Source organism: Burkholderia sp. Bp9090, assembly GCF_003857985.1.
In the GTDB taxonomy this organism is placed as follows: domain Bacteria; phylum Pseudomonadota; class Gammaproteobacteria; order Burkholderiales; family Burkholderiaceae; genus Burkholderia.
On the sequence record NZ_QTPV01000004.1, the window covers coordinates 112926 to 169759 of the forward strand.

Sequence of the window (56834 nt, forward strand, 5' to 3'; positions counted from 1 at the left end):
GTTGCGCACCATGTGGTGCAGGAACGCGTTCGCGCGGAAGCGGAAATGAATGAAGTGGCCCGCGCGCCGCACGTCGATCTGGTACAGGTGTTTGACCGGCGTCTTCGACTGGCATTCCGACGACCGGAACGACGAGAAGTCGTGCTCGCCGATCAGATGCGCGGCGGCCGCGCGCATCGCGTCGTCGTCGAGCGGCGTGTGGATCCAGCCCGCGCGGCCGGCCAGCATCGGCGAGCGCACGGGATGCACGTACAGCGCGTAGTAGTACGTGCGTTCGAACGCCGAGAAACGCGCGTGGAACGCGTCCGGCATCGGCTTCGCCCACTGCACGGACACGGTGGGCGGCAGAAATGCGTTGGTGCCGCGCACCCACGAGAAATCCGCGCGATCGAGCTCCGTATCGAAATGCACGACCTGTCCGAGCCCGTGCACGCCCGTGTCGGTCCGCCCCGCGACCGTCGTGTGCAGCGGCACGCATGCGAACGCGCCGAGTGCGCGCTCGAGCGCATCCTGCACGGTCTTGCCGTGCGGCTGCGCTTGCCAGCCGCAGAATGCGGCGCCGTCGTACTGAATCCCGAGCGCGATCCGCATCACGCCTCTTCCGCGAGTTTCGCGAGCAGCGCACGCGCATCGTCGCGCGTGGCGGCGTCGTTCGCGTCGACCACTTCCTGCAGCAGCGTGCGCGCGCCGGACAGATCGCCCAGTTGCACGTACTCCGACGCGAGATCCAGCTTGTTGCGGGCGATGCGGGCGAGTTCTTCCGGCGTCAGCGCGGGCAGCACGGCACCCGGCGCGGACGGCAGGTCGAGATCGAAATCCAGCTTCAGCGCGCCGAACTGCGCGACGCCGAGCGGCGGCAGCGACGACGGCGCGGCGGCACCGCCCGTGTGAGGCGCTGGCGTTGCCGCGTCCGGATCCCAGTCGAACTCGTCGTCGTGGTCGGCCGGATGTTCCGGGGACGGATCGGTCGCGCCAACTGGCGGGTGCGCGGCGGATTGACCGTTAGTTGCGATTTTCTCGCCTTCGGCTTGCCCTTCCCGTGCGGACGGCTCATCGGCCGTACGCGGCGGCAGCGGCATGTCGAGGCTGTTGAGCGCGCTGATCGCGTTCTGCATCAGCGCTGCGTGCTGCGCGTCGTTCGTCGCGGGTGCGGCGGGCGTGACGAGCGGCTCGTCCGCGGCCGGTTCCGCGACAGGCTTCTCGTCGTGCGGGGCCGGCGTTGCTTCGCTGTCGGGTGCGATGCGCGCGGACGATGCTTCCGCCTGAACGTCGTGCGGCTTCGCCGTTTCCGACGGCGACGGGATTTCGGGTTCGTGCGTCTCGAACGTCTCCGCCGCTGCGGCCGCGGCCGTGACCAGACTCAGATCGGCGGCCGCGTCGCGGGCCAACGGCGTCTCGGGGAGAATCGGCGGCACTGGCTCGGTGGATGCGACCGGCGACGACGATGCACCGCCGTCGGCAACAGCCGTCCCGCCGGATGCCGGTGCGGTTTCGTTGGTCGGCCGCGCTTTCCGGCGCTTGCGCCACGCAAAACCGGCCGCCAGCACGACCACGGCGGCGCCGGCCGCTGCGGCCGGATGCCAGTCGATCTGTTCCGAACCGCGTGCAGGCGCGGCGGTCGCCGCCGGCACGGCTGGCTGCACGGGCGCCGATGCCGGCTGCACCGCACTCGCGGCCACGCCGGACGACGCTTCGCTCGCAGCCGACGACGACGCGGCAGCTGACGCCGCCGCATCATTCGTGCCGCTCGTGCCGCTCGTGCCGTTCGTGCCGTTCGTGCCGTTCGTGCCGTTCGCAGCGGGACGCGGCGCAGCGGGCGCCGGCGCCGGTGCAACGTTGTTCGTGGCGGCCGGCTTCCCGATCCCGTGCTTCTGCAGTTCCATCAGCACGCGGTTCTTCAGCGCGAGCAATTGCTGCAGGCTCGACGGCCGCGGCTGCGACGCACCCGCGACGGGTGCTGCCGCGGACGGTTCGTGCATCCCTTGAGCCGCACCGCCCGGTCCGGCCTGCGTCACGGCCTCGCTGGCGGACGACGGTGCGGACTGGATCGCGCCGTTCCACACGTGCGGCCCGCTTGCGCCGGCCGCAGCCGCGGGCGACTGGACGGATTCGACCGTCGACGCGCCGTGCGCGGCGGACGCGCCGCTCGAAGCCGACGCTCCTGCCGCCACCCCGGCTGCGACCGTGACGCTCGCCCCGCTGACCGGCGCCGTATGCGCGGCCGATACGGCCGGCGCGGCTTGCGCGGCCGACCCAAGACGCGGTGCGGATGCGCCATGCTGCGCGACCGCCACCGTGCCCGACGCGGCAACCGGCGCGGACGCAGCCGACGCCCCCGACGCAGCAGCCGGCACGAGCGCCGCGCCGGTCGCATCGAGCGCCGGCACCGTCAGCGTCGCGCCGACTTTCAGGCGGCTCGGGTCGTGCTTCATGAACGCCTGCGGATTAGCGTCGAACAGCGCGCGGCCGGCGCGCGCGAGCACGCCCGGATCGTGCGATTGCGTCGCGGCTTTCGCGAGGTCGTTCAACGATTGGCCCGGCTGGACCGTCACGTTGAGCGGCGCGGCACCGCCGGCGGCGGACGCCGGCAGCTCGCCGGAACCGGCCGCCCAGGCCGGAGCGGCCGCGCCGAGCGCCAGGATCGCCAGCGCGCCACGCACGGCGCGCGCCAGACGGGACTGACGCGGAAACAAGGAAATTCGGGACATCGTAGGCTCTATCGCCGCGCGCGGGCGCGGCTCGGATTCGCGTAGGAAAGCGTCAATAAAGTCGCCGCAGAAATGCAAAAGCGTCGCGCAGAACGCGACGCTTTGGGCGGCTCTGCGCGTCGTAACCGCATAGTTTACTTCACACGATCGCGTTCCGGCCGAATTCGTCGCCTGCGGATGCGGCCGTCCGCGCCTGCGCCGCGACCTTACGGCCGACCGCGTCGGGCCGTCGGTGCGCGAATCGCGCGAAGGCATCGCCGATCCGGGCACAGAATCGCACGCGCCGGTTTTGTCAAAAGAGGATCATCAATCGATGAAAAACCGGACGACGGCATCGGGTTCCGGAACGAATTCGGCCCCTCCTTGTACTTCGCGTCGCATCGATTCCTCGTGCCAAAGGATGGCGATGCAGGAAAAGCCCCGGCCGCGCGAGCGGTTCGGGACTTCCGCGCAATCGGCGGTCCGCACAAGACCTGACGCCGGACAAAAAAAACGCCTGCCGCCCCGCGAAGGGCTGGCAGGCGTTTCGCGTCACGCGCGCACTGCGCGCGGCGCGGCCCGGCTTACTTGTCGAGCAGGATGCGCAGCATGCGGCGCAGCGGCTCGGCCGCGCCCCACAGCAGCTGGTCGCCGACCGTGAACGCCGACAGGTATTCGCCACCCATCGCGAGCTTGCGCAGGCGACCGACCGGCACCGTCAGCGTGCCGGTGATCTTCGCCGGCGACAGGTCGCGCATCGACGCTTCGCGCTCGTTCGGCACGACCTTCACCCAGTCGTTCGCCGACGCGAGGATGCCGTTGATTTCGTCGAGCGGGACGTCCTTCTTCAGCTTGATCGTCAGCGCCTGCGAGTGGCAGCGCATCGCGCCGATCCGCACGCACAGGCCGTCGACCGGGATCGAGCCCGGCTCGCCCATGGCCGGCTTGCCGAGGATCTTGTTGGTTTCCGCGCCGCCCTTCCACTCTTCCTTCGACATCCCGTTGCCGAGATCCTTGTCGATCCACGGGATCAGCGAGCCGGCGAGCGGCACGCCGAAGTGGCTCGTCGGCATCGCGTCGCTGTTCATCGTCGCGAGCACGCGGCGGTCGATGTCGAGAATCGCGGAAGCCGGATCGGCGAGTTGCTCCTGCACCGAACCGTGCAGCGTGCCCATCTGCGACAGCAGTTCACGCATGTTCTGCGCGCCCGCGCCCGATGCGGCCTGGTAGGTCATCGCCGTCATCCAGTCGACGAGGTTCTCGCGGAACAGGCCGCCGAGCGCCATCAGCATCAGGCTGACCGTACAGTTGCCGCCGACGAAGTTCTTCGTGCCCTTGACGAGCGCGTCCTTGATCACGTCGAGGTTGACCGGATCAAGGATGATGACCGCGTCGTCGTTCATCCGCAGCGACGAGGCCGCATCGATCCAGTAGCCGTTCCAGCCGGCCGCGCGCAGCTTCGGGAACACGTCGTTCGTGTAGTCGCCGCCCTGGCACGTGATGATCACGTCGCACTTCTTCAGCTCGTCGACGTTGGTCGCGTCCTTGAGCGTAGTCTCGTTTTTCGCGAACGACGGCGCCTTGCCGCCCGTGTTGCTGGTGCTGAAAAACACCGGTTCGATCAGGTCGAAATCACCTTCTTCCTGCATGCGCTGCATCAGCACGCTGCCGACCATGCCGCGCCAACCTACGAGACCTACGTTCATGACTAACCCTTTGCTTGAATGGAGCTTCCCCGCCATTTCCGTCCCCGCGTGACCGCGCGGGGAAACAGGCGGGCACGACGGCGATCAGCGTTTAATGATCGTTTTCGTGGTAATGGTTTTCGTGATGACGATGGCGCGCGCACCCGCACGGGCAGTGTTGCCGTGGAGTTTCAGGACCGGGGAGATCAGGGAAATCAGCGCCATCGTTCGAGTCTACACAAAGCCGGTTGCCCGCACAACGGCCAACCGCGCGCGAACCGGCCGATTTCGCGGCCCGTTCGCGCCCTTTTCTATCTTGACTGCCTGTTGCCTTGCCGCGCGCTTACAGCGCGGCGACCACCGCGTCGCCCATCGCCGCCGTGCCGACCTGATGGCAGCCCGGCGTCGCGATGTCGCCGGTGCGGTAGCCTTGTTCGAGCACCGTTTTCACGGCGCGCTCGATGCGGTCGGCCTGCTCCGCGCGATTCAGCGAATAGCGCAGCAGCATCGCGGCCGACAGGATCGTCGCCAGCGGATTCGCGATGCCCTTGCCCGCGATGTCCGGCGCCGAACCGTGCGACGGCTCGTACAGACCCTTGTTGTTCTTGTCGAGCGACGCCGACGGCAGCATGCCGATCGAGCCCGTCAGCATCGACGCTTCATCCGACAGGATGTCGCCGAACATGTTGCCGGTCACGATCACGTCGAACTGCTTCGGCGCCTTCGCGAGCTGCATCGCCGCGTTGTCGACGTACATGTGCGACAGTTCGACGTCCGCGTATTCCTTCGACACGTCGATCATGACGTCGCGCCAGAACTGCGACGTCTCCAGCACGTTCGACTTGTCGACCGACAGCAGCTTCTTCGCGCGCTTTTGCGCGGCCTGGAACGCGACGTGTGCGATGCGGCGCACTTCCGGTTCCGAGTAGCGCATCGTGTCGAAGCCTTCGCGCGCGCCGGCGAACGGGCCGTCCGGTGCCGCGCGCACGCCGCGCGGCTGGCCGAAGTAGATGTCGCCGTTCAGTTCGCGCACGATCAGGATGTCGAGGCCCGCGACCAGTTCCGGCTTCAGCGGCGACGCATCGACGAGCTGCGGATAGCAGATCGCCGGACGGAAGTTCGCGAACAGCTCGAGATGCTTGCGCAGCCCGAGGATCGCCTGCTCGGGGCGCAGCGCGCGCTCGAGCGAGTCGTACTTCCAGTCGCCGACCGAGCCGAACAGGATCGCGTCGGCTTCCTTCGCGAGTTTCAGCGTCGCGTCCGGCAACGGATGACCGCTCGCCTCGTAGCCCGCGCCGCCAACCGGCGCCTGCTCGAGCTCGAACTTCTCGTCGAGGGCGTTCAGCACCTTGACCGCTTCGTTGACGATTTCCGGACCGATGCCGTCGCCGGGCAGCACTGCAATCTTCATGCGTTATTCCTGACTGGATAGGTATGGGTGGCAGGTCGGCGAGCGCGCGTCATGCGCGCCCGCCCGGAGGCAATCTCAGCCGACCAGCTTGTTGTTGAGCCACGGCTGCTTCGCGAGCCGCTCGGCTTCGAACTGGCGGATCTTGTCCGCGTGACGCAGCGTCAGGCCGATGTCGTCGAAACCGTTCAGCAGGCAGTACTTGCGGAACGCGGTGATGTCGAACGTATACTCGCGGCCGTCGCCCGTGCGCACGACCTGCGCATCGAGGTCGATCGTCAGCTGATAGCCGTTGAACGCATACGTGTCGTTGAACAGGTGATCGACCTGCTGCTCGGTCAGCACGATCGGCAACAGCCCGTTCTTGTAGCAGTTGTTGAAGAAGATGTCGGCGAAGCTCGGCGCGATGATCGCGCGGAAGCCGTACTGCTGCAGCGCCCACGGCGCGTGCTCGCGCGAGCTGCCGCAGCCGAAGTTCTTGCGTGCCAGCAGCACCGATGCGCCCTGGTAGCGCGGCTGATTCAGCACGAAGTCCGGGTTCAGCGGGCGCTTCGAGTTGTCCTGGCCCGGCTCGCCGTGGTCGAGGTAACGCCATTCGTCGAACGCGTTCGGACCGAAGCCCGTGCGCTTGATCGACTTCAGGAACTGCTTCGGGATGATCGCGTCGGTGTCGACGTTCTCGCGATCGAGCGGCGCCACGACGCCGGTATGTACAGTGAATTTTTCCATGATCCGTCTATCCGGTTGGAGGGCCGGCAGTCAGCCGGCGCACATCGACAAATTCTCGGTGGGCGTCAGTCCGCGGCGCGCTGCAGCGCATTGCCGGCGGCGTTGACGTCCTGGCCGAAGCCTCGGACGGTATTGCAGCCCGCGAGGCCGAAGCCCAGCCCCGCGAGCGCCAGCGCGGCCACCAGCCGCGCGATGAGCTTCGATGCCGTCACGCGTTACCCCAGCTGGCGAATGTCGACGAAATGGCCTTCGATCGCCGCCGCCGCCGCCATCGCGGGGCTCACGAGGTGCGTGCGACCGCCCGCGCCTTGCCGGCCTTCGAAGTTGCGGTTCGACGTCGACGCGCAGCGCTCGCCCGGCTCGAGCCGGTCGGCGTTCATCGCGAGGCACATCGAGCAGCCCGGCTCGCGCCATTCGAAGCCCGCGTCGGTGAACACCTTGTCGAGGCCTTCGCGCTCGGCCTGCGCCTTCACGAGGCCCGAGCCCGGCACGACCATCGCGAGCCGCACGTTCGACGCAATGCGGCGGTTCAGCTTCTTCACGACGTAGGCGGCCGCGCGGATATCTTCGATGCGCGCGTTCGTGCACGAACCGATGAAGATCTTGTCGACCTTGATCGACTCGATCGGCGTGTTCGGCTCGAGCGCCATGTAGGCCAGCGCGCGCTCCATCGCGTCGCGCTTGACCGGATCCTTCTCGCGCTCGGGGTCCGGCACGCGACCGTCGATCGACGTGACCATTTCCGGCGACGTGCCCCACGTGACCTGCGGGACGATCTCGGCCGCGTTCAGCTCGACGACGCGGTCGAACTGCGCGCCTTCGTCGGACTTGAATTCGCGCCAGTACTCGACGGCCTGGTTCCATTGCGCGCCGGTCGGCACGAACGGACGACCCTTCAGGTAGTCGATCGTCGTGTCGTCGACGGCGACCATGCCCGCGCGCGCGCCGGCTTCGATCGCCATGTTGCAGACGGTCATCCGGCCTTCCATCGTCAGCGCGCGGATCGTCGAGCCGCCGAATTCGATCGCGTAGCCCGTGCCGCCGGCCGTGCCGATCTTGCCGATGATCGCGAGCACGATGTCCTTCGCGGTACAGCCGCGCGGCAGCGTGCCCTCGACCTTCACGAGCATGTTCTTGCTCTTTTTCTGCAGCAAGGTTTGCGTCGCGAGCACGTGCTCGACTTCCGACGTGCCGATGCCGTGCGCGAGCGCGCCGAACGCGCCGTGCGTCGACGTGTGCGAGTCGCCGCAGACGATCGTCATGCCCGGCAGTGTCGCGCCCTGCTCCGGCCCGATGATGTGCACGATGCCCTGACGCACGTCGTTCATCTTGAACTGCGTGATGCCGAACGCATCGCAGTTCGCGTCGAGCGTGTCGACCTGCAGCTTCGAGACCGGATCGGCGATGCCGTGGCTTCGATCCGTGGTCGGGACGTTGTGGTCCGACACGGCCAGGTTCGCGCTGATGCGCCACACCGGGCGGTGCGCGACGTTCAGCCCTTCGAACGCCTGCGGGCTCGTGACTTCGTGCAGCAGCTGACGGTCGATGTAGAGCAATGCCGTGCCGTCGTCCTCGGTGTGGACGACGTGGGTATTCCACAGTTTGTCGTAGAGAGTCTGTGCCATGGGTATGCGGGGTCGTTGTGACTACAAGCCTTGCGGATGCGGTCGATTATGCCACGCAGAACGCGCCGCGGCGCGGGCGCGGTGCGAAAAAACCCATTAAAAACAGTGGTTTGGCTGGTAGTGTCAATACCTGTATCGGCATTACCAGCCAAACGGGGAACGTCAGCCGTTCGGGTATTCGCGGTTGATCAGCGCGAGCCGCAGCATGCCGAGCTGCACGCCCGCGTTGCTCAGCAGGTAGAGATCGCGACGCCGCAATGCAGGCAATTGCGCGGCGCTGTCGTAGAACACCGGCAGCGTCAGCCCGGCCGGTACCGCGGCCTGCATTCCCGCAGCGCTCGACACGCGCACGGCGAGCGACGCCTGATCCCGATGCGTGACGATGCCGACCTTGCCGAGCGCCGCGGCCGAGCCGGCCTGTCGGACGATCGCGGCGACGACGCCGTCGGGGGTCGGGATCGGGCTGCCGGCGGCCGGTGCCCGCGTCGCGATCGACGTCACGCCGGCCGTCAGTCCGTACTTCGACGCGAGCACGCTCGCGACTTCCTGCTGCGCGTAAATCGGCGCCGCGGCCTTTTGCCGAAGCTGGAACACCGCATCGGCGATCGCCTCGTTCACCGGGCCCGGGACGGGCGCGGCACCGGACGCGCCCGCGCGACTGCCGAAGCCGAACGCGGCGATCGTGTTGATGGCGGCCGCATCGACGCCCGGCGGCGTCCATGAGAACAACGTGTCGAGCAGGTAGCCGGTCTCGTCGGCCGCGGTCGCGCGATCGTTCAGTTCGTCGGTCAGCTTGCCGAGCATCTGGCGCTGGAGTTCCGCATCGGACACGGGAGCACCGCTCGCGCGCGCGGGCGCGACGGCGGCGCACGATGCAGCGAGCAGCGAAGAGGAAGCGAGGAAATGGCGGCGGGTCGTCATGGTCATGAGATTCGAGTGGAGAACGGCAGACGTCAGCCCTTCGGAAACGCCTGCATCGTCGCGGCGATCGCGCGGGTCAGCATCTGCGCATACATGTCGTGCACGAGGTAGAGGCTGCGGTTGCGCGTCCACGGCTGGCCCGATTGCGGGTCGTACACGGTCGGGAGCGGCACCTCGGCGACGGCGGCCGCCTTCATGCCGGCCTGCTGCGAGGTCTGGATGCAGCGCTTCGCATGGTCGCGATGGCCGACCACCGCGACGGTGCCCATCGCAGCCGCGCCGCCCGCGCGCGTAACCGCCTCGGCCGCGACGCCGGCCGTGCTCAGGTACACGATCGTGCCGTCGCTCGCGATCACCGGCTCGACCGACGACAGCACGTCGGCGCCCATCCCGTATTTCGACACGAGAAAGCGCGCGATTTCCCACTGCGCGTAGACCTTGACCGGCTTCAGCTGGCGGATGCGGTACACGGCGTCCGCGAGCGCTTCATTGACGGGCCCCGGATCGGGCAACGCGGACTGGTTGCCGCCCGTGCTCGACGTGTTGCCGCTCGCGGCGTTCGGGCGATTGCCGAAGCTGTACGCGACGATCGCGCCGATCTGCGCGGCCGGCACCGTCGGCAGGTCCCAGGTGAAGCCGACATCGGTCAGCGCGGGCAGGATCGCGTCGACCGTCGCCGCATCGCCGAGCTGGCCGTTCAGCTTCGCGGACATCTGCGCGGCCAGCGCCGCATCGGTGAGCGGCGCCGATGCGACGTCGTCGCCACCGCATGCGCTCAACAGCGGCGCCGCCGCGATGCCGGGTGCGGCGGCAAGGAATTTTCTGCGTGAAGCAGTCGATGCATTCGAATTCATAAGAAATACGAAACAATGCGAATCGCATGCGGCGGCATCGCGCGGCGGTGCAATTCGCGGGGTCAGGGGAAATGGCAATCTGGCGAATCGCGGAGATCCGCGACGGGCGGCAGCATCGAAGCGTGAAACGCAGCACGACGCTCCGTCGATTGACGATGCGCGATCGTAGTGCGCGTTTATTAAATTGCGGTGAAGCTGTCGCACGCATGCCGACGATCGCCGCGCCGTTTCGCCGGCGGACCGATTCGTTTCATCGGTGGTGAGATCGTGGTGCCGCCGTTTCATCGATGGCGCGCGACGCGATTCGCAGGCAGGGTCGCGCACCGCCCGCCGAGCTGCGGATTTCGCGCTACGATGGTGCAACCCGCATGCCCTCGTTCCCACGATCCGTAACCCGGAGCCCACGACGATGAAGCTCGGCATCAACGAATCGCTCGCCCGCCTCGACGATGAAGGCACGCTGTTCACCACGCTGTTTCGACACGGCACGCTCGACATCGAGCTGTACCGGCCGCGCGGCGAGGATCTGCAGACGCCGCACACGCGCGACGAGGTCTACGTGATCGCCGCCGGCACGTCGCGGTTCATCGTGGACGGGCGCGAATGCGGCGTCGCGACGGGCGACGTGCTGTTCGTCCCCGCAATCGCGTCGCACCGCTTCGTCGGCTTCTCCGACGACTTCTCGACCTGGGTGTTCTTCTACGGCCCGGAAGGCGGCGAGCGCGACGAGCGCGGTGCGTGATGCGCGGCAAGCACCGCACTTCCCGCACGATCTCCTAGACTGTCTATTCGCAACGGGCGGCGCGCGGCCGCCCTTCCCGCCATCACGATGCTGGCATCGCCCGACGCATCGACCGGACAGGAGCACTGCATGCGATACGAACTCTATTACTGGCCCGAAATCCAGGGCCGCGGCGAATACGTACGGCTCGCGCTCGAAGCGGCCGAGGCCGACTACGTCGACGTCGCGCGCGAATCGGGGCGCGGCATGGGCGTGTCGGCGATGATGCGGCTGATGGACAGCACGAAGGCCGAATGCGTGCCGTTCGCGCCGCCGTTCCTGAAGGCCGGCGACATGGTCGTCGGGCAGGCCGCGAACATTCTGCTGTTTCTCGGCGCGCGGCTGGGGCTCGCGCCCGACGACGAAGCCGGCCGGCTGTGGGTGCATCAGCTTCAGTTGACCGTCGCCGATTTCGTCACCGAGATCCACGACACGCATCACCCGATCGGCAGCGGCCTTTACTACGAGGACCAGAAGGCCGAAGCCGCCGAGCGCGCGGCCGATTTCCTCGAACATCGGCTGCCGAAATTCCTCGGCTACTTCGATCGCGTGCTCGCGCAGAATCCGCACAAAGGCGGGCACATCGCCGGCAGCGCGCTCAGTTACGCGGATCTGTCGATCTTCCAGCTGATCGAAGGCCTGCGCTACGCGTTCCCGAAGGCGATGAAGCGCGAGGAACGCAAGGTCGCGGGGCTCGTCGGGCTGCACGACCGCGTCGCGGCGCATCCGCCCGTCGCGCGCTATCTCGAGTCGGAGCGCCGCATCCCGTTCAACGACATGGGGATCTTCCGGCACTACCCGGAGCTGGACAAGTAGCGGCGCCACGCCTCCCGCGCGGGTGAATTTCATGAAGGCGCAGCGGCAGCACGCCTGCTTCACCGGAGCCGGCCGCGTTGCGCGAGCCGGCCCCGTCGCCGCGCATGCGCCGCGTCACGCTCAGTGCGGCTGCCCGTGCCGCGCGACCGCCGCATCGACGGCCTCGACCGAGCGCGTGAGCCACGGCCCGATCTCCATCTCCTCGTAGTGCACGAGCCGGCTCTTGCGCACGCGGCGATACGCCCACCAGATCGCGACGAACAGCGGGATCCACACATAGATCGACAGCACTTCCATCCAGTCGACGCGGGCGGCGAAGAACGCCTGGTAATCCTGCCCGAGCGAGATCACGATGCAGATCGCGATCGCGAACAGCGGCCCGAACGGGAACCACTTCGCGCGATACGGCAGCTGCTCGAGCCGGTAGCCTTGTTTCAGAAAGCCCTTGCGGAACCGGTAGTGGCAAACGGCGATGCCGAGCCACGCGATGAAGCCGGTGATGCCGACCGTATTGAGCAGCCACAGATAGATGCTCTGGTTGTTGGTCAACGACGTGAGGAAGCACAGCCCGCCCACCGCCATCGTCGCGAACAGCGCGTTGCGCGGCACGCCGCCCGGCGACAGCGTCGCGAACATCGCGGGCGCACGGCCTTCCGCCGCGAGGTTGTACAGCATCCGCGTGGCCGCATACGTGCCCGAGTTGCCGGCCGACAGCACGGCCGTCAGGATCACGAGGTTCATCGCGCCCGCGGCGAGCGGAAAGCCCGCATGGCTGAACACGAGCGTGAACGGGCTGACGCCTATATCAGTCACGTCGCTCTTGAGCAGGTTCGGATCGGTGTACGGCACCAGCAGGCCGATCACGAAGATCGCGAGCACGTAGAACAGCATGATGCGCCAGAAGATCTGCTTCACCGCGCGCGGGATCGTCTTGCGCGGGTTTTCCGACTCGCCCGCCGTGATCCCGACCAGCTCGGTGCCGAGGAACGAGAAGCCCGCGATCAGCGCGACGCTCATCATCGCGTGCACGCCGCCGACGAACGGCGCGTCGCCGGTCCTGAAGTTGCGCCAGCCGACAGGCTGCCCGTTGCCGAGCAGGCCGGCCGCGATCAGCAAGCCCGCCGCGATGAACGCGATCACGGTGACGACCTTGATCAGCGAGAACCAGTATTCGGATTCCCCGAAACCGCGCACGGACAGCGTGTTCAGCAGGAAGATCAGCACCAGGAACCCGGCGCCCCACCACACGCCCGGCACCGCCGGAAACCAGTAGCGCATCACGATCTGCGCGGCGACCAGCTCGATCGCGATCGTCACGGCCCAGCTGTACCAGTAGGTCCAGCCGAGCGCGACGCCGAAGCCTTCGTCGACGTACTTCTCGCCGTAGATCGCGAACGAGCCCGACACCGGCATCAGCGCGGCCATCTCACCGAGCCCGGTGACGACGAAGTAGACCATCAGCCCGATCGCGATATACGCGGCGATCGCCCCGCCCGGCCCCGCCTGCGCGACCGACGCGCCCGACGCGACGAACAACCCCGTGCCGATCGAGCCGCCGATCGCGATCATCGCGATGTGGCGGCTCTGCAGCCGGCGCTTGAGCGCCGTTCCGGACGGCGCGGCCGTCTGCGCTGCCGCTTGCAAAGCATCCATAGTGTTCACCCTGTTGGATTCGGGCCGCTCGAATTGATTCGGAATACCAATCGATCGGCCCGGTTATTCGCGTCAAAAAATGGTCCTGCCGCCGGGTCGCGCGTCCGATGCCGGCGGCCCGGACGCGCACGGCCGCGTCAGACGACGCTGCGCTTGATCGCCTGCAGCTCGGCCGTCGTCACGATCTTCTCGATCCGGAACCGCGGGCTTTCCAGCCACGCGTTCGCGATCCGCCGGTATTCGTCGAGATCCTCGCACGCGAGCCGCACGAGAAAATCGAACGTGCCGCTGACGAGCCAGCAATCGAGCACGGCCGGATTGGCCCGCATCTCGTCCTCGAACGGCGCCTGCGAACGCCCGTGATCGGCCAGCACGATCTGCGCGATCACGACGATCGGCTTGGTCGCGCGAGGCGCGTTGATCACCGCGCGGTAGCCTTCGATCACGCCGAGCGCCTCGAGCCGCTCCACGCGCGCCTGGCACGGACGCGGCGTGAGGTTCACGAGCTCGGACAGCTTCCGGTAGGAAATCCGCCCGTCGGTACGCAAGATGTCGAGGATCCGGAGATCGATCTTGTCGAGCTGCATCTTCTTGTCGGTCATCCGCGTTCGCTCCGGTCGGGTCGTGGCTGGTGCGCGGAGCGTCTCCTCCGGTTCCGCGCGGGGGCCACATTATCCGGCCGAAGCGGCCGCGCGCCAATCGGCTAGAACCGCAGCGACAGGCAGGTCAGGCCGCCGTCCATCTTGCGGAACTCGCTCGTGTCGATCACGTGCAGCGGCATCCCGAGCGACTGAATCGCGTCGTGCACGCGCGGATAGCCGGCTGGCGTGATCAGCGTGCCGTTCACGCGCAGCGTGTTGCCGGCGTATTCGTCGGCGGCCGAGATCGCGATGCGGCGATAGTCGGCGAACGCCGGATGCGCGGCCAGCGCCTCGGTCACGAGCAGCGTGTCCTCCCCGAGCGCGTTGACGACCGATTTCAGATGCAGCCCCGCGCCGACCGGCACCGCGACGACCGAATAACCATAGCGCGCCACCAGCGACTCGAATGCGGCGATGCCTTCGGCATCGGTGCGGCCCGTCAGGCCGATGTAGAAACGCTTGCCGACCTGCATCACGTCGCCGCCGTCGAGACGGCCTTCCTGCATCGACAGCAGGTCGCGATGCGCGGCGAGCGCCGCTTCGATGTGCACCGTCTCGCCGCGCCGCGCGGGTGCGCCGGGACGCGTGATCACCGCGAATTCGGGCGTGACGACGGCGACGTCCTCGACGAAGTGCGAATCGGGAAACGCGTCCAGCGGCGGCAGCTCGGTCAGCTCGACGCCGAGCCCGCGCAGCGCGTCGCAGTACGCGTGGAACTGCGTGAGCGTCTTGTCGTAGTCGGGCGCGCCGAGCGCGGCGGTGGTGAGACCCGCGCCGCAGGACGGCGCGGGACGGCGAACGATCGCTTGCGTGAATTGCATCGACTCCTCCATGGTCACGCTGCCCCCGTGCGGCGCACGGGGCAGCTGCGTTGTGTCCGGACCATTATCGGAAGCCAAATTCCGCAATTCGCGTCGAATTCGGGCACGCCCGCAGCCGATCGCGTCGAATTGCAGGCAGGATGCAGCGGATTCGGCAGACGGCCGCCGGGCGCGGCGCAAACGGCCGTTCCGCGCGGTGCGGATGCGGCCGGTGCATGCGGCGCATCCGTCACGCGCCGACGGGCGCGAACCCCATTTGCGCACGGCCCAGCGGTGTGAGATCGCCCTCGCCGCCGCGTCCGTCGAAGTCGACCTCGAAATGATCGGCCGGGAAATCCGGCGGGCTGTCGCCGCGCAGGAATGCGAGCCGCTGGCGCTGCAGGTACGCGTCGTTCTTCGCGCACCCGGGCGCGGCCGCGATGTACATCACGTTGCTGTCGCCGCTGCCGCGATGCGCATCCTCGACCGCATGCACGACGTCGCCGTGCCAGAACACCGCGTCGCCCGCCTCCATGTGCGGGATCGGCACCAGCGCGTCGAGCAGCAGCGCGTGCCATTCGGGCAGGATCGACAGCGCGCGGCCCGGACGCGCGCCGCACAGGTCGTCGTCGGCGACGTCGTCCTGCAGCGCGCGCAGCACGACATACGCCATCGCGTTCGCGACCGGAATCAGCTGCAGGGTGCCGTCGCCGGGCCCCTGCGGCGTCAGCGCGGTCCAGCCCTGGAACGTGCGGAACATCGAGCACACGGCCGGCGACGGGATCTCCTCGACGTCGGAGCGGAACGCCGCGTCGAACGGATCGTAAGCGCGCCAGCGGCCGGCCAGCACGTGACGATAGACCAGCCGGAAATTCGCGCCGAGCCAGCGTTCGACGGAGCCGCCGTCGACATGCGGCGACAGCCCGAGCGACGTCGAACCCGGCGGCCGGCGGCGGATCCGGTCGGCGTAGGCCGGCACCTGGTCCGGGTCGAAATGCCTGCGCGCGCCGTCGGCATGACGCCACAGGCTGTTCAGGAACACGCGCGCCTGCGTGAGGGCCGGCGACTGCCGCGCGGCCACCTGCGGCTTCGACCAGTAGACGCCGTAGATCTGCGGCTTGCCCGATGCGAGATTGCCGAAGTAGCGGTCCTCGGCGCGTGCATGCAGCCGCTCGGCGAAGCGGTTCGCATCCAGATAGGCGCCGATCTCGTCGTTCCAGTCGCGCGCCTGCTGCGCGTCGAATACGCCGCGGATCACCGCGGCGCCGTGCGTGCGGATCGCGGCGATCGCCTGCGGATCGACGGTGCCGTTCGCGATATCCGCGAATCGCAATACCGGGATCACGTCGCGGCCGTGCGCGTGCGCGCGACGGATCGCGTCGACCTGCCGCGCGATATCGCCCTCCAGTTCGCGGAACGTGGCCGCGTAACCGGGCAGATCGGCGCGCAGCGCCCTTTTCGCCGTGCGGATCGCAACCGGCAGATCGTCAATCGTCAGGTGCATCGTCGTCTCCTCGCTGAATCGTGTGGTGATGAGCATTCAGCGTACGGCGGACACATCGCCGCCATCGGCACTATCCGGCCAACTATCGATACAATCCTGACAACCGCCTGCTACTCCGGACGATGGCAGACCACGCACAGCTTGTTGCCGTCCGGGTCGCGGAAATACGCGCCGTAGTAGTCGGGGTGATAGTCCGGCCGCAGGCCCGGCGGCCCTTCGCAGGTGCCGCCCTGCTGCAGCGCGAGCGCGTGGCAGCGGTCGACCTGCGCGCGGGTCGGCGCGTCGAATGCGATCGTATGGCCGTTGCCGGGTTCGGGCGCGCGGCCGTCGAGCGGCCGGCCGAGGAAGAACAGCGGCCGGTCGGTATCGGCCGGCATCCAGCCCGACCAGCCGTCCGGCTCGCTGAACTTCAGCCGCAGCCCGAGTTCCGCGAACAGCGGCGCGTAGAAGTCGTACGCGCGCGCGGTATCGCTGACGCCCACGCAAACATGTGAAAACATGGCATCGCTCCGTCGTGACGATCGATCACGATCATGCCACGGCGCGCTGCCCGCCCTCGCCCGGAGGCCTCGATGAAACCGCAGTACGAGCACGTGACGTTCGCCCCCGGCTGTTCGATCCGCGTGTACCACCGCCAGCTCGCGCGCATTCCGTTCGAATGGCACCGTCATCCCGAGTACGAACTGACGCTGACGCTGAACAGCCGCGGCCAGCGCTTCATCGGCGATCACGTCGCGCGCTATGCGGACGACGATCTGGTGCTCGTGCCGCCCAACCTGCCGCATACGTGGTCGTCGAATGCGCGCATCGATCGCGCGGCGCCGGAAGTCGCGCTCGTCGTCTGGTTCGACGGTGACTGGGCACGACGCGTGGCCGACTGCTGCCCCGAGTACGCGCCGCTGCGCTCGCTGCTGCGGCGCGCGGCGCCCGGCCTTGCATTCGACGCCGATACGGCCCGTGCGATGCGCGCGCGGCTGCCGCAGTTGCTCGACCCTTCGCCGCGCATTCGCCTCGCGGCCGCACTCGACACGCTCGCCGATCTCGCGGACGCCGGCGGAGAACCGCTCGCCACCGCGCAGGCCTACGATCAACCCGATGCAGCGTCGCCGTCCGCGAACGCCGCCGCGCCCGAAGCAGAGCGGCTCGATCGCGTGCTCGACGCGATCGACCGGCAGTTCCACGAGCCGCTGCGCGTCGATGCGCTCGCGGCCGTCGCGCACATGTCCGAACGCACGCTGCAGCGGTTGTTCGTACGGCACCTCGGCGAAAGCGTCGGCCGCTACGTGCAGCGGCTGCGGCTCGCGCATGCGTGCCGCCATCTGGTCGGCACCGACTGGCCGATCGCGACGGTCGCCGCGCGCTGCGGCATTCCGAACGCCGCGAACTTCAACCGCCAGTTCCTCGCCGCGCGCGGGATGACGCCCGGCGCATACCGGCAGTTCTTCGCGCAGCACGGCCACGCGCCCGACAGCGACACCGGCACCGACTCGCCGCCGCTCGACACACGCCCGCCGTCGCTGGAACGCCGCGCCGGCTCGGGCCAGCGTCGGCCGCGCAAATGAAAACACCCCGGCGGGATGTCCCACCGGGGTGTCGGGGCGTTGCAGTTGCCGGACGCGAGCGGCCTTGCGGCCGTTCGCGCCGCGCACGACTTAACGTGCGTTGATCGGCTTCGCTTCGCGCGGCGTGTCGCCGATGAACAGCTGACGCGGACGGCCGATCTTCTGTTCCGGATCCGCGATCATTTCGTTCCACTGTGCGATCCAGCCAACCGTACGTGCCATCGCGAAGATACACGTGAACATCGACGTCGGGATGCCCAGCGCGCGCTGGACGATACCCGAGTAGAAGTCGACGTTCGGGTACAGCTTGCGCGACACGAAGTATTCGTCTTCCAGCGCGATCTTCTCGAGCTGCATCGCGAGCTTGAACAGCGGGTCGTCGTGCAGGCCGAGTTCGTTCAGCACTTCGTAGCACGTTTCGCGCATCAGCTTCGCACGCGGGTCGTAGTTCTTGTACACGCGGTGACCGAAGCCCATCAGCTTCACGCCCGAATTCTTGTCCTTCACCTGCTTGATGAATTCGGGGATGTTGTCCGGCGAACCGATCTGCTCGAGCATGTTCAGCGCGGCTTCGTTCGCACCACCGTGCGCCGGGCCCCACAGACACGCGATACCGGCCGCGATACACGCGAACGGGTTCGCGCCCGACGAGCCGGCCAGGCGGACCGTCGACGTCGATGCGTTCTGCTCGTGATCGGCGTGCAGGATCAGGATGCGGTCGAGTGCGCGGACGAGCACGTCGTTGACCTTGTACTCTTCGCACGGGTTCGAGAACATCATGTGCATGAAGTTCGCGCTGTACGACAGCGAGTTCTTCGGATACACGAACGGCTGGCCGATGCTGTACTTGTACGCCATCGCGACGAGCGTCGGCAGCTTCGCGATCATGCGGATCGCCGACACTTCGCGGTGACGCGGGTCGTTGATGTCGAGCGAGTCGTGGTAGAACGCGGACAGCGCGCCGACCGCGGCGACCAGGATCGCCATCGGGTGCGCGTCGCGGCGGAAGCCACGGAAGAAGAAGTGCATCTGCTCGTGCACCATCGTGTGCTTCGTGACGGTGTCGACGAATTCCTTCTTTTGCGCCGCGTTCGGCAGCTCGCCCTTCAGCAGCAGGTAGCAGGACTCGAGGAAGTCGGCGTTCTGCGCGAGGTTGTCGATCGGGTAGCCGCGGTACAGCAGTTCGCCCTTGTCGCCGTCGATGTACGTGATCGCCGAATTACAAGCTGCCGTCGACATGAAGCCCGGGTCGTACGTGAACTTGCCGGTCTGGCCGTACAGCTTGCGGATGTCGATCACGTCCGGGCCCATCGTGCCCTTGTAGATCGGCAGTTCGACGCTCGGCGAGTTGTCGCTGAACGATAGCGTGGCTTTAACATCAGACGGAGTCATGGCACATCCTCAATCGAAAATAGAAACGGGATTCGATAACGGGCACAGCGCGTTACACCTTGGCGTTACACGTTGCGCAGCATCTCCAACAGCCGGTGAATATCCTGGCTGTCTAGGTCGCCCTCTGGTTCCTTGCGCGCGAGGAGCAAGTCCATCAGGTCGTTGTCGCTCAGATCGAGCAGGCGCGACAACGCGCCTACGTCTGCATCGGTGAGGTCATGCTCGTATCTGCTGAAGAAACGCTCGAATACGATGTCGTTTTCCAGCAGACCCCGCCGCGCGCGCCAGCGGAGGCGCGCGCGACGGTGCGGGTCGGATTGATGCGAATCGTCGCTCATCACAAACTTTAAACCGCGCGGCGAACCATCAGTTCCTTGATCTTGCCGATCGCCTTCGTCGGGTTCAGGCCCTTCGGGCAAACGTCGACGCAGTTCATGATCGTGTGGCAACGGAACAGACGGTACGGGTCTTCCAGGTTGTCGAGACGCTCGCCGGTGGCGGTGTCGCGGCTATCCGCGATGAAGCGGTAAGCCTGCAGCAGGCCGGCCGGGCCGACGAACTTGTCCGGGTTCCACCAGAAGCTCGGGCACGACGTCGAGCAGCTCGCGCACAGAATGCACTCGTACACGCCGTCGAGCTCGTCGCGTTCTTCCGGCGACTGGAGGCGTTCCTTCTCCGGCGGCGGCGCGTCGTTGATCAGGTACGGCTTGATCGAGTGATACTGGTTGAAGAAGTGCGTCATGTCGACGATCAGGTCGCGCACGACGGGCAGGCCCGGCAGCGGGCGCAGCACGATCTTCTGCGGCAGATCGTTCAGGTTCGTCAGGCACGCGAGACCGTTCTTGCCGTTGATGTTCATCGCGTCCGAACCGCACACGCCTTCACGGCACGAACGGCGGAACGACAGCGTCTCGTCGACGGCCTTCAGCTTGACCAGTGCGTCGAGCAGCATGCGCTCATGCTGGATCTCGAGCTCGTACGTCTGCATGCGCGGTGCCGCGTCCTTGTCCGGATCGTAGCGGTAGACTTCAAAAATGCGTTTTGCCATTTCGGATTCCTTTGACTCGGCTTAGAACGTGCGCGGCTTCGGCGGCACGGAGTCGACCGTCAGCGGCTTCATTTGAACCGGCTTGTAGTCGAGGCGATCGCCTTCGCTGTACCACAGCGTGTGGCGCAGCCAGTTGTCGTCGTCGCGGTGTTCGTAATCGCTGTGCGCGTGCGCGCCGCGGCTTTCCTTGCGCGCTTCCGCCGACACCATCGTCGCGCGGGCGACTTCGATCAGGTTCTCCAGCTCGAGCGCTTCGACGCGCGCGGTGTTGAACACCTTCGACTTGTCCTTCAGGTGGATGTTTTCCACGCGGGCCTTCAGGCCGGCCATCTGGTCGACGCCTTCCTTCAGCAGCGCCGACGTGCGGAACACGCCTGCGTGCTTCTGCATCGTCGCACGGATGTCGTTCGCGACGTCCTGCGTGTACTCGCCCGAGCTCGACTTGTCGAGCTTGTTCAGACGCGCCAGCGAGAACTCGCCTGCATCGGCCGGCAGCGGCTTGTGTTCCTTCTGGTTCTTCACATGCTCGACGATGTGGTTGCCGGCCGCACGGCCGAACACCACGAGGTCCAGCAGCGAGTTCGTGCCGAGGCGGTTCGCGCCGTGCACGGACACGCACGAGCACTCGCCCACTGCGTAGAAGCCGTTGACCGGATCCTTGTGGCCGCGCGACGTGCCGACGACCTGACCGTGGATGTTGGTCGGAATGCCGCCCATCTGGTAGTGGATCGTCGGGACGACCGGGATCGGTTCCTTGATCGCGTCGACGTTCGCGAACTTCAGCGCGATTTCGCGGATCGACGGCAGACGCTTCATGATCGTCTCGGCGCCGATGTGCGACAGGTCGAGCAGCACGTGATCCTTGTTCGGACCGACGCCGCGACCTTCCTTGATTTCCTGGTCCATCGAACGCGACACGAAGTCACGCGGCGCCAGGTCCTTCAGCGTCGGTGCGTAGCGTTCCATGAAGCGCTCGCCGTTCGCGTTGCGCAGGATACCGCCTTCGCCGCGCACGCCTTCGGTGATCAGCACGCCCGCGCCGGCCACGCCGGTCGGGTGGAACTGCCAGAACTCCATGTCCTGCAGCGCGATGCCCGAGCGGGCAGCCATGCCGAGGCCGTCGCCGGTGTTGATGAACGCGTTGGTCGATGCCGCGAAGATCCGGCCTGCGCCGCCCGTCGCGAACAGAGTCGTCTTGCCTTCCATGATGTAGACGTCGCCCGTCTCCATCTCGAGGGCCGTCACGCCGAGCACGTCGCCGTCCGCGTCGCGGATCAGGTCGAGCGCCATCCATTCGACGAAGAACTGCGTCTTCGCCTCGACGTTCTGCTGGTACAGCGTGTGCAGCAGCGCGTGACCGGTACGGTCGGCGGCCGCGCATGCGCGCTGGACCGGCTTCTCGCCATAGTTCGCGGTGTGGCCGCCGAACGGACGCTGGTAGATCGTGCCGTCCGCGTTACGGTCGAACGGCATGCCGAAGTGTTCCAGTTCGTACACGACGTTCGGTGCTTCGCGGCACATGAACTCGATCGCGTCCTGGTCGCCGAGCCAGTCGGAACCCTTGATCGTGTCGTAGAAGTGGAAGTGCCAGTTGTCTTCGCTCATGTTGCCGAGCGACGCGCCGATGCCGCCCTGTGCGGCCACCGTGTGCGAACGGGTCGGGAACACCTTCGACAGCACGCCGACCGACAGGCCCGCGCGCGACAGTTGCAGCGCTGCGCGCAAGCCCGAGCCGCCCGCGCCGACGATCACCACGTCGAACTTGCGGCGCGGCAGGGAAGTTTTGATTGCAGCCATTCTTTACACTCTCCAGAGAATCTGCGCGGCGTAGCCCGCACATGCGAGCAGCCAGACGATGGTCAGCGATTGCAGCAGCAGGCGCACACCGACGGGCTTCACGTAGTCCATCCAGATGTCGCGCACGCCGACCCATGCGTGGTAGAAGAGGGAAAGCAGCGTCACGAAGGTCGCGAGCTTCATCCATTGCGCGGAGAAGATCGATGCCCAGCCTTCGTACGAGAAGTCATGCGCGCCGAAGAACAGGACGAGCAGAATGACCGTGTAGACCGCCATGATCGTGGCGGTGACGCGCTGCGCGAGCCAGTCGCGCAGGCCGTAGTGAGCGCCGACGACGAGGCGCTTCGAGCCGATTCGGTTATTGGCTGCCATTTTCTTAGAATGCTCCGAACAGTTTGAGTGCCATGGCGATCGTCAGCGCGATCGAGACGACAAAGACGACGACGGCCGTCCGCTTGCCGCCTTCCTTCGAGACGGCGTCGTGGTTGACGTCCATCAGCAGGTGGCGAATGCCGGCGCAGAAATGGTGGAGGAACGCCCAGGACAGCGCGAGGACGATCAGCTTGACGACGATGTTGGAGAGGAAAGCCTTGAAGACTTCGAAGCTGAGCTCGGAGGTGAGGCTCTGGTCGAAGAGGAACAGCAGGAACGGCAGGAACAGAAACAGCAGCGCGCCGCTGACTCGGTGGAGAATCGACAATATCGCCGCCAGCGGCATGCGATATTTCAAGGTGATGTCGCCGATTCCGATGTTCCGGTATTCCGGCCTCGGCTTTCTTACTGCGTCAGTCATGCTAGACCCCTACTATGTTGTCACACTAATCCGCGATTTTAGCGCCTTTTTATATCGCGCTGCAGCGAAAGTCTGCTCTGGATCATTACGCGAACGGGAATAAAGGCGGCCCGAAACGTGCTACGCGAAAACGGGAAACCCGCGTGCACGCTGCTTGTGCCGATCCGTCGTCAGCTCAAGTCATTCTGATAGTAATACCCGGTTGTGACATACCAGCCGCGCCGCACTTCCACCGGCCGGTCTCCGTATGTATAGGACACGCGCTCGACCGACAGCAACGGAAAACCCGCCGGCACGTGCAGCAGGTCGGCCACCGCCGGCTCCGCCGCCACCGCGCGGATCTTCTCCGTCGCGCGGATCATCCGCGTGCCGAATTCCGTCTCGAACATCGCGTAGAGCGGGCCCTTGTACTCGCTCAGCCGCTCGAACGTCAGCCCGCGGAACATCGCGCCCGGCAGCCAGATCTCGTCGAGCACCGTCACTTCGTTCTCGAATTCCAGCAGGCGACGCACCTGCACGACCGGATCGGCCGGCTTCAGGTCGAGCTGCCGCGCGATCTCGGCCGGCGCGCGCAGGCGCCGGCATTCGAGCAGGCGGCTCACGTGCGGATGCTCGGCGCCGTCGTCGGCCAGCAGCCGCAGGAAGCGGAACTGCGCGCGATCCTCATTGTGCGTCGCAACAAAAGTACCCTTGCCTTGCCGCCGGACCACGAGGTTTTCCGCGGCCAGCTCGTCGATCGCCTTGCGAACGGTGCCCTGGCTGACCTTGTAACGGGCAGCCAGCTCCACTTCGCTCGGGATGATCTCGCCCGGCTTCCATTCACCGGATTCGAGACTTTGCGTGATCAATGACTTGATCTGCTGGTATAACGGACTGAAGGTCGGCGACGGCGAAGCGGCCGGCGCAGGCGCCGGCACGGAATCGCCCGCGCCCGGCTGCCCTGGGCCGCCTGCGCCGGTCGGATTCGCGTTGTTCGCCTGGTTCGATGTCATGGCGCGCATTTCATCACAAACCGCGCTTTTCCGTCCACTCAAATTCCGCAAAACATCTGTCTTATATAAGACATATGATACCGTTTGACTTTGGGTCCATCGGCTCCTACACTCCGGGGCGAGCAAGGGTTCGCGGGTGCAAAATGCGTCCCCGGCTACGTGCCACGGCCGTCTCCAGGTTCACCGCGTCTGCCTTTCGCGAATCCTCCGCCCTGCTTCAATGCAACGCTACGCGTAACGCGCATAGAATGGCGTTTTGCCTAGCGTCCACCGCTTCACCCGTCCTGGAGATTTTCAATGGCTAAGCCCGCAAAGCGCGTTGCCGTCACCGGCGCCGCAGGTCAAATCGCTTACTCCCTGCTGTTCCGCATCGCGAACGGCGACCTGCTCGGCAAGGACCAGCCGGTCATCCTGCAACTGCTCGACCTCCCGCAAGCCCAAGCCGCCGTCAAAGGCGTCGTGATGGAACTCGACGATTGCGCGTTCCCGCTGCTCGCGGGCGTCGTGATCACCGACGATCCGAAGGTTGCATTCAAGGATGCAGACGTCGCGCTGCTGGTCGGTGCACGTCCGCGCTCGAAGGGCATGGAGCGCAAGGACCTGCTGTCGGCGAACGCCGAGATCTTCACGGTCCAGGGCGCTGCGCTGAACGAAGTCGCGAGCCGCGACGTGAAGGTGCTGGTCGTCGGCAACCCGGCGAACACCAACGCGTACATCGCGATGAAGTCGGCACCGGATCTGCCGAAGAAGAACTTCACGGCGATGCTGCGCCTCGACCACAACCGCGCGCTGTCGCAGCTCGCCGCCAAGTCGGGCAAGCCGGTCGCGTCGATCGAGAAGCTCGCCGTGTGGGGCAACCACTCGCCGACGATGTACCCCGACTTCCGCTTCGCGACCGTCGAAGGCGAGTCGCTGCTGAAGCTGATCAACGACGACGTGTGGAACCGCGACACGTTCATCCCGACCGTCGGCAAGCGCGGCGCGGCGATCATCGAAGCGCGCGGCCTGTCGTCGGCGGCGTCGGCAGCCAACGCGGCGATCGACCACGTGCGTGACTGGGTCCTCGGCACGAACGGCAAGTGGGTCACGATGGGCATCCCGTCGGACGGCTCGTACGGCATCCCCGAAGACATCATCTACGGTGTGCCGGTCACGTGCGAAAACGGTGAGTACAAGCGTGTCGAAGGCCTCGAAATCGACGCGTTCTCGCGCGAGAAGATGGACGGCACGCTGGCCGAGCTGCTCGAAGAGCGCGACGGCGTCGCCCACCTGCTGAAGAACTAAGCAGGCTGCACGGCCGGGCCGCCTGCGGGCGGCCCGGCCACGGCACGGGCGGCGGGGCTGCAACCGGCCCCGCCGCCCGATCCGATCCGGGCACGTTTTGCCGCTCCAGGCGCCCCGCGCGCCGGCCCAGAACGTGCCCGAATCCGATTTTCTCCACGTTGCCCGCTTCCTTGACGTAGAAGAGATGTCCGCGCTCACTCCTGCACAAGTGCTGTACGACGGGGCGTCGCCGCCCGCGATCCTGCCCTGCTGCGATCACTACGCGGGCAGCGAGAAGCTGATGCGCAAGTCGCTCGCGCTCCAGGCCGAACTCGGCCCCGTGTTCGACATCACGCTCGACTGCGAGGACGGCGCGGCCGTCGGCCAGGAAGCCGCGCACGCGCAGCTCGTCGCCGAACTCCTCGGCGGCGCCGAGAACCGCTTCGGGCGGGTCGGCGTCCGCATCCACGACTTTTCCCATCCCCACTGGCGCGACGACGTGCGCATCGTGCTGCGCGCCGCGCGCGCGCCGGCCTACGTCACGCTGCCGAAGATCGCGAGCGCCGCCGACGCGGCCGAGATGGTCGCGTTCATCGAAGGCACGCGCCGCGAGCTCGGCCTCGCGCAGCCGATTCCGGTGGATGTGCTGGTCGAGACGCACGGCGCGCTCGCCCAGGCGGCCGCCCTCGCCGCGCTGCCGCTGGTCGGCACGCTGAGTTTCGGGCTGATGGACTTCGTGTCCGCGCATCACGGCGCGATTCCCGATGCGGCGATGCGCTCGCCCGGCCAGTTCGATCACCCGCTCGTGCGCCGCGCGAAGCTGGAAATCGCCGCCGCCTGCCATGCGCACGGCAAGACGCCGTCGCACAACGTGACGACGGAAGTGCGCGACATGGCCGTCGTCGCCGGCGACGCACGCCGCGCGCGCGACGAGTTCGCGTTCACGCGGATGTGGAGCATCCATCCCGCGCAGATCCGCCCGATCGTCGACGCGTTCGCGCCGCGCACCGATGAAGTCGCGCTGGCCACCGACATCCTGCTGGCAGCGCAGGCCGCCGACTGGGGCCCGACGCGCCACGGCGATACACTGCACGATCGCGCGAGCTACCGCTATTACTGGTCGGTGCTGCGCCGCGCACGGGCGACCGGCCAGCCGGTGCCGGCCGAGGCCGCGCCGCTGTTCGGCCCGGCCGCCGGAGACGCGCGGTGAGCGCGCGCCGACACACGAATTTCATCGAATCACCGGGGCGCGAACCCGAGACGGGTTGGCGAAACGACAAAAAACGTAACGGAGCCCGAAAACCTGATATGAGCGCGGCCAAATAGGTGAAAATAGCGGCCGCTGCGCGCTTCCGGGGCGCGTGCAGTTTCAAACCGGCCGGCGGTGTCAGCTGCCGGCCCTTGTCAACTGATTATCGAAAGGTTCTGACTCCATGAAGAAACTCCTGATCGCTACCGCCATCGGCGCCTTGTCCGCCACGATGCTGGTGTCGGCTCCGAGCGCGTTCGCCCAGGATACGGCGACGACTGCGAAGAAGACGGCCAAGCGCCCGGCGCCGGCCAAGCGCATCGTTCCGCGCAGCAAGAAGGCACAGGCGCGTGCCGCGGCCAAGGTCGATCCGGTACCGGACGGCGCGGCCAAGTGGTCGTGCAAGGACGGCCTGTCGTTCGACCTCGCCGGCGACATGAAGCGTGACCAGGTCGTCACGGTTCACTGGGCGAAGAAGAACTACAAGCTGCCGCGTCAGGCCACGACGACGGGCGCCGACACGTTCTATGATCCGGCAGCAGGCTTCAAGCTGGTCGTGATCCCGAGCAAGGCGATGCTGTTCAGCGACGCGAACGGCGGCGAGCGTCTCGCCGACGAATGCGTGACGCCGGAAATGGCGCAAGGCACGCCGGCTCCGACGCAATCGAACGAGCTGAAGCCGGCAACGAACTAAGCGCGCTCTCCCGAGCTCCTCGATGTCCGCCTCGGTCTCCAACGTCCGCCCCGCTCCGGATACGGTACTCGTCGATATCGTCGACTACGTGCTGAACACCGGCATCGACAGCGCGCTCGCGCTGGAGACGGCGCGTCATTGCCTGATCGACACGCTCGGATGCGGACTCGAGGCGCTGTCCTACCCGGCCTGCACCAAGCTGCTCGGCCCCGTCGTGCCGGGCACGATCGTGCCGAACGGCGCGAAGGTGCCCGGCACGTCCTTCCAGCTCGATCCCGTCCAGGCTGCTTTCGACCTCGGCGCGATGATCCGCTGGCTGGACTTCAACGACACCTGGCTCGCCGCCGAATGGGGTCATCCGTCCGACAACCTCGGCGGGATCCTGGCGACGGCCGACTGGCTGTCCCGCACGGCCGTCGCGGCCGGCAGGAAGCCGCTCGCCATGCGCGACGTGCTCGTCGCGATGATCCAGGCCCACGAGATCCAGGGCTGCCTCGCACTCGAGAATTCATTCAACGCAGTCGGGCTCGACCACGTGCTGCTCGTGAAAGTGGCGTCGACGGCCGTCGTCGGCCGCCTGCTCGGGCTCACGCGCGACGAGCTGATCAACGCGGTATCCAACGCATTCGTCGACGGCCACGCGCTGCGCACCTACCGCCACGCGCCGAACACCGGTTCGCGCAAGTCGTGGGCGGCCGGCGACGCGACGTCCCGCGCGGTGCGCCTCGCGCTGATCGCGAAAACGGGTGAAATGGGCTACCCGTCGGCGCTCACCGCGAAAACCTGGGGCTTCTACGACGTGCTGTTCGACGGCAAGCCGTTCCGCTTCCAGCGCCCGTACGGAACGTACGTGATGGAAAACGTGCTGTTCAAGATCGCGTTTCCCGCCGAATTCCATGCGCAGACGGCCGCCGAGGCCGCGCTGCAGCTGCACGCGCAGCTCGCCGCGGCGGGCCGCACGACCGACGAAATCAGCCGGATCACGATCCGCACGCACGCGGCCGCGATCCGCATCATCGACAAGCAGGGCCCGCTCGCCAATCCGGCCGATCGCGACCACTGCATCCAGTACATGGTCGCCGTGCCGCTGCTGTTCGGCCGGCTGACCGCGGCCGATTACGAAGACGCGGTCGCCGCCGATCCGCGCATCGACGCGCTGCGCGCGAAAACCGTGTGCGTCGAGGATCCGCAGTTCACGAAGGATTACCATGACCCCGCCAAGCGGTCGATCGCGAATGCGCTGACGATCGAATTCGCGGACGGGTCGACGCTTGCCGAAGTAGCGGTCGAATACCCGATCGGCCATCAGCGACGCCGTGCGGACGGCATCCCGCTCCTGGTCGAGAAGTTCCGGACCAACCTCGCCCGCCGTTTCCCGGCAAAGCAGCAACAAGCGATTCTCGACGTGTCGCTGGACCAGGCAAAGCTCGAAGCGATGCCGGTCGATGAGTACGTCGACTTGTATGTGATATAGCCGTCATCTACAGGACTCTTTGTTTCCTAGCCTTAAACCCAGGAAAATCACCATGGCCCACAATCTCCACAAGACCCTCAAGGAATTCGACAGCGGTTCCGGCAAAGGCAAGTTCTACTCGCTGCCGCAGCTCGGCAAGGAACTGAAGACGAAGATCGAGCGCCTCCCGGTGTCGATCCGTATCGTGCTCGAGTCCGTGCTGCGCAACTACGACGGCAAGAAGATCACCGAAGAACACATCGAGCAGCTCGCGAACTGGCAGCCGACCGCGAAGCGCGTCGACGAGATTCCGTTCGTGGTGTCGCGCGTCGTGCTGCAGGACTTCACGGGCGTGCCGCTGCTCGCCGACATCGCGGCCATGCGCGGCGTCGCGGAGCGTTCGGGCAAGAATCCGAAGAAGATCGAGCCGCTGGTCCCGGTCGATCTCGTCGTCGACCACTCGGTGCAGATCGACTACTTCCGCCAGAAGGACGCGCTCGACCTGAACATGAAGCTGGAATTCCAGCGCAACAACGAGCGCTACCAGTTCATGAAGTGGGGCATGCAGGCGTTCGACACGTTCAAGGTCGTGCCGCCGGGCGTCGGCATCGTCCACCAGGTGAACCTCGAATATCTCGCGCGCGGCGTCCACAAGAAGACGGACGGCGGCGACACCGTGTACTACCCGGATACCCTCGTCGGCACGGACAGCCACACGACGATGATCAACGGCATCGGCGTGGTCGGCTGGGGCGTGGGCGGCATCGAGGCCGAAGCCGGCATGCTCGGCCAGCCGGTGTACTTCCTGACGCCGGACGTCGTCGGCGTCGAGCTGAAGGGCAAGCTGCGCGAAGGCGTGACGGCCACCGACCTGGTGCTGACGATCACCGAAATGCTGCGCAAGGAAAAGGTCGTCGGCAAGTTCGTCGAATTCTTCGGCGAAGGCACGAAGTCGCTGTCGCTGCCGGACCGCGCAACGATCGGCAACATGGCGCCGGAATACGGCGCGACGATGGGCTTCTTCCCGGTCGACGAAAAGACCATCGAATACTTCGAAGGCACGGGCCGCACGAAGGCGGAAATCGCCGCGTTCGAGAACTACTTCAAGGCCCAGAAGCTGTTCGGCATTCCGAAGGCGGGCGACATCGACTACACGAAGACGGTCACGCTGGATCTCGCCACGGTCGCCCCGTCGCTGGCCGGCCCGAAGCGCCCGCAGGACCGCATCGAGATCGGCAACGTCAAGTCGACGTTCACCGAGCTGTTCTCGAAGCCGGTCGCGGAAAACGGCTTCGCGAAGAAGGCGGACGACCTGAACGCGCAGTACACGACGAGCAACGGCGTCGACGTGAAGAACGGCGACGTGCTGATCGCCGCGATCACGTCGTGCACGAACACGTCGAACCCGAGCGTGCTGCTGGCTGCCGGCCTGCTCGCGAAGAAGGCCGTCGAAGCCGGCCTGACCGTCGCGCCGCACATCAAGACCTCGCTCGCGCCGGGATCGCGCATCGTCACCGAATACCTGACGAAGACGGGCCTGCTGCCCTACCTCGCGAAGCTCGGCTTCGAAGTCGCCGCCTACGGCTGCACGACCTGTATCGGCAACGCGGGCGACCTGACGCCGGAACTGAACGAAGCGATCACGAAGAACGACATCGTCGCGGCAGCCGTGCTGTCGGGCAACCGTAACTTCGAGGCGCGCATCCACCCGAACATCCGCGCGAACTTCCTCGCGTCGCCGCCGCTGGTCGTCGCCTACGCGATCGCCGGCAACATCACGCGCGACCTGATGACCGAGCCGGTCGGCAAGGGCAAGGACGGCTACGACATCTACCTCGGCGACATCTGGCCGACGAGCGAGGAAATCCACGCGCTGCTCAAGTTCGCGCTCGACCCGAAGAAGTTCGAGGACAACTACTCGAAGCTGACCAAGAAGGGCGACCTCTGGAGCAAGATCGAGGGCGAGACGGGCCAGGTCTACGACTGGCCGAAGTCGACCTACATCGCGGAGCCGCCGTTCTTCGGCAACGACTTCTCGATGGAGCCGGCCGATTCGATCCCGACGGTCAAGGGCGCGCGCGCGCTGGGCATCTTCGGTGACTCGGTCACGACCGACCACATCAGCCCGGCAGGCTCGATCAAGGAAGACTCGCCGGCAGGCAAGTGGCTGAAGGAGAACGGCGTGCAGAAGGCCGACTTCAACAGCTACGGTTCGCGCCGCGGCAACCACGACGTGATGATGCGCGGCACGTTCGCGAACGTCCGGATCAAGAACCTGATGATCCCGGCGAAGGCGGACGGCACGCGCGTCGAAGGCGGCCTGACGATTCACCAGCCGAGCGGCGAACAGCTGTCGATCTACGATGCGGCGATGAAGTACGTCGACGCCGACACGCCGACCGTCGTGTTCGCGGGCGAAGAGTACGGCACGGGCTCGTCGCGCGACTGGGCCGCGAAGGGCACGCAGCTGCTCGGCGTGAAGGCCGTGATCGCACGCAGCTTCGAGCGGATCCACCGCTCGAACCTGGTCGGCATGGGCGTGCTGCCGCTGCAGTTCAAGGGCGCGGACAGCATCCAGTCGCTCGGCATCACCGGCGAAGAGACCTACGACATCGAAGGCCTCGGCGACGACTTCAAGCCGCAGCAGGACGTCACGCTCGTGATTCACCGCAAGAACGGCGAAACGACCCGCGTGCCGGTGCTGCTGCGCATCGATACGCCGATCGAAGTCGATTACTACAAGCACGGCGGTATCCTGCCGTTCGTGCTGCGCTCGCTGCTCGCAGCGTAAGCGCGCGGCTTTTGCAGGTGCCGCAGCCGCCTCGCGGCGGTTGCGGCCGATTTGGATGCCCGACCTCGTGTCGGGCTTTTTTTTGCCTGCGCGGCGGTGTGCCGGCGCGCCGGTGCGTCATGCGGCCTTGTCGGCGCGCGTCCTGCCGCCTGCGGCCGGCCGCGCGTTCTTCTTCAGGTGCGCGCGGTTGTAGTCGATGGCCGCGCGAACGAGACGCTTCAGCGCCCGTTTGTCGAGCTTGTCGCCTTCGAGGAAATCGATCGCACGGCGCGCATTGCCTTCAAGGCCCGCATTGAACAGCCCGTCGGGATCGGGCAGCTGCGCGCCATGCATGAACGTGAGCTTCACCTTGCCCTTGTGCGCGTTCGCGACCGCGATCATCCCGGCGCACGACCACACCGGGCTGCCCATCCATTTCCACTCCTCGACGATGCCTTCGTCGGCGGCGACGATCGTCTCGCGCAGTTCGGCGAACGTCTTGCCGCGCCAGTCGGCGATGCCTGCGATCAGCGCGTCGATGCGAGCCGACGGTTCCAGGTCGGAGGCGCTCATGCACGGCCCTCCTCGTCGTCATCGGGGCGCGCGAGCACCTGCTCGAGCGACGCGAAGAACTGCGTCCAGCCGTGCTGCGCACCGCGGTACGCCTGCTCCTGATCCGCGCGGAAACCGGCCTGCTCCATCCGCAACAGCGTGCCGACCGGCGTCGGCGTGAGCGTCCAGGTGACGACGCTTTCCAGTCCGTAGGCGGCCCACGTGTAGGACAGCACGCGCTGCGGCTCGATCGTCAGCAACGTGCAGTCGACCGAACCCCAGTCCGCGCGGAAGCTGAACGCGCGGCCCGCGACGGGCTCGAAATCGCTCTGCATCAGCCATGCCTCGATCAGATGCGGTTGCGTGAGCGCACGCCAGACCTTCTCCGGCGGATGCGACAGTTCCCGTTCGACGACGACGGTGCGTGTTTCAGTGGTGGCCTGGTTCATTACTGATCCATCCTCTTGAGCAGATCTTCGAGCGCGTCGAACCGGTTCTGCCAGAAGCCTGCCATCTGGCTGGTCCAGTCGATCAACGGAGTCAGCGCTTGCGGCTGCGCGCTGTAGTGCGTCTGCCGGCCTTCGTGACGGTCGCTCACGAGCCCGGCCTGCTTCAGTACGCCTAGATGCTTCGACACGGCCGGCTGCGAGACGCCCGCATGGGTCGTCAGCGCGGCAACCGTCAGCTCGCCCTCCTCGCACAGCCGCTCGAAAAGCGCGCGGCGTGTTGGGTCGGCAAGCGTCCTGAAAAGCATGTCGTGAGCGTTTTGCATGTTTGAATTCATAACCCGATGGTTATGTATTGAAGGATATCGGCTGAACGAGGTAAGTCAAGGAGAAATTTTGCGGATGCCGAGGCGCACCGCTACTGCACGAGACACGCCTTGCGTCGGGTGCAATCGCACTGACAGCTGGCATGCCGAAGGTCTCGCGAACCGCCGCATCACGTCGGCGGCCTCACCCGTCCGGATTCGCGTGTTTGTTCTAATTCTCTTCGATCGTCGCGCGCTTGATGCCGTGCCACACATCACGCGGCCTCATATCCAGACGCCCATGCCCCGCAGTTGTCGGTAAAAATCGTCTTCCAGCAGGCGACGCCTCAGGAACGAACCGCCAAGCTGGACGAGGAACAGCAATACGAATCCGGCCAGGCATGCCCGGAACCATCCCGTGGATGCGCCGATGGCATCCAGCCCGGCCATGATCAGGATCAGGCAACAACTGCCGCCCACGCTGACCGACAAGCTAAGCCGACGCACATAGCCCGCCTCGACGCTAGGCACCGGTGCGCACTGCGCTCCGATCAAATTCAGCCGCACCTGTTGAGCACTCGGCGAAGCAACCAGTTGTGCGCCCTGGCCATGTGCCACCATCAGCGCCGCGAGCGCCTGAAGCAACAAGCCACTCACCGGCCCAGGTTTGCCGATCGCGCGATCGACATCATGCGTCGGTAGCGCCAGTCCGGCATCCTTGACGGCGCCGAGCGCCGCGTGACGGCTCTGGGGCGGCAAATCACTCAACCACACATGGCGGATGCGCCCGCGAGGCGTCTGCTCCGAAGCCAGTAGCGTTTCCAGCGCGTCCGCCACGGAATCGGACGGCATCGCAATCGGGCGGAATAACCGCGCCTGAGGCCTGAGCTTTCCCTTGCCGCTCTCGACCGCGCGCGGCGAAGCAAGCAACATCGCCACGGCGACCTCGGACCAGGCCGGCTCCGTGCCCTCCGCATGCAGTTGGCAGGCCAGCAATAGCCGAAAATCGGCTTTTCCCGCCTCGTCGAACCACGTCTCGATCTTCGTCTGCTTCGCACCGAAAGGCACCCATCCGAACTGCACGAGGTCGGGCAGATTCAGCTTCTTCCAGACCGCCCGCAGTTCGGTCAGATCTTCCTTGTCGGCGGATTGCAGGATCACGTCGACGGCCCGGGTCGGTGCATAACGTGCGAGGCTGGCCGCAAACGGCGTCACCAGTTGCTCCAATACCCGCCCAAGCCGCGACACCCCTGCCGAACTTTCCGTCACCGGCAAGGACAGGATCTTGCCGGGATTCATCGGCGCACTGCCCTCCAGGCCCAGCAGACGTTCGGCCAACTCGGGCTCAGGCGTCAACGCAATGCTGTTGACGATCGCCATGTGAGCTTGCGCCCATTGCCGCCATGCAGCCCGCTCGCTGCGGCACAGGAAATTCCACCAATCAACCCGCTCGATCCACTCCTCGTAGCCGACATAGATCACCCCGCACACGGCCCCCGACACCAGCAGCGGCAACAGCAACGCGCGCTCGAAGAAGAGTTCGGACATCACCGGCTTGCCCTGCTCCCAGTTGAGTAGCGCGATGAGCATGCCCGCGGTCTGGATGACGACGACGGCAAGCACGCCCCACCAGATCGACGGTGGCTTGCCGTACTGATACTCCCCGATGTCCGGGATCGTCCACGTTCGGCTCATGCGATTTTCATCCCTTTGCTGCTGGCGATCACCTGGCTGCCACACCGCGTTCGGCACATATGCACTGCCCATTTTCGGCCGCCTTCGCTGTAGCCCTCCGTGCACTCGATGATCGGGTTGTCGCCGTGCTCCGGGTACGAGACGACGTCATGCAGCAGCGCCACCTTGCGGCCATCGAGATCGAACGTCGATGATGCGGTCTTGACGACACCGCCGTGTGTCGTTGCATCGCCCAGGCATACTGGGTTTTTCATGATGGTGCGCTCCATGCGGGGTGGTGAAACCGAGTACCTCATTGGGGTACCAGCAGTGCATCCGGGTTAGTCGGCTTGATTGACGAATCGCAAGTGATGCGGTCCTGGCCCGAGGGCGTGCGAAGCCCGTCCGGCATTAGCTTTCTTTTGGATGCCCAAGCACCGTCCGATTCAAAGATTGGTGGGTGAGGCTTGCCAGGATCAACAGCACGGACAAGAGAATACTGCCGCACGCTTAAATCGTATTCCGGGCGATCCATTCTGTATTGATATTTCTTTGCTATAAACAGCTTGTCGCTTGTGGCTGCCACTATATAGTCCTTCGAATTCTCGAAGGCATCAAAGCCGTGCTCCATGTAAATCTTCGTAGCAAAGGTTTTCCCGCCGTCCGTCGAATACCAAAATGGCACCACGCAACCTTTTTCGCCGTTACCGCAAACCAATCCCTCCGGATAGGCCAGCGGTAAAACAATGTTCCCTCCAGTTGGGTCAGCATTAATGAGGCGCCCTTGGAAATTTTCAAACATGCCTCGCCCTAGATACTTTCGGATGCCGGCACGGGTATCGTTGTAGTAGGTTTCCCCGTGATGACAGTCCCGATAACGTTCCAACGTTACAAAACGGTGGTCATCAATCCGATAGATGATTTGCGGCGGCGAGTCATACGGCAATTCCTTGAGCGCTGAACTCATGAAGTCTCCGAGCCCGAAGCTCGAATGTTGCGGCGTCTGCGCCGTGCATCCCTGCACGAGAGCGACCAGCGCGATTATCGCAATGGCGTATCTCATCACGCTCCCCCCTTCCATTGCTGTTGCCTGAGTTGCTCAGCCTCGGCCTTGTTTTGTTCGTCCGCAACCGTGTCCCAATCGATGCAGGATGGTTTGATGATGTTTTGGAGTCCGCCAAGCTCAAAGTAATCGTCATAACCGAGCGTCCAGTCGGCGAGTTTCATCAGGCGGTTCCAGAACGCCGGCCTCTCATACGCATCACAGAAACCGATCGGCAGGTCGTAGGCGGCCACCCGACGCATGAATGCCATATGCTTGGGCAACGTGCTGTGATTGGTAGGCTCGGCGCGATAGGTGTTGAGTCGTTGCAGCATTTCGTCCTGCGTCCCAAGCCGGGTCGTACGCTTGGACGTATAAATGTCCTCGGTAGTTACGGTGCGCTTGGGTTGATAAATCGAGCGCATATAACGGTAGTCGGGATCAGCGTAGCTCCCGGTGCTGGGATCATTCGGATCGGGAACCCACTTACCCATTTCATCGACGCCTTTACGTGAATTTTCGAACTGTCGCATCTCGTCCGCCGTAACCGGCTGCGGCACCTCTTCAGCGTTGATCGTCACGGTCTTGTCGGGATGCGGCACCGCCCACAGCTTCAGGAGGGGCGTAAAAATAGTCCGATTGCCGTTCCAGAAATCGGTCGACTTCGCTCCGAGTACAAGCTTGTTTTCAGGAGTCGGCGGCAGCGTGCCGAACTTCTTCATTCCCGGCGCGTCGCCCACCGGCGTACCGCGCGCCAGCATGCGCTGCTTGACGGTATCGCCCAACTCTGCCAGCAATTTGTCATCCACGCCCTGCCAGCCGATGCTTTGCAGCGGCGTTGCGCCCATCACGCGATCGTGCGGCGTGAAGTACACGTACAGCCGGCCGTGATTGTCGCGCTCGTGCACACCGGATTTGCGCCGGTTGTCGGGCCGCCAGAAATCCATGTCCTCGGACGCGCCGCACTGAAGCTGCTTCAATTCCGTCTCGGTGAACACGTGCTTGTCCTGCTTGATCCGGTTTGCGATGTTCCGAAACGTGTTGATGCGCGCCTCCTGAGTAGGGCGTTCCGCACCACAGGTCAGAGCATCCGTGATCTTGTCATCGAGGGCATACGGCGAGTTCATCACGAACACTGCATCGGGCGCGCGTGTCTTGCATAAGGCGGTCGCCGCGAGCGCGATCATCGTCCCTTGGCTATGCGACATCACGGTCACCGTATCACGCGGACACTCGTCGCGAATCCGGTCGATCAGGTCGGCCAGACGTTGGGCCGCATGCGCGTAGTATGTGCGCGGCGGAGAGTCCTGCAGTTGGCGATCGGCCTCCGTGTTCAACGACTCCATATCGAACCTGAGCACGTGACGCTTGAATCCCTCGTGGCTCCACAATTGCGGCAGGTTGTTGGTGCCGTTCTGGAAAGGGCCGCCGCCCCAATACCACGGACCTGTTTCGTTCGTGCACGCGAGGGCCCACGCATCGAAGCCGCGCGGGTTGCGCATCGGGATGCGCCAATTGCGCTCGGTGCCGGGCATCGCGCTGTAACCCCAGTAGAAGCGGATCACAGGGGAGATGCCTTCATCTCCCTTCTTGACATACCTAGGTACGACACGTTCACCATCTGTCGTACTGTAGGTATTCGCCTTCAGATCACTCCGTTTCAGCCGTTCGTTGAGCCCTTGGCACAACGCCTGTTCCGCTTCGTCATACCACTCCCCCGTGGAATTAACGCCATGCACAAAGATGATCACGCCCGGCATGTGCGGCGGGATGCGGCACTCGGCGCGCACCTGAAAACTGCTCGGCGTGTGATAGGACTCCCAATAAGGTTGCCCGAGATGATCGCGCTGCATCGGCACGATGCGCGTTGCGGTGTCGTGCCGATAGGGCTTCGGCGTACCAGCATCGTCGCCCCTGTCGTCCGGCTGATTGGACTGGTCCGTCATGAATCAGGCTTCCTTATTGTTCTGAAGCAGCAACTTGAGCCCCCCCGCAACATCCTGCCGGCTCAACGAGGTCTCCCCCTTGTCGCTGGTTATGCCCTCGATAATCTGTCCGCTGGCGAGCTGAATCTTGTACGATCGGTTCGCAACCGGTCGGCCAGTGATGTCGTCGCTGAGAATGAACCGCTCGTCATTCGCGATATCGATCTGGTTGAACTTCGGTACCGGCAGCGACAGCGCACTCGGTCCTTCCTTCTGGATTTCGATGATTTTTAGGATCAGGCAGCCTGCCCCGCCAATCTCGACGTTGTCGCCCTGCACCTTGATGTAGGCCGTGCCGCCACCGCCGAGCACAACCCCGTTGGCAGCATTGACCGTCGTGGTGCCATCGGCACTGGTGATCCGCATGTCCTTCTGCGCCACCAGTTCCATCGCGTCCGACTGCGCCTGGATTTGAACCTTGCCGCGCGCGGCGTAGAGCTTGATGCCGAACTTGTGCGCAAACAGCGACAGCACCTCGCCCGCCGCGATCGCGACGTTCCGGAGCGCATTCACGTTGAACCGTGACGACGTACCGACACTCACGTCCTTGCCCGCCGATACCATCACTCGATCGGGCGTCGCCAGGCCAATGCCGTTCGGTGCGGACAGCGCGATCACGGCCGTCTTCAAGCTCGCCAGTTCGTCCTTCAGCCACGCGTTTTCCGCCCTCAGGTCCGCGATTTCCGCCTGCGCCACAGCTGCGGCATCGGTCAACCCCTGAGCCTGCGCCTGCGTCAGCGCAAACTGGTTCGTCGCCGGCCTCATGTCGGTCATCTGCCCGACCGCCTTCTCCTGCCTGTCGGACGACACCAGCAGACCACCGCCCGCGCGCACGTGCCCCCGATCGTCCGTGCGCAACTCGAAACCCTCGCCTCGCCGCTGCTGGTCCCGGTCCACCGTATAGCCCAGATTCAACTGCGTCTTGCCGTGCTCGGTCGCGACCTTGATGTGTTCCTTGCCTTTCCGGTCGTCCAACTCGACGGTGTTGTTCGAGCGCGTGCGAATCGTATTGCGCGTGCCCCACGGTACGCCCGCGACGATCGGATCCGTGTGTTGGGCGGTATGCAGCACGTGGCTGATGAACGGCAAATCCACGCAGCCCCACAGGAAGCTCACGCCGACCACCGTGCCCTCGACGAGCCCGAAGTGAAAACCGGTCTGGTTCGGCCCCGCGAACGGCTTCGCCAGCCGCATCGGGCAACTTTGCAGCCCCGGTGCCCGCGTGTCGCGATCCAGATGGAGATCGACGATGTATTCGCCCTGACCATCCAGATACGGGTCTTTCCAGCCGCCCGACGACGCGATCGTCCCGGTGATGACCCCGTCGACTCTCGGCCACGTTTCTTCCATCAACGGCATTCGATACTGGCGGTCGGACGGAATCGCGTCGAACTTCACGCGATACGCCTTCTTCCGGCTCGCGCCGCACGTCACCCGCACCACAACCAGCCCGTGCTTCGCATCGGGCAACGCCCGGCTCGACAGTTTCAGCACCGAGGCGGGCGTGAGGTCCAGCATGTCGCACTCGCCGCGATACGCGACCTGCCCGGCCAGCGCTGCCTCGCGACGCAGTTGCGCCTCCTCCTTCGCCTCGTCCTCGCTCTGATTCGGTGCTCCCCACGTATACGCTTCACCATACGTGGTGCGGTCGTCGCGGATCGGGCTGGCCGCCTCGATCGGATCCGATATCGCCGTTTCGGTGCTGAACGTGCGTACCATGTAGGCCGCCGACAAGGTCTTCGCGTGCATTTCGAGCGCGCTGATCGACTCGATGCCTCCGGCTTCCAGCCCGCCGTGCGGCCGGTACGCAACCGTCAGGCGTTCTGGATCGCGGCGATAGTGCGCATAGTCGTCGCCGAAGCGCACCCGCTCGCAACGTTCGCCTTCTTCGCACACGAACCAAATGCCCGAGCGTCGGCACAAGCGCGTAATGAACGCCAGGTCATCCTCGCCCCATTGCATCACGAAGCTGCGCTTGCGATAGGTCCGATACAACTGGAATTCGAAACTCGCAAAGATCCGGTTGAATTCATGCTCCCGCAGAATCCGCTCGATGATTTCGGGAATGCTCATGTCCAGAAAGAACCGGTATTTCGACGTATTGCGCAACAGCGCCAGACGCGATTCCAGCACGATCTCGTATAGCGACTCGTCGCGATTGGTGGCCTTCAGCGCAAAGCTCGTTACTACGCCTTGCACGCGTGGCGCGCCTTCCGGCTGGCTCCAGCGGTCACGCGGCGGCGGCTGGATCACAAATGCGCCCATCCGGTTCAGGAATTCGCTGCGCGACAAGTCGTGACGGGGATGCGTGAACTGGATCGTGTACTTCGTCGGCTCGCCGATCCCGCGCGCCCCTTCGAACTGGTAAATGTCAGCGAGCGCAGCAGCAGGTGCGCCCTTGAGGTCCAGGCTGTAGAACTGGTGAATGTTGACGCCCGCGCGCGCGGGTGTGTCGGAAATGGCCGTGCTCGCGGTCAAAGAGCCCTCCGAAAACGTTTGCGGAATAACCCGCGAGACTTTAACGGCGCGAGGGGCGAAGCCGCCATGGGACGAGTATGAAATTAGCAAAAGCCGGGATTCGAAGCCGAATCGATTAACGGGCTCTGGTCGAACACAAACAAACTTCGTACTTCCCAGATAGCAATTCGCTTGATTAGCACCACGCTGCTGGTGCATAGACCTTCACTACGCAACATGCCCGGTGCATCAAGGACAACGGGTCGTCGTGCCGAAGTGCGACCGAACGTCACCCTCGGGACGCCGACGACTCGAAAGCACTTCGTGAAAATCGGGATGGCCGGCTGATAACCGAACATGCAATACGAAAAGCTCCCGCTCGGCACTTCACGAAATATGCGTTGAGAGCCTCCAATCCAATTTCGGCGACGGCAGAGATCAAACGTCAGCGATCGCTACCGCATATCATTGCGCACCGCACCAGGGAGGATCGCCCACGCAACGGCGACGTCGCTTCACGAGAGCACCGCGGACAGTTCCGACCTCCCTCTCCAGACTCGAGCGTTTACTCTAATTCACGGCAACATCCTCGCAATCGAAAGCCGTCCGCAAGACTGCTCGGCACGCTGTTCCACAGTTCGGGAAACGCCGGCCGTCAGCCGGCCCCTTTTTCGTGCATCCACGCCCCACTCTCGGCCGCTTCGCGCCGTTTGACCACATAGTGCGCCGTCGCGTACGGCCGCGGTCGATCGAGAAACATGGGTGCACTCACCCGTCCGCGGCCGTCATTGCGCACATTTCGACGTGACAACGAACGACCCGCGCGCATGAACAGCACGCATCGCGTGGCCGCCGTTCCGCAAACCGGTTCCCTCGCGGCGTCCGGCCGCTCGCCGCATGCGCCATGCGATACCCACCCGGCCGCACGCCGATGTCAGAACTGACAGCTATGGAAACTGGCAGCTACCTGAACGGCACCGACGCCCTACGCTCGTCACCGCTCGCGGCCCCACAAGGGCCGGGGCTTCCAGCAACGTCGTCTCTCCTAAAAAGGACTCCCGATGAAAAGGAACGCCTGGTTTGCCCTTCCCCTTCCGTCGCCGCGCCGCCTCGCATGCGCGTGGCCGCTCGTGCTCGCCGCCGGCGCGGCACATGCGACGACGGACTGGGTCGACACCCACACGAAGGCCTTTCTGACCGGCCCGCAATTGATGGCGCGCAGCGCCGCACCGTCGCTCGAACTCGCGGCCGGCGAAACGGCCGACATCGTCGTCAGCCTGAAGCTGCGCAACGCCGCGCAGCTCAAGCAGCTCGCGCACGACGTGAACCGGCCCGGCAACGCGCATTACCGCCAGTACCTGACGCACGAACAGTTCCTCGCCAGCTACGCGCCGACCGACGCGCAAGTGAAATCGGTCGTCGACTATCTGCGCAAGAGCGGCTTCGTGAACATCGAGGTCGCGCCGAACCGGCTGCTGGTGTCCGCGCGCGGCACGGCCGGCACGGTGAAGACCGCGTTCAACACGTCGCTCGTGCACTTCGAGTACGCGGGCCGCTCGGGCTTCGCGAACGCGTCGACCGCGCAGGTGCCGCGCGCGCTCGGAGACGTCGTCGGCTCGGTGCTCGGGTTGCAGAACGTCGCGCGCGCACGGCCGATGCTGCGCATCGGCAACGTCGCGAAGCCGCAGGCGCTCGCGGCCGGCACGGCCACCGGCCACTATCCGAAGGAATTCCCGGGCCTCTACAACGCGACCGGCGTGCCGACCGCGGCCGGCGTGAGCGTCGGCATCATCACGATCGGCGGCGTATCGCAGACGCTGCAGGACCTGAAGCAGTTCACGTCGAGCAACGGCTACGGCACGGTCGCGACCCAGACCGTGAAGACCAACGGCACCGGCACGACCGGCAGCTACAGCGACGACCAGGACGGCCAGGGCGAATGGGATCTCGACAGCCAGTCGATCGTCGGCTCGGCCGGCGGCCAGGTCGGAAAGCTCGTGTTCTACATGGCGGACCTGAACGCCGCCGGCAACACGGGGCTCACGCAGGCGTTCAACCGCGCGGTGTCGGACAACACCGCGAAGGTGATCAACGTGTCGCTCGGCTGGTGCGAGACCGACGCGAACGCGGACGGCACGATCGACGCCGAAGAGCAGATCTTCACGACGGCTGCCGCGCAGGGTCAGACGTTCTCGGTGTCGTCGGGCGACGAAGGCGTGTACGAGTGCAACAACCGCGGCTATCCGGACGGCGCGAACTACACGGTGTCGTGGCCGGCCGCGTCGCCGCACGTGCTCGCGATCGGCGGCACGACGCTGTACACCACGTCGGCGGGTGCGTTCTCGAACGAAACGGTGTGGAACGAAGGCCTCGACGGCAACGGCAAGCTGTGGGCGACGGGCGGCGGCGTCAGCACGGTGCTGCCGGCGCCGGCGTGGCAATCGGGCAGCAATCGTCAGTTGCCCGACGTATCGTTCGATGCCGCACAAAGCACCGGCGCGTACATCTACAACTACGGCCAGTTGCAGCAGATCGGCGGCACGAGCCTCGCTGCGCCGATCTTCACCGGCTTCTGGGCGCGTCTGCTCGCGGCGAACGGCACGGGTATCGGTTTCCCGGCTGCGAAGTTCTATGCGGACATCCCGTCGAATCCGTCGCTCGTGCGCTATGACGTCGTGTCAGGGAACAACGGCTATCAGGGGTATGGCTACAGAGCAGGCACCGGCTGGGATCTGACGACCGGCTTCGGCAGCCTGAACATCGCGAACCTCAACAAGCTGATCCAGACGGGCGGCTTCTGAGCCCGACGCGACGGCCGGCGCGCGGCGGTCGTTCGCCGCGCACCGGCCGGGAAAGATACGGGCAGCGGGCGGGCGCGGAGCCCTACTCCGTCGCCCGCTCGTTCGTCGCTGTCGTCGCTGTCGTCGCTGTCGTCGCTGTCGTCGCGACCGAGGCGACCGGCGCGCCGGCCCGGTGCGATGGCGCGAAGAGCCGCAGCCCGCTCGCCACGCTCGCCGCCCCGGCAAAACCCGCCCCGAGCATCAGCGCGAGCGTCGGCCCGTGACGCCCCGCGATCCCGAACGACAGCGCGACGAGCGCCGCGCCGGTCGCCTGCCCGATCAGCCGCGCGGTCGCGATGATCCCGCTCGCACCGCCGCTGCGCTCGGGCGGCGCGCTCGACATCAGCGCCTTCAGGTTCGGCGACTGGAAGAAGCCGAAGCCCGCGCCGCACAGCATCATCCGCCAGCCGATGTCGACGACGCTCGGCGCTGCCGGCAACGCGGCGAGCGACACCATCCCCGCGCTCAGCAGCGCGAGCCCGATTGCACCGAGCAATCCGGGCGGATAACGGTCGGACAAGCGGCCCGCGATCGGCGCGGCGAGCGCGACGATCGCCGACCACGGCGTCATCAGGAACCCGGTCTCGACCGCGTCACGATGCAGGACGGTTTCGAAGTAGAACGGCAGCGACACGAACGCGAGCCCCTGCGCGGCAAACGCGCACACGGCCGTCAGCGCGGACAGTGTGAAAACGGGCCGGCGGAACAGGTCGACCGGGAGCATCGGCGCCGGGTGCCCGGCCTGGCGGCGGATCAGCAGCCAGCCGAACGCGAGCGCGACCGCGGCGCCCGCGAACACGACGGACAGCGGCCCGCGCTGCGCGAATTCGCCGAGCGCGAAGATCAGCGACGCGAACGTGATCACGTTGAACAGCGCGGCGAGCGGATCGAACGCGTGCTTGCCCCGCGCCGTCTGCGGCAGCGACGGAATCGCCACGGCAAGCGCGAGCACGCCGAGCGGCACGTTCACCGCGAACAGCCACGGCCACGCGGCCAGCGACAGGATCAGCGACGCGATCGTCGGCCCCACCGCGAACGACACGCCGACGACGAGCGCATTGAAGCCGACGCCGCGCCCGAGCCGGTGCGCGGGAAACAGGTTGCGGATCAGCGCGACGTTCACGCTCATGATCGCGCTCGCGCCGAAGCCCTGCATGATCCGCGCCGCCGTCAGCTGCGGCAGCGTCGCCGCGAGGGAGCAGCCGAGCGACGCGAGCGTGAACACCGCGAGGCCGCCGACATACACGCGCTTGTGGCCGACGATGTCGCCGAGCGACGCGAACGGCAGTAGCGTCGCGACCATCGCGAGCTGGTACGCGTTGATGATCCACACCGACGCGGCCGGCGACGCGTGCAGGTCGGCGGCGATCGCAGGCAGCGCGGTGTTCGCGATCGCGGTGTCGAGCGTCGCGAGCGCGACGGCCAGCAGCACGGCGGACATCGCGCGCCAGTTGACGGCCGGCTCCCGGGTGCCGGCGGGGGATGCGAATTCGGACAAGATGAGGCTCGGCTGACTGACGAGCGACGCGCGGCGTCGCGGATTGAGCGGCGCGGCAACGGGCGCTCCGTGCGTGCGACGGCGACGGAACGCGCGGCACCACGAGCCGTATTGTTGCAGAGCCGCATCGAACGTGCAGGCAACCGCTTCGTCAGTCAGCGAAACGAAAGCTTCGCCGCGCCGGATCAGGTGCGCGGCTTCGTCGAGAACGCAACGATCGCCGGCCCGGCAGCCGGCTCAACGTCACGCATCCGGCCGCCGTTACGACACCGCGCGCCGCGCGTTGCGGCCGCGCAGCCATTCAAGCGCGAGCAGCAGGCTCGTCGAGAAGATGATCAGGATCGTCGCGAGCGCGGCGATCGTCGGGCTGATGTTCTCGCGAATGCCGGTGAACATCTGGCGCGGCAGCGTCGTCTGGTCCGCGCCCGCGAGGAACAGCGTGACGACGACTTCGTCGAACGACGTCGCGAACGCGAACAGCGCGCCCGACATCACGCCCGGCGCGATCACCGGCAGCGTCACGCGGAAGAACGTCGTGACGGGGTTCGCGCCGAGCGACAGGCTCGCGCGCACCAGGTTCTGGTTGAAGCCCTGCAGCGTCGCGGCCACGGTCGTCACGACGAACGGCACGCCGAGCGCCGCGTGCGCGGCGATCAGGCCGGTGTAGGTGTTCGCGAGCCCGAGCGGCGCGAAGAACAGGTACATGCCGACGCCGACCACGACGACCGGCACGATCATCGGCGACAGCAGCACGGCCATCAGCAGCCCCTTGCCGCGGAAGTCCGCCTTCGTGAGGCCGATCGCGGCGAGCGTGCCGAGCACGGTCGCGACGACGGTCGCCGACGGCGCGACGATGAAGCTGTTCTTCGCGGCCATCCGCCACTCGTCGGATGCGATCAGGTTCTCGTACCAGCGCGTCGAGAAGCCCGGAATCGGATAGACGAGGAACGTGCTCGACGAAAACGACAGCGGCACGATCGCGAGCACCGGCAGGATCAGGTACAGCAGCGTCAGCACGACGAGCACGCGCAACGCGACGTACCACGCGCGCTCGACGAACGACATGTGCGGCGCAAACAGCGGCCTGGCGAGTTTCATGGTCGGCTTCCCCTTCCCGTTTTCCTGTCCCCGGCGCTCAGCCGAGGCTCACGTTGGTGCGCGTGAAGCGCCCGTACACCGCATACAGCACCAGCGTCGCCGCGAGCAGCAGCCCGCCGAGCGCGCACGCCATGCCCCAGTTGATCGTCACGTTGGTGAAGTACGCGACGTAGTAGCTGACCATCTGGTCGTTCGGCCCGCCGAGCAGCGCGGGCGTGATGTAGTAGCCGATCGCGAGGATGAACACGAGCAGCGCGCCCGCGCCGACGCCCGGATAGGTCTGCGGCACGTACACGCGCCAGAACGCGGCGAACGGATGGCTGCCGAGCGACACGGCCGCGCGCTGGTAGGTCGGCGGGATCGACTTCATCACGCTGTACAGCGGCAGGATCATGAACGGCAGCAGAATGTGCGTCATCGAGATGTACACGCCGACGCGATTGAACAGCAGCGTCAGCGGATGCGAGATCAGCCCGGCGCCGATCAGCGCGGTGTTGATCAGCCCCTCGCTCTGCAGCAGCACGATCCATGCGGCGACGCGCACCAGCACCGAGGTCCAGAATGGAATCAGCACGAGGATCATCACGAGGTTCGCGCGGCGCTCGGACAGCGTCGAGATCCAGTACGCGAGCGGATAACCGAGCAGCAGCGCGAACAGCGTGACCGCGACGCCGATCACGAACGTGCGGCCGAAGATCGCCAGATAGATCGACTGGTCGGGATCGGCCCGCACGATCTGGCCGAAGCCGTCCTGCTTGTGGTCGAGCGCGGCGAGCAGGTAGAACGGCGACACCTGGCTGCCGTTCTTCGCGATCGCCTGCCAGTACGCGGGTTCGCCCCAGCGCGAATCGAGGTCGATCAGCTTCGCGCGGGTCTGCGCGGGTGTCAGCGCCGCGGTGCCCGCGCCCTCCTCGCCCTTCAGCGGCATCGCGCGCGCCGTCTTCGCGACGAGCGAGCGGTAGCCGGGAATCTCGGTGTTCAGGCGCCGCGCGAGCGCGCCCATCGCCTCGCTGTCGGCGACCTTCGTCATGTCGGCCGCCAGTGCGGCATACGCGGCATCGGCCGGCGGTGTCTTGCGGTCCCAGCCCGACAGCGCGGCCACCGTGTTCGGCAGCGCGGTCGCGATCTCCGGGTTCTGCACCGCGCGCGTGAGCAGCGTGCCGATCGGCACGACGAAGATGAGCAGCAGGAAGATCGCGAGCGGCGCGATCAGCAGCAACGCCATCGTGCGCTTGCGGGCCTCGGCGGCCTTCAGCTCGCGCTTGAGCGCAGCTGTCGACGGCGAGGAAGGAGCGATCGTCATCGTGTTCAACGGTTCTCTCCGGCCGGGCTCGATCCGGCGGAATGCCGCGCGACGCGTTCGACGCGCCGCGCGGCAGGTTGCATCAGGACACCTGAGTAGCGGTTACTTCGTCGCCCACGCGGCGAAGCGCTGCTCGAGCTCGTCGCTGTGGTCGGTCCAGAAGCCGATGTCCTCCAGCACCGCGTTCTTGCCGTTGGCCGGCGAGTTCGGCAGGTTCGCGAGCGTCTTCGCGTCGAGCGACTTGATCGCCGCGACGTTCGCGGGGCCGTACGCGATGTGATGCGCATACTCTTGCTGCGGCTTCGGCGTCAGCGTGTACGCGATGTACTGTTCGGCCAGCGCCTTGTTCGGGGAGCCCTTCGGAATCGCCCAGTAGTCGAGGTCGTAGATGCTGCCGTTCCACACGACCTTCAGGTTCTTGCCTTCCTTCTGCGCGGCGTCGATGCGGCCGTTGTACGCGGTCGACATCACGACGTCGCCGGCCACGAGGAACTGCGGCGGCTGCGCGCCCGCTTCCCACCACTGGATGTACGGCTTCAGTTCGTCGAGCTTCTTGAACGCGCGATCCTGGCCGGCCTTCGTGCCGAGCACCTTGTATACGTCCTTCGTCGAAACGCCGTCGGCCATCAGCGCGAACTCGAGGTTGTAGCGCGCGCCCTTGCGCATCCCGCGTTTGCCGGGGAATTTCTTCACGTTCCAGAAATCGGCCCAGCCGGTCGGCGCGGTCTTCAGCTTGTCGGCGTTGTACGACAGCGCGGTCGACCACACGAAGAAACCGACGCCGCACACCTGCGGCGATTCCGGAATCAGGTCGGACTTCTTCGCGATCTTCGACCAGTCGAGCTTCTCGTACAGCCCTTCGTCGCAGCCGCGGTTCAGGTCGCCCGACTCGACTTCGACCACGTCCCAGTTGACGTGCTTCGCCTCGACCATCGCCTTCACTTTCGCCTGCTCGCCGTTGTACTCGACGGCCGTGACCTTGTTGCCGGTCGCCTTCTCGAACGGCTGGTTGAATGCGGCCTTCTGTGCGTCGCCGTTCGCGCCGCCGAAGTTGACGACCGTGAGTTCGGCCGCCGTGGCCGATGCGCCGACGACGGCGAGCGCCAGTGCGAGCGCGGTGCGACGCGCGGTAGTGCTTGCTCCGTTCATGATGGTTCCTCTCCTCTCGTGGTGGAAGTGGGCAGTTGTTGTTGACGACGTGCAGCGGTAAAGCGGGAAAACCCTGTGTCAGGTGAACACGCGCAGGTGCTCGGGCGCGAATGCGAGCGATACCGGCGCGCCGGGCGAGAACGCGTCGAGCGCACCCGTGCCGAGCGGCACCTTCACGAAGCATTCGTCCTGGCCCGGCAGCGCGCAGCGCATGCGCACGTGATCGCCGAAATAGATGAGGCTGCGCGCCTCGCCGGTGACGCGGTTGGCGGTGCTGCCGTTCATGTGCCCGTTCGCGAGACTCATGCGTTCGGGGCGGATGCACGCGACGGCCGGCGCGCCTTCGGCCGCGTCGCCGATGCGGCGCCCGACGAGCTGCGTGCCGTCGTCCAGCCGGAATTCGCAGAATTCGCCGTCGACGCGCGCGATGGTGCCGCGCAGCCGGTTGCTGTCGCCGATGAAGTTCGCGACGAATTCGTTGCACGGCGATTCGTACAGGCGGTCGACGGTATCGAGCTGCTGCACGATGCCCTTGTCGAACACGGCGACGCGATCGGACATCGTCAGCGCCTCGCCCTGGTCGTGCGTCACGTACACGAAGGTCACGCCGAGCTTCTCGTGCAGCGCCTTCAGTTCGTACTGCATGTGTTCGCGCAACTGCTTGTCGAGCGCGCCGAGCGGCTCGTCCATCAGCACCAGCTTCGGCTCGAACACGAGGGCACGCGCGAGCGCGATGCGCTGCTGCTGGCCGCCCGACAACTGCGCCGGATAGCGCTTCGCGAAACGCTCCATCTGCACCATCTTCAGCGCATGCGCGACGCGCTCCGCGCGCTCGGCGGCCGCGAGCTTGCGCACCGTCAGCGGATACGCGACGTTCTGCTCGACCGTCAGGTGCGGAAACAGCGCGTAGTTCTGGAACACCATGCCGATGTTGCGCTTGTGCGGCGGCACGGTATTCAGCAGTTCCCCGTCGAGGCGGATCTCGCCGCCCGTCGGGAACTCGAAGCCCGCCAGCATCATCAGGCAGGTGGTCTTGCCCGAGCCGGACGGCCCGAGCAGCGTCAGGAATTCCCCTCGGTGGATATCGAGGTCGAGCGATTTGACGACCAGCGTCTCGCCGTCGTAGGTCTTCCGCACGCCGCGAAAGCTGACGATCACATCATCGGACTTCATCGTGGCTGTCCCCTTGCTGCGCGACAAACGTTTTTGAGATGCGAGCCACTATACGGCGCGCACGGTTCTATACTAGGGAACCATTTCAATATTCCTAGTAGGACCACTTTGGATACCGTGATCCTGGGCGACTGGCTCTCGGCCCGTCTCGACCGCGGCTCGTCCGAGCCGATGTACCGGCAACTGCTGCAACTGATGCAGCAGGCCATTCTCACCGGGGAATTAGGGCCAGGCACAAAGCTGCCGAGTTCGCGCACGCTCGCGGCAGACCTGTCGATCGCGCGCAATACCGTGCTGCACGTGTACGACCAGCTGACGGCCGAAGGCTATGTGCTGACGACGACCGGCAGCGGAACCTACGTGGCCGACACGCGGCCGGACGCGGCCGCGATCCGCGTGCCGGGCGCCGCCGCACCGCCGCCGTCCGATGCCGATGCGGCGCTGCAGCAGGACGCACAAGGCGGCCTGTCGATGCGCGGCCGGCAGCTGATCGAGCACGCGGGCGTGTCGCGGCGCCAGTGGGGCGCGTTCATGCCGGGCGTGCCGGACGTGTCGGAATTCCCGAGCCGCACCTGGAGCCGCCTGCAGGCGCGCCTGTGGAAGGAAGCGAATCCCGAATTGCTGACCTATGCGCCGGGCGGCGGCTACCGGCCGCTGCGCCGCGCGCTCGCCGACTACCTGCGCGTCGCGCGCTCGGTCAAATGCACGCCGGACCAGGTGATCATCACGACCGGCATCCACCAGTCGATCGATCTCGCGGTGCGGCTGCTGTCCGATATCGGCGATCGCGCGTGGGTCGAGGAGCCGTGCTACTGGGGCGTGCGCAGCGTGCTGCAGGCGACCGGCCTCGCGCTCACGCCGGTGCCGGTCGACCAGGAAGGCCTCGATCCGAGCGCGGGCGACATGCAGCATCCGCCGCGGCTCGTGCTCGTCACGCCGTCGCATCAGTATCCGCTCGGGATGGTGATGAGCCTCGCGCGCCGCCGGATGCTGCTCGAGTACGCACGCCAGCACCGCTGCTGGATCATCGAGGACGACTACGACAGCGAATTCCGCTATGGCAGCCGCCCGCTCGCGTCGCTGCAGGGGCTCGACGACGGCGGCCGCGTGATCTACGTCGGCAGCCTCGGCAAGATGCTGTTCCCGGGCCTGCGGATGGGCTACATGGTCGTGCCGGAGCATCTGGTCGACACGTTCCGCACCGGGCTGTCGGAGCTGTATCGCGAGGGCCAGCTGATGCAGCAGGCCGTGCTGGCCGAGTTCATCATGGACGGGCACCTCACTTCGCACGTCAGGCGAATGCGCACGCTGTACGGCGAGCGCCGGCAGTTGCTGATCGATGCGATCCATGCGCGCTTCGGCGACGCGCTGCCCGTGATGGGCGACGAGGCGGGACTCCATCTGGTGCTCGGCCTGCCCGACACGTGCGACGATCGCGCGGTCACGCAAAGCGCATTCGACGCGGGCGTGATCGTACGCCCGCTGACCAGCTACTACAGCAGCCTGGACACCGCGCGGCGCGGGCTGCTGCTCGGCTACGCATGCGTCGCGCACGAACGCATCGGCCCCGCGTTCGACACGCTCGCGGCCACCATCGAACAGCATCTGCCGCGGCGCTTCACGCGCGCGGCATGAGCGCGTGCGCGATTGCGCGCACTACTGCGCGGCAGCCGCGCCGCGGTCGAGCGACGCCGCGCGCAGCGCTTCGCCGGGCTTCGTGAACATGCGCTGACGCAGCGCGGCGATCTGCGCGTCGCGATCCTGCGGCGACAATCCGGCCGCGCCGATCTGCTCACGCTGCGCCGCATAGTCGGCGTAGCGGCTCTGCCACGACGCGTCCTCCTGCTGCATCTGCGCGACGCGCGCGGCGGCTTCCGGGCCGAGTGTCTGCGTCAGTTGCGCGCGCATCGCATCGGGCGTCGCCCCGCTCTTCCGTAATTGCGCGATCTGGTCGATCGTGGCTTGCTGCCGGTCGGCCTTCTGCCGTGCCGCGCGTTCGTCGGCCGGCATCTGCTGCGCGAGCGCCGCGAGCCGCTCCGCCTTTTGCGCCTCCGTCAGCGCAGGGTCCTGCGTAATCTTCAGCCGCGCGAGATCGTAGCGCTGCCGCCACTGCTCGGTGCCGAAGAACGGCTGGCTCCAGTCGCCGAGCGTCCGATACGCGATCGACGCGCGCTGGTCGAGCGCGAGTTGCAGCGCGCCGAGATCGGACTTGTCGACCGCACCCGCCTCCGGCAGCTTCGCGAGCGCGTCGAGATACGCGCGGTATCGATGCCAGACGTCGAGCGCCTCGGGTTGCGCGACCGTGCCGTCGAGCTGGGCGGCGATCTCGCGCACGACGAGCGCATCGAGCGCGGGCGCGCTCAAGTCGCTCCGCGCGGTCAGGCAGTAGTCGAAGAAATCGCGCACCGCGCGCGACTTCGCGAGGTGGCCGCCGGTGTCGAGCGGCAGCCGCGGCGCACTGGAACCGGCGAGCGGCGGCGGCAGGCCAGCGCTCGCCGGCAATGCGGGCTGCGACGGCGCGGGGTTCACGCCGCCGAGGGCTGCGGCATCCGCCGACGCATGCGTCGCGTCGGCACCGCGATGCGATGCCGTGCCGGTCCAGATCGCGACGCCGGCGATCGCCGCCAGCCCCACCACGCCGTAGACCACGACGCGCCGCGCGAGCGGCGCGCGTCCTTCACGTGTCGTCATCGATCACACGCCCGCGAGCTGCAGCCGGTTCGCATGCGTGCGGATCACCGCGACCGGATCTTCCGCATACGCACCGCGCACGCCGAGCAACTGGTTGATCTCGTCGAGATGGTTCCACTTGTAGCTCGTGCCCAGCACCTTCCCGTACAGCGCGCTGCACTTCGACACGAGCCCGTCGTTCTGGCCTGAGCCGCGATTGATCATCACCGTGCCCGTGCCGAACAATGCGAGTGTCGACAGGTCGAGCGCATTCGCCGGATCGATCACCGGGATCGTGCTGGTATCCGTCGCGCCGGTGACGCCGAATGCGGAAACGGTCGGCTGGACCGCCGTGCCGGCCCACGAATACAGCAGGTGCGTATTGCCGCCGACGGTCTCGGTCGGCGCGCCCGTCTGGCAACTGCCCGGCGCGCCGAGGCCGGCACTCGGGTAATTCCTGTTGTACGCGGCGGCCTGGGCGGTCGTCAGCGTCTTCAGTGCGGCGAGCGCGTCCTGGTTCGTGTTGTTGCTGCTGCTCGTCAGGATGCCGAACACATTGACGAACGCGGCGATCACCGACGACGACAATCCGGTCGGATCGTAGGCGAGCACGCCCTGCACGAAATCGGCGAACTCCGAGCCGCGATGCGGCGTGCCGATCGTCGTGACCGACGCGACGAGATCGGGCGCGACGGCAGCGACATAACGCGACGTGAGGCCGCCCTGGCTATGACCGACCAGGTTCACCTTGGTCGCGCCGGTCGCGGCAAGCACCGTCTTCACGTAAGCGAGCAGCTGTTCGCCGCGCCCGTTCGGCCCGTCGTCGCTCTGGAACCCGGACAGGTTCGCGACGTAGACGGTCGCGCCGTGCTGCTGCAGGTCCTCCTGGATGCCGTACCAGTACTCGAGCACGCCCGCGTACCTGTCGGTTCCGGTAAGCCCGTGCACGAGGATGATCGGGTAACGCGTCGCCGCGTAATTGTCCGCCGGCGCGGTTGCCGCCATCGCCGCGTGCGTCGTCGCGAGCGTCATCACCGCGGCCGTCCCCGCGAACGGCGCGACGCTCATCGCGCATGCCACTGCCCCTGCCACCATCCTGGAACGCATCGATCTGGCCATGCATGTTCTCCTGATTATTGTGCTGCCGGTGCGAATGAGATCGGATCGACGCGCACGGCACGTCGCGAACGGTCGCGGGTACCGTGTGCATCGAATGCGGGAGTGAATCACGAGTCGCGAACGTTTGCGCCCTGACTAGATACGGTTCTCTAATCGGTTGACGCGCCCCGCCCGTTCGGGCGGGGGCTGCATTCACGCGCCCGCATGCTGCATCGCACACGCGCGCCGCACGTCACAGTTTCGCGCTCACGCGCACCCATGCCGTGCGCCCCGGCTCCATTACCGGCGCATTCGCCGGATAGCCGAAGCCCGCGTTGCCGGCGAGGTTGAGGTGCTCGGTGTAGGCCTTGTCCAGCAGGTTGTCGACGCCGATCGAGATCTGCACCTTCTTGCTGACGTTGTACTGCGCATGCAGCGACAGCACGCCGAAGCCGGCGCTCGGGCCGAAGTCCTTGCCGACCACGTTGCCTTCGTTCACCGCATAGCGATGCTGCGGCGCAACGACCCGCCACAGCCCGCCGGCCGACCATGCGCCGCGCGTGTACTCGAGCCCGAAGCGCGCCTCGAGCGGCGGCATCTGCGGCAGCGGATCGCCACTCGTCGCGTTGCGCCCCCACGCATACGCGAGCGACGTCTCGACGCGCAGCGGCGCGACCGGCCGCCACGATACGCCGGCTTCGCCGCCCATGATCTGCGCGTTGACGTTGGTTGCCTGTGTGGTCGTTCCCATCATCCCGGCCGCGTAGTTGAACAGGATGTAGTCCTGTACATATCCCGCGTAGGCCGACACCCATGCATCGAACCGATCGCTCTTGTACTGCGCGCCGATGTCGAGCTGCGTGGTCTTCTCCGGCTGCACGGCCGAGAACGCGTTGATCGAGCCGGCGGGCCCGCGCTTCGCGGAGAACAGCTCCCAGTAGTCGGGATAGCGTTGCGCATGGCCGATCCCCGCATACCATGTGACCGGCAGCGACGCGAGATCGCGCTCGTAGCGCACGAATCCGCTCGGCAGCATGCGCGCGCGATCGTCGTCGAAAGTCGGATTCGGCTTGCTCGCCATCATCCCGCTCGTCGTCGCACGCTTGTCGCGCGCGCTCGCGTAGTCGACCCGCGCGCCGCCGATCACGCGCGACGCATCGCTCGCATACCACGTCAGCTCGCCGAACGCACCGGCGTTCCACATCGTCGCCTGCGCATCCCACGGCTGGTCGCCGTAGTTCTGCCGCCCCATCGCCGAGCGCGCGTCGAGCCGGTTCGACTGCGCGTCGACGCCGGTCACGAGCTTGAAGTCGTCACCGAAACGGAAGGTCGCCGCCGCCCGCGCGCCGAGCGTGCGGCGCCGCACCTCGGATGCCATTCGCATCGGCATGCTGCTGGTCGGGTCGGGCTGCCGCAACGTATAGTTGTCCATCACGTGGTCGGCTTCGTTGTAGTACACGCGCGCCTCGATCCGGTCGAGCACGTCGCCGAGATGCCGCTTGTCGAACGACAGGCCGAACGTCTCGCGGCGGAAATGCGCGCCGTCCATCCCGCGCCCGGCGTAGCGCGCATAGCCGTCGCCGGTGCCCGCCGTCAGTTCGACGCGCGTGTGATCGTCGGGTGTCCAGCCGAGCGCCGCGTCGGCGTTCCACTTGTCCCATTGCGACGGCACGGTATTGCCGTTGCCGTCGTCGTAGTCCTGCGCATGCGCGTGGTTCGCGGTCACGCGGCCGTAGACGTCCGGCGTGCCGGCCGTCACGTCGACGTTCTGGTCGTTGCGGCCGAACGAGCCGCCGACCACGCTGCCGTCGAACCGCATGCCGGGACGCTCGAAACGCGGCGTCACGCGTTCGAACAGCACGGTGCCGGCCGAGGCGCCGGGGCCGTACAGCACGGTCTGCGGGCCCTTCACGACGGTGACCTTGTCATAGCTTTCCGGCGCGATATACGAAGTCGGCGCGTCCATCCGGTTCGGGCAGGCGCCGAGCGTCGGCATCCCGTTCGCGAGGATGTTCAGCCGCGAACCGAACATCCCGCGCAGCACGGGGTCGCCGTTCGTCCCGCCGCTGCGGATCGACGTGAAGCCGGGAATCGTCTTCAGGTAGTCCGCGCCGTCGCTCGCCGGCAGCGGCTGGCGCGGCGTCTTCGGATCCGTGACGACGACGAGCGGCGTCGTCAGCGGCGACGCAACGACTTCGACGGGCGGCAGCAGCGTGGCCGCGTCGTCCGTGGGCGCCCCGGACGCACGTGCGGATTCGGTCGCGGCCGCCGCCGCGGTCATCGCGCCGACGGCGAGCGCGGGAACGGTGAGTTTCAGCATGCGCGGCACGCGCCGCACACGGGAATGGCGCGACGCCCTCGGCGCGCGCAAGGAAAGAATGGTCATGATCGAAAGCCCGAGTGACGCCCTCCACGCGGCCTCGACGGACCGCACGGATATCGGCGATGAAAGAAACGGAAGGCAGCGCGTCAGGCGCGCTCGGGCGGTGCGCGTGGATATGCGCGCGGGTAGCGGTCGGCGCGCGCCGCGACGGCATGCGGCGCGGCGGCGGAAACGACATGAGCGGGGACGAAGGCGAACGAGGCGGCGGCCGCGCCGCCGATCGCTGGACTGTGCGCGAAGAAGCCGCAGTAGCCGCACGCATCGAGATGCCGCGCGTAATCGTGCGCGTGGCCTGCATCGGGCGCACGGTGCGCACCATGCTCTGCACTACAGACGATTGCGTCGGGAGTCGTCGCCTGCGCGATGCGCCACTGCGACACCAGCGGCGCCGCGATCGCGAGCCAGATCGCGAACACGCCGAGCCAGGCGGTCAGGTGACGATGTCGGTGCAGCATGCGCGGCGATGCGTAAGCGGAACGTAAAAACAGCCGAGATGTTACAGAATGTTCGCCGCGATGGCCAGCCGCGCATCGGGGTAAACGGATCGGGGGCGCATGGTTGCGTCAACAACCATGCGCCCCCGGATGCTGCGCGGCTTCAGCGCGCGGCGATCACGGCGCCATGCGTCGCAGCACGTCGTCGCGCCGGATGAAGTGGTGGTAAAGCGCGGCCAGCGCATGCAGGCCGATCACGAAGTAGAACGCGTTGCCGATCAGTTCGTGCGCTTCCTTGATCGTCGGCCGCAGCGCCTTGTCGGGGCCGAACAGCGTGAACGACACGCCGATCCAGTCGAGCGACACGGGCTTGCCGCCCATGTTGACGAGCATGATGCCGAGCAGCGGCTGCGCGATGATGAAGACATACAGCGCGACATGGGCGAGCATCGACAGCCACTTGAGCAGCGTCGCCTGCGGAATCGGCTCCGGCACGCGGCTGACCATCCGCCACAGCACGCGCAGCACGGACAGCACGAGCACGAACGTGCCTGCCAGCAAGTGCACGTTCATCCAGAACACGCGGCTGTCGCTGCCTTTCGGTCCGCGAATCTCGATGGCCAGGTAGGCGAGTGCCACCAACAGGAAGATGACCCAGTGGAAGAAAATTGCGGGCGCGCTGTAGCGCGTCTGTTTCGCGAGGATGTTTTTCATGCGTTGTCTCGTGTTTCTCGTGTGGTATGCGGGGGAGGCCCGTGCCGGGCTGGCCGGTGCCCGGCGGCTGCCCCGATTGTAGCCTCGCGCGTGGCCGGCGTTGTGCGACCGGATCAAATATCCGACGAATCCACGCGGCCCGATCCACGGTGCCGCCATATGGAAAATCCGCATCGCGCGCGTGCGCGGCTGTGGCACGATGAAGCTTTGGTGCGACGTTGCGCGGGCATCATGAGCAAAGCGATCTTCGTTGCGGCCTACCGGCTGATCGCCGCGTTGCTCGCGGTGTCCACCACGCTGCACAGCGTCGCCGGCAACTGGGGCATGCCGGCCTTCCATCTCGGCAACTACCTCAGCTACTTCACCCAACTGAGCAGCCTGTATGCAGCGGCCATGCTTGTCGCGGGGCTGTCGCGCATCACGCGTCCCGGCTCGGCCCGCTACGAATCGATGCGCGGCGCCGCCGTGCTCTACGTGCTGATCACCGCGATCGTCTACGAACTGCTGCTCGCACGGCTCGATGCGCTGCGCCACGTCACGCCGGCCCTCAACAACTGGGTCCTGCACCGGATCGTGCCGCTCGTGGTGCTGTGCGACTGGCTGTACGTGGAGCCGCGCTCGCCGATCCCGTGGCGCAGCGCGGTCGCGTGGCTCGGCTTTCCGGTCATCTATCTCGGCTATACGCTCGTGCGCGGCGCGCTGGAGAACTGGTACCCCTATCCGTTCGTCGATCCGCGGCCGCACGGCTACCTGCCGGTCGCGATCCAGTGCTCGCTGATCGCGCTCGGCGCGGCAGGGCTCGCGCTAGGCATCCGCTGGCTCGGCAATCATGCGAGGCAGTCCGACGCCGCGGCGCTCGAGGAAGGGTGAAGGCCGGAGCGGGAGCGTGTGCGCCG

General features: G+C 66.3%; 51 protein-coding genes (1 of these 51 only partly in view). 11 read left to right on the forward strand and 40 right to left on the reverse strand.

Features of this window, described 5'->3' with window-relative positions:
* From truA to DIE16_RS05675, 10 genes are all read right to left on the reverse strand, one after another.
* Positions 1 to 591, reverse strand: partial view of a tRNA pseudouridine(38-40) synthase TruA gene (truA, locus tag DIE16_RS05630; RefSeq protein WP_185735452.1) — the 5' portion only. The gene continues 222 nt to the left of window position 1, outside the view; only the first 591 of its 813 coding nucleotides appear in the window; its start codon is at positions 589 to 591; the stop codon falls past the left edge of the window.
* A complete protein-coding gene (locus DIE16_RS05635) occupies positions 591 to 2708 on the reverse strand; it encodes a FimV/HubP family polar landmark protein (RefSeq protein WP_124892047.1) in 2118 nt (705 codons plus the stop codon). Before DIE16_RS05635 ends, truA begins: the two co-directional genes overlap by 1 nt.
* Before the next feature lie 563 nt (positions 2709 to 3271).
* The gene (gene asd, locus DIE16_RS05640) at positions 3272 to 4393 is read right to left on the reverse strand and encodes an aspartate-semialdehyde dehydrogenase (protein ID WP_057923940.1); all 1122 of its coding nucleotides are present in this window, start codon (positions 4391 to 4393) and stop codon (positions 3272 to 3274) included.
* Positions 4394 to 4477: 84 nt separating this feature from the next.
* Positions 4478 to 4597 (reverse strand): hypothetical protein, encoded by a 120-nt coding sequence (locus DIE16_RS05645; RefSeq protein WP_006756675.1) that lies wholly within the window; start codon positions 4595 to 4597, stop codon positions 4478 to 4480.
* A gap of 118 nt (positions 4598 to 4715) precedes the next feature.
* Positions 4716 to 5783: a 3-isopropylmalate dehydrogenase gene (gene leuB / locus DIE16_RS05650; RefSeq protein ID WP_124892000.1), complete on the reverse strand. Its 1068-nt coding sequence runs from the start codon at positions 5781 to 5783 to the stop codon at positions 4716 to 4718.
* Between the two features lie 75 nt (positions 5784 to 5858).
* Positions 5859 to 6509, reverse strand: a complete 651-nt coding sequence (leuD, locus tag DIE16_RS05655) for a 3-isopropylmalate dehydratase small subunit (protein WP_124892001.1) — start codon at positions 6507 to 6509, stop codon at positions 5859 to 5861.
* 65 nt (positions 6510 to 6574) lie between these two features.
* On the reverse strand, positions 6575 to 6721 hold the full coding sequence (locus tag DIE16_RS05660; RefSeq protein WP_011658379.1) for an entericidin A/B family lipoprotein: 147 nt from the start codon (positions 6719 to 6721) through the stop codon (positions 6575 to 6577).
* 3 nt (positions 6722 to 6724) lie between these two features.
* Entirely contained in the window at positions 6725 to 8134 is a 1410-nt protein-coding gene (gene leuC / locus DIE16_RS05665; protein ID WP_124892002.1) for a 3-isopropylmalate dehydratase large subunit, read from the reverse strand.
* Between the two features lie 162 nt (positions 8135 to 8296).
* Positions 8297 to 9055, reverse strand: a complete 759-nt coding sequence (locus tag DIE16_RS05670; protein WP_124892048.1) for a Tat pathway signal protein — start codon at positions 9053 to 9055, stop codon at positions 8297 to 8299.
* 32 nt (positions 9056 to 9087) lie between these two features.
* On the reverse strand, positions 9088 to 9909 hold the full coding sequence (locus DIE16_RS05675) for a hypothetical protein (RefSeq protein WP_124892003.1): 822 nt from the start codon (positions 9907 to 9909) through the stop codon (positions 9088 to 9090).
* A gap of 409 nt (positions 9910 to 10318) precedes the next feature.
* Between DIE16_RS05675 and DIE16_RS05680 the strand changes: the two genes are divergently transcribed.
* Positions 10319 to 10651 carry a cupin domain-containing protein gene (locus tag DIE16_RS05680; protein ID WP_124892004.1) on the forward strand — a complete coding sequence of 111 codons (333 nt, stop codon included), beginning with the start codon at positions 10319 to 10321 and terminating at the stop codon, positions 10649 to 10651.
* 129 nt (positions 10652 to 10780) lie between these two features.
* On the forward strand, positions 10781 to 11506 hold the full coding sequence (locus DIE16_RS05685) for a glutathione S-transferase (RefSeq protein ID WP_124486394.1): 726 nt from the start codon (positions 10781 to 10783) through the stop codon (positions 11504 to 11506).
* Positions 11507 to 11626: 120 nt separating this feature from the next.
* Here DIE16_RS05685 and DIE16_RS05690 read toward each other — a convergent pair whose 3' ends face one another.
* The 5 genes from DIE16_RS05690 to DIE16_RS05710 all read right to left on the reverse strand — a co-directional run bounded on the left by DIE16_RS05690 (position 11627) and on the right by DIE16_RS05710 (position 16604).
* Positions 11627 to 13159, reverse strand: coding sequence for an amino acid permease (locus DIE16_RS05690; RefSeq protein WP_124892005.1), 1533 nt, complete (start codon positions 13157 to 13159; stop codon positions 11627 to 11629).
* A gap of 137 nt (positions 13160 to 13296) precedes the next feature.
* Complete coding sequence (locus DIE16_RS05695; protein WP_124486396.1) at positions 13297 to 13761, reverse strand: Lrp/AsnC family transcriptional regulator; 465 nt, start codon at positions 13759 to 13761, stop codon at positions 13297 to 13299.
* Between the two features lie 101 nt (positions 13762 to 13862).
* Positions 13863 to 14621 (reverse strand): dimethylarginine dimethylaminohydrolase family protein, encoded by a 759-nt coding sequence (locus DIE16_RS05700; protein ID WP_124892006.1) that lies wholly within the window; start codon positions 14619 to 14621, stop codon positions 13863 to 13865.
* A gap of 229 nt (positions 14622 to 14850) precedes the next feature.
* Complete coding sequence (locus DIE16_RS05705; RefSeq protein WP_124892007.1) at positions 14851 to 16104, reverse strand: DUF1479 domain-containing protein; 1254 nt, start codon at positions 16102 to 16104, stop codon at positions 14851 to 14853.
* A 110-nt stretch (positions 16105 to 16214) separates the two neighbouring features.
* Positions 16215 to 16604 carry a VOC family protein gene (locus tag DIE16_RS05710; RefSeq protein ID WP_124892008.1) on the reverse strand — a complete coding sequence of 130 codons (390 nt, stop codon included), beginning with the start codon at positions 16602 to 16604 and terminating at the stop codon, positions 16215 to 16217.
* A gap of 72 nt (positions 16605 to 16676) precedes the next feature.
* Here DIE16_RS05710 and DIE16_RS05715 point away from each other — a divergent pair, with 72 nt between their 5' ends.
* Entirely contained in the window at positions 16677 to 17666 is a 990-nt protein-coding gene (locus DIE16_RS05715) for an AraC family transcriptional regulator (protein ID WP_124892009.1), read from the forward strand.
* A gap of 90 nt (positions 17667 to 17756) precedes the next feature.
* Here DIE16_RS05715 and gltA read toward each other — a convergent pair whose 3' ends face one another.
* From gltA to DIE16_RS05750, 7 genes are all read right to left on the reverse strand, one after another.
* Positions 17757 to 19058 (reverse strand): citrate synthase, encoded by a 1302-nt coding sequence (gene gltA / locus DIE16_RS05720; protein WP_014899964.1) that lies wholly within the window; start codon positions 19056 to 19058, stop codon positions 17757 to 17759.
* Positions 19059 to 19123: 65 nt separating this feature from the next.
* Positions 19124 to 19396, reverse strand: coding sequence for a succinate dehydrogenase assembly factor 2 (locus DIE16_RS05725; RefSeq protein WP_044843801.1), 273 nt, complete (start codon positions 19394 to 19396; stop codon positions 19124 to 19126).
* Positions 19397 to 19404: 8 nt separating this feature from the next.
* A complete protein-coding gene (locus DIE16_RS05730; protein WP_011658352.1) occupies positions 19405 to 20106 on the reverse strand; it encodes a succinate dehydrogenase iron-sulfur subunit in 702 nt (233 codons plus the stop codon).
* Positions 20107 to 20127: 21 nt separating this feature from the next.
* Positions 20128 to 21903: a succinate dehydrogenase flavoprotein subunit gene (gene sdhA / locus DIE16_RS05735; RefSeq protein ID WP_044843800.1), complete on the reverse strand. Its 1776-nt coding sequence runs from the start codon at positions 21901 to 21903 to the stop codon at positions 20128 to 20130.
* 3 nt (positions 21904 to 21906) lie between these two features.
* Positions 21907 to 22275, reverse strand: coding sequence for a succinate dehydrogenase, hydrophobic membrane anchor protein (sdhD, locus tag DIE16_RS05740; protein WP_006399546.1), 369 nt, complete (start codon positions 22273 to 22275; stop codon positions 21907 to 21909).
* A gap of 4 nt (positions 22276 to 22279) precedes the next feature.
* Entirely contained in the window at positions 22280 to 22696 is a 417-nt protein-coding gene (sdhC, locus tag DIE16_RS05745) for a succinate dehydrogenase, cytochrome b556 subunit (protein ID WP_012365678.1), read from the reverse strand.
* Between the two features lie 170 nt (positions 22697 to 22866).
* A complete protein-coding gene (locus tag DIE16_RS05750; RefSeq protein WP_082088449.1) occupies positions 22867 to 23697 on the reverse strand; it encodes a GntR family transcriptional regulator in 831 nt (276 codons plus the stop codon).
* A 288-nt stretch (positions 23698 to 23985) separates the two neighbouring features.
* Here DIE16_RS05750 and DIE16_RS05755 point away from each other — a divergent pair, with 288 nt between their 5' ends.
* The 5 genes from DIE16_RS05755 to acnA all read left to right on the forward strand — a co-directional run bounded on the left by DIE16_RS05755 (position 23986) and on the right by acnA (position 31138).
* Positions 23986 to 24972 (forward strand): malate dehydrogenase, encoded by a 987-nt coding sequence (locus DIE16_RS05755; protein ID WP_044843799.1) that lies wholly within the window; start codon positions 23986 to 23988, stop codon positions 24970 to 24972.
* A 184-nt stretch (positions 24973 to 25156) separates the two neighbouring features.
* Positions 25157 to 26161 (forward strand): CoA ester lyase, encoded by a 1005-nt coding sequence (locus DIE16_RS05760; protein WP_124892010.1) that lies wholly within the window; start codon positions 25157 to 25159, stop codon positions 26159 to 26161.
* 223 nt (positions 26162 to 26384) lie between these two features.
* The gene (locus tag DIE16_RS05765) at positions 26385 to 26894 is read left to right on the forward strand and encodes a hypothetical protein (protein ID WP_044845313.1); all 510 of its coding nucleotides are present in this window, start codon (positions 26385 to 26387) and stop codon (positions 26892 to 26894) included.
* A gap of 22 nt (positions 26895 to 26916) precedes the next feature.
* Positions 26917 to 28368 (forward strand): bifunctional 2-methylcitrate dehydratase/aconitate hydratase, encoded by a 1452-nt coding sequence (locus tag DIE16_RS05770; protein ID WP_124521921.1) that lies wholly within the window; start codon positions 26917 to 26919, stop codon positions 28366 to 28368.
* Between the two features lie 52 nt (positions 28369 to 28420).
* Positions 28421 to 31138, forward strand: coding sequence for an aconitate hydratase AcnA (gene acnA, locus DIE16_RS05775; protein ID WP_044845311.1), 2718 nt, complete (start codon positions 28421 to 28423; stop codon positions 31136 to 31138).
* 117 nt (positions 31139 to 31255) lie between these two features.
* Here acnA and DIE16_RS05780 read toward each other — a convergent pair whose 3' ends face one another.
* From DIE16_RS05780 to DIE16_RS05815, 8 genes are all read right to left on the reverse strand, one after another.
* Positions 31256 to 31690, reverse strand: coding sequence for a DUF1801 domain-containing protein (locus tag DIE16_RS05780; RefSeq protein WP_124892011.1), 435 nt, complete (start codon positions 31688 to 31690; stop codon positions 31256 to 31258).
* Positions 31687 to 32118 (reverse strand): SRPBCC domain-containing protein, encoded by a 432-nt coding sequence (locus DIE16_RS05785; protein WP_124892012.1) that lies wholly within the window; start codon positions 32116 to 32118, stop codon positions 31687 to 31689. Before DIE16_RS05785 ends, DIE16_RS05780 begins: the two co-directional genes overlap by 4 nt.
* The gene (locus DIE16_RS05790; protein WP_124832402.1) at positions 32118 to 32441 is read right to left on the reverse strand and encodes a helix-turn-helix transcriptional regulator; all 324 of its coding nucleotides are present in this window, start codon (positions 32439 to 32441) and stop codon (positions 32118 to 32120) included. Before DIE16_RS05790 ends, DIE16_RS05785 begins: the two co-directional genes overlap by 1 nt.
* A gap of 264 nt (positions 32442 to 32705) precedes the next feature.
* Positions 32706 to 34115 carry a hypothetical protein gene (locus DIE16_RS05795; RefSeq protein WP_124892013.1) on the reverse strand — a complete coding sequence of 470 codons (1410 nt, stop codon included), beginning with the start codon at positions 34113 to 34115 and terminating at the stop codon, positions 32706 to 32708.
* Positions 34112 to 34369, reverse strand: a complete 258-nt coding sequence (locus tag DIE16_RS05800) for a PAAR domain-containing protein (RefSeq protein WP_124892014.1) — start codon at positions 34367 to 34369, stop codon at positions 34112 to 34114. Before DIE16_RS05800 ends, DIE16_RS05795 begins: the two co-directional genes overlap by 4 nt.
* Before the next feature lie 38 nt (positions 34370 to 34407).
* The gene (locus DIE16_RS05805; protein ID WP_260434359.1) at positions 34408 to 35061 is read right to left on the reverse strand and encodes a hypothetical protein; all 654 of its coding nucleotides are present in this window, start codon (positions 35059 to 35061) and stop codon (positions 34408 to 34410) included.
* Between the two features lie 95 nt (positions 35062 to 35156).
* Positions 35157 to 37082, reverse strand: a complete 1926-nt coding sequence (locus DIE16_RS05810; RefSeq protein ID WP_124892016.1) for a DUF3274 domain-containing protein — start codon at positions 37080 to 37082, stop codon at positions 35157 to 35159.
* Positions 37083 to 37085: 3 nt separating this feature from the next.
* Positions 37086 to 39599 (reverse strand): type VI secretion system Vgr family protein, encoded by a 2514-nt coding sequence (locus DIE16_RS05815; protein WP_124892017.1) that lies wholly within the window; start codon positions 39597 to 39599, stop codon positions 37086 to 37088.
* Positions 39600 to 40639: 1040 nt separating this feature from the next.
* Here DIE16_RS05815 and DIE16_RS05825 point away from each other — a divergent pair.
* Entirely contained in the window at positions 40640 to 42379 is a 1740-nt protein-coding gene (locus DIE16_RS05825; RefSeq protein WP_124570561.1) for a protease pro-enzyme activation domain-containing protein, read from the forward strand.
* A gap of 82 nt (positions 42380 to 42461) precedes the next feature.
* On the opposite strand, the gene DIE16_RS05830 is transcribed toward DIE16_RS05825, so the two are convergent.
* The 5 genes from DIE16_RS05830 to DIE16_RS05850 all read right to left on the reverse strand — a co-directional run bounded on the left by DIE16_RS05830 (position 42462) and on the right by DIE16_RS05850 (position 48639).
* Positions 42462 to 43916 (reverse strand): MFS transporter, encoded by a 1455-nt coding sequence (locus tag DIE16_RS05830; RefSeq protein ID WP_124892018.1) that lies wholly within the window; start codon positions 43914 to 43916, stop codon positions 42462 to 42464.
* Between the two features lie 261 nt (positions 43917 to 44177).
* Positions 44178 to 45014, reverse strand: coding sequence for an ABC transporter permease (locus tag DIE16_RS05835; protein WP_040141016.1), 837 nt, complete (start codon positions 45012 to 45014; stop codon positions 44178 to 44180).
* A 37-nt stretch (positions 45015 to 45051) separates the two neighbouring features.
* Entirely contained in the window at positions 45052 to 46326 is a 1275-nt protein-coding gene (locus tag DIE16_RS05840; RefSeq protein WP_044845305.1) for an ABC transporter permease, read from the reverse strand.
* A 93-nt stretch (positions 46327 to 46419) separates the two neighbouring features.
* Complete coding sequence (locus DIE16_RS05845; protein ID WP_044845304.1) at positions 46420 to 47466, reverse strand: ABC transporter substrate-binding protein; 1047 nt, start codon at positions 47464 to 47466, stop codon at positions 46420 to 46422.
* Between the two features lie 78 nt (positions 47467 to 47544).
* Positions 47545 to 48639, reverse strand: coding sequence for an ABC transporter ATP-binding protein (locus tag DIE16_RS05850; protein ID WP_124892019.1), 1095 nt, complete (start codon positions 48637 to 48639; stop codon positions 47545 to 47547).
* Between the two features lie 108 nt (positions 48640 to 48747).
* On the opposite strand from DIE16_RS05850, the gene DIE16_RS05855 reads away from it, so the two are divergent.
* Positions 48748 to 50274 (forward strand): PLP-dependent aminotransferase family protein, encoded by a 1527-nt coding sequence (locus DIE16_RS05855; RefSeq protein WP_124521332.1) that lies wholly within the window; start codon positions 48748 to 48750, stop codon positions 50272 to 50274.
* 21 nt (positions 50275 to 50295) lie between these two features.
* On the opposite strand, the gene DIE16_RS05860 is transcribed toward DIE16_RS05855, so the two are convergent.
* The 5 genes from DIE16_RS05860 to DIE16_RS05885 all read right to left on the reverse strand — a co-directional run bounded on the left by DIE16_RS05860 (position 50296) and on the right by DIE16_RS05885 (position 55938).
* The gene (locus DIE16_RS05860; protein ID WP_124892020.1) at positions 50296 to 51330 is read right to left on the reverse strand and encodes a lipase secretion chaperone; all 1035 of its coding nucleotides are present in this window, start codon (positions 51328 to 51330) and stop codon (positions 50296 to 50298) included.
* A 3-nt stretch (positions 51331 to 51333) separates the two neighbouring features.
* The gene (locus DIE16_RS05865; RefSeq protein WP_124892021.1) at positions 51334 to 52428 is read right to left on the reverse strand and encodes a triacylglycerol lipase; all 1095 of its coding nucleotides are present in this window, start codon (positions 52426 to 52428) and stop codon (positions 51334 to 51336) included.
* Between the two features lie 232 nt (positions 52429 to 52660).
* Positions 52661 to 54793: a TonB-dependent copper receptor gene (locus tag DIE16_RS05870; RefSeq protein WP_124892022.1), complete on the reverse strand. Its 2133-nt coding sequence runs from the start codon at positions 54791 to 54793 to the stop codon at positions 52661 to 52663.
* Positions 54794 to 54876: 83 nt separating this feature from the next.
* Entirely contained in the window at positions 54877 to 55245 is a 369-nt protein-coding gene (locus DIE16_RS05880; protein WP_124892023.1) for a DUF2946 domain-containing protein, read from the reverse strand.
* 156 nt (positions 55246 to 55401) lie between these two features.
* Positions 55402 to 55938 (reverse strand): cytochrome b, encoded by a 537-nt coding sequence (locus DIE16_RS05885; protein WP_044845297.1) that lies wholly within the window; start codon positions 55936 to 55938, stop codon positions 55402 to 55404.
* 231 nt (positions 55939 to 56169) lie between these two features.
* Here DIE16_RS05885 and DIE16_RS05890 point away from each other — a divergent pair, with 231 nt between their 5' ends.
* Entirely contained in the window at positions 56170 to 56808 is a 639-nt protein-coding gene (locus tag DIE16_RS05890) for a Pr6Pr family membrane protein (RefSeq protein WP_124486411.1), read from the forward strand.
* Positions 56809 to 56834 lie beyond the last annotated feature (26 nt).

Excerpts from the sequence above, each read along its gene's own strand:
- DIE16_RS05635 (WP_124892047.1), bottom strand. The coding sequence starts at position 2,708 with ATGTCCCGAATTTCCTTGTTTCCGCGTCAGTCCCGTCTGGCGCGCGCC.
- asd (WP_057923940.1), bottom strand. The coding sequence starts at position 4,393 with ATGAACGTAGGTCTCGTAGGTTGGCGCGGCATGGTCGGCAGCGTGCTG.
- DIE16_RS05645 (WP_006756675.1), bottom strand. The coding sequence starts at position 4,597 with ATGGCGCTGATTTCCCTGATCTCCCCGGTCCTGAAACTCCACGGCAAC.
- leuB (WP_124892000.1), bottom strand. The coding sequence starts at position 5,783 with ATGAAGATTGCAGTGCTGCCCGGCGACGGCATCGGTCCGGAAATCGTC.
- leuD (WP_124892001.1), bottom strand. The coding sequence starts at position 6,509 with ATGGAAAAATTCACTGTACATACCGGCGTCGTGGCGCCGCTCGATCGC.
- leuC (WP_124892002.1), bottom strand. The coding sequence starts at position 8,134 with ATGGCACAGACTCTCTACGACAAACTGTGGAATACCCACGTCGTCCAC.
- DIE16_RS05670 (WP_124892048.1), bottom strand. The coding sequence starts at position 9,055 with ATGACGACCCGCCGCCATTTCCTCGCTTCCTCTTCGCTGCTCGCTGCA.
- DIE16_RS05675 (WP_124892003.1), bottom strand. The coding sequence starts at position 9,909 with ATGAATTCGAATGCATCGACTGCTTCACGCAGAAAATTCCTTGCCGCC.
- DIE16_RS05680 (WP_124892004.1), top strand. The coding sequence starts at position 10,319 with ATGAAGCTCGGCATCAACGAATCGCTCGCCCGCCTCGACGATGAAGGC.
- DIE16_RS05685 (WP_124486394.1), top strand. The coding sequence starts at position 10,781 with ATGCGATACGAACTCTATTACTGGCCCGAAATCCAGGGCCGCGGCGAA.
- DIE16_RS05690 (WP_124892005.1), bottom strand. The coding sequence starts at position 13,159 with ATGGATGCTTTGCAAGCGGCAGCGCAGACGGCCGCGCCGTCCGGAACG.
- DIE16_RS05695 (WP_124486396.1), bottom strand. The coding sequence starts at position 13,761 with ATGACCGACAAGAAGATGCAGCTCGACAAGATCGATCTCCGGATCCTC.
- DIE16_RS05700 (WP_124892006.1), bottom strand. The coding sequence starts at position 14,621 with ATGCAATTCACGCAAGCGATCGTTCGCCGTCCCGCGCCGTCCTGCGGC.
- DIE16_RS05705 (WP_124892007.1), bottom strand. The coding sequence starts at position 16,104 with ATGCACCTGACGATTGACGATCTGCCGGTTGCGATCCGCACGGCGAAA.
- DIE16_RS05710 (WP_124892008.1), bottom strand. The coding sequence starts at position 16,604 with ATGTTTTCACATGTTTGCGTGGGCGTCAGCGATACCGCGCGCGCGTAC.
- DIE16_RS05715 (WP_124892009.1), top strand. The coding sequence starts at position 16,677 with ATGAAACCGCAGTACGAGCACGTGACGTTCGCCCCCGGCTGTTCGATC.
- gltA (WP_014899964.1), bottom strand. The coding sequence starts at position 19,058 with ATGACTCCGTCTGATGTTAAAGCCACGCTATCGTTCAGCGACAACTCG.
- DIE16_RS05725 (WP_044843801.1), bottom strand. The coding sequence starts at position 19,396 with ATGAGCGACGATTCGCATCAATCCGACCCGCACCGTCGCGCGCGCCTC.
- DIE16_RS05730 (WP_011658352.1), bottom strand. The coding sequence starts at position 20,106 with ATGGCAAAACGCATTTTTGAAGTCTACCGCTACGATCCGGACAAGGAC.
- sdhA (WP_044843800.1), bottom strand. The coding sequence starts at position 21,903 with ATGGCTGCAATCAAAACTTCCCTGCCGCGCCGCAAGTTCGACGTGGTG.
- sdhD (WP_006399546.1), bottom strand. The coding sequence starts at position 22,275 with ATGGCAGCCAATAACCGAATCGGCTCGAAGCGCCTCGTCGTCGGCGCT.
- sdhC (WP_012365678.1), bottom strand. The coding sequence starts at position 22,696 with ATGACTGACGCAGTAAGAAAGCCGAGGCCGGAATACCGGAACATCGGA.
- DIE16_RS05750 (WP_082088449.1), bottom strand. The coding sequence starts at position 23,697 with ATGCGCGCCATGACATCGAACCAGGCGAACAACGCGAATCCGACCGGC.
- DIE16_RS05755 (WP_044843799.1), top strand. The coding sequence starts at position 23,986 with ATGGCTAAGCCCGCAAAGCGCGTTGCCGTCACCGGCGCCGCAGGTCAA.
- DIE16_RS05760 (WP_124892010.1), top strand. The coding sequence starts at position 25,157 with ATGTCCGCGCTCACTCCTGCACAAGTGCTGTACGACGGGGCGTCGCCG.
- DIE16_RS05765 (WP_044845313.1), top strand. The coding sequence starts at position 26,385 with ATGAAGAAACTCCTGATCGCTACCGCCATCGGCGCCTTGTCCGCCACG.
- DIE16_RS05770 (WP_124521921.1), top strand. The coding sequence starts at position 26,917 with ATGTCCGCCTCGGTCTCCAACGTCCGCCCCGCTCCGGATACGGTACTC.
- acnA (WP_044845311.1), top strand. The coding sequence starts at position 28,421 with ATGGCCCACAATCTCCACAAGACCCTCAAGGAATTCGACAGCGGTTCC.
- DIE16_RS05780 (WP_124892011.1), bottom strand. The coding sequence starts at position 31,690 with ATGAGCGCCTCCGACCTGGAACCGTCGGCTCGCATCGACGCGCTGATC.
- DIE16_RS05785 (WP_124892012.1), bottom strand. The coding sequence starts at position 32,118 with ATGAACCAGGCCACCACTGAAACACGCACCGTCGTCGTCGAACGGGAA.
- DIE16_RS05790 (WP_124832402.1), bottom strand. The coding sequence starts at position 32,441 with ATGCAAAACGCTCACGACATGCTTTTCAGGACGCTTGCCGACCCAACA.
- DIE16_RS05795 (WP_124892013.1), bottom strand. The coding sequence starts at position 34,115 with ATGAGCCGAACGTGGACGATCCCGGACATCGGGGAGTATCAGTACGGC.
- DIE16_RS05800 (WP_124892014.1), bottom strand. The coding sequence starts at position 34,369 with ATGAAAAACCCAGTATGCCTGGGCGATGCAACGACACACGGCGGTGTC.
- DIE16_RS05805 (WP_260434359.1), bottom strand. The coding sequence starts at position 35,061 with ATGAGTTCAGCGCTCAAGGAATTGCCGTATGACTCGCCGCCGCAAATC.
- DIE16_RS05810 (WP_124892016.1), bottom strand. The coding sequence starts at position 37,082 with ATGACGGACCAGTCCAATCAGCCGGACGACAGGGGCGACGATGCTGGT.
- DIE16_RS05825 (WP_124570561.1), top strand. The coding sequence starts at position 40,640 with ATGAAAAGGAACGCCTGGTTTGCCCTTCCCCTTCCGTCGCCGCGCCGC.
- DIE16_RS05835 (WP_040141016.1), bottom strand. The coding sequence starts at position 45,014 with ATGAAACTCGCCAGGCCGCTGTTTGCGCCGCACATGTCGTTCGTCGAG.
- DIE16_RS05845 (WP_044845304.1), bottom strand. The coding sequence starts at position 47,466 with ATGAACGGAGCAAGCACTACCGCGCGTCGCACCGCGCTCGCACTGGCG.
- DIE16_RS05850 (WP_124892019.1), bottom strand. The coding sequence starts at position 48,639 with ATGAAGTCCGATGATGTGATCGTCAGCTTTCGCGGCGTGCGGAAGACC.
- DIE16_RS05860 (WP_124892020.1), bottom strand. The coding sequence starts at position 51,330 with ATGACGACACGTGAAGGACGCGCGCCGCTCGCGCGGCGCGTCGTGGTC.
- DIE16_RS05865 (WP_124892021.1), bottom strand. The coding sequence starts at position 52,428 with ATGGCCAGATCGATGCGTTCCAGGATGGTGGCAGGGGCAGTGGCATGC.
- DIE16_RS05870 (WP_124892022.1), bottom strand. The coding sequence starts at position 54,793 with ATGACCATTCTTTCCTTGCGCGCGCCGAGGGCGTCGCGCCATTCCCGT.
- DIE16_RS05880 (WP_124892023.1), bottom strand. The coding sequence starts at position 55,245 with ATGCTGCACCGACATCGTCACCTGACCGCCTGGCTCGGCGTGTTCGCG.
- DIE16_RS05885 (WP_044845297.1), bottom strand. The coding sequence starts at position 55,938 with ATGAAAAACATCCTCGCGAAACAGACGCGCTACAGCGCGCCCGCAATT.
- DIE16_RS05890 (WP_124486411.1), top strand. The coding sequence starts at position 56,170 with ATGAGCAAAGCGATCTTCGTTGCGGCCTACCGGCTGATCGCCGCGTTG.